Here is a 55,947-nt window from a genome sequence, read left to right as displayed (position 1 = left end):
CTCGACCCGCTCGATGCCCTTGGCGACCTGATGGGCGTAGCCGCCGAACTCCTGCCCCAGGGTCAGCGGCGTCGCGTCCTGGGTATGGGTGCGGCCGATCTTGATGATGTCCCGGAATTCCTCGGACTTCGCCTCGAGCGCCGAATGCAGCTTGCGCAGGCCGGGCAGCAGCGTGTCGCGCGCCATCATGCCGATGGCGACATGCATCGCGGTCGGGAAGGTGTCGTTGGACGACTGCCCCATGTTGCAATGGTCGTTCGGGTGGACCGGCTCCTTCGATCCGATCTGGCCGCCCATGATCTCGATCGCCCGGTTGGCGATGACCTCGTTGGCGTTCATGTTCGACTGCGTGCCCGAGCCGGTCTGCCAGACGACCAGCGGGAAGTTGTCGTCGAACCTGCCGTCGATGACTTCCTGCGCGGCCTGCTGAATGGCCTTGGCCCGGTCGGCGTCGAGATCGCCGAAGCCCTCGTTGACCGCGGCGGCGGCCTTCTTGATGACGCCCAGCGCCCGGACGATCGCGACCGGCTGCCGCTCCCACCCGATGGGGAAGTTCTGGATCGAGCGCTGGGTCTGCGCGCCCCAGTACTTGTCGGAGGGGACCTCCAGCGGTCCGAAGCTGTCGGTCTCGGTGCGGGTGCTCATCAAGGCGCTCCTGGTCTGTCCGGGGCCGGGTTTAGCCCCTGGGCCGAGGAGGGTCCATCGCGCGTTGGCGCTATCAGGGGCCGTCGTTCCCCGGGGGCCGGAGATTTCCGGGCCGGGCCCGGGGTCGGGCGGGCCCCCGACCTCCGGTCACTTCCGGAAATTGTCCAGGCTGACGATCTCGGCCTCGCGGCGCGGCCCGTCGTCGTCGCCGTCCTCGTCGGAGAGATCGGCGAAGGGCGCCTCGTCCGACTCCTCCGCGGAGGCGCCGTCCTCAGGCTCGTCCCGCTCCTCGAAGCGCAGGCCGAATTCGACCGAGGGGTCGACGAAGGTGCGGAGCGCGCGGAGCGGCACCACCAGCGTTTCGGGGCTGTCGCCGAAGTTGAGCGTGACCGAGAATCGGTCCTCCGTGACCTCCAGCCCGTCGAACCAGTGCTGCAGCACGATGGTCATCTCCTCGGGGTAGCGGTCGCGCAACCAGTCGGCGATCTCGACGCCCGGATGGCGGGTGTCGAAGGAGATGAAGAAATGATGCTCGCCCGGCAGGCCCTCCTCGGCGACACGCCGCAGAAGCTGCGCGATCAGGCCGCGCATGGCGTCATGCATCAGTCTGCCGTAATCGATGCTGTCCGGGTCTGCCATGGTGGTCCCCTCGATGGCCGTAGGCGATTGTAGACCAGAGGCGCCCGAGAGGGACAAGCCCTGCCCGGAGGATGCGACGCATCGGCAAGGAGGTGCAGCATTCGGAGGGGGAAATGCAGGCTTCTGTTGCCAGGTGCCTGCGAACCCCGCCTTACACTGCTAGGCGCAAGGACTTAAGATTTCGGTAGTTCCGACTGCTTACGCAGCCATGGCCACCGGAGCACGGTTGTCGTTGGCAACTGTACATTTTGAACCGATAACGGTGGTATCTCACCGGGCGAAAGCTGGCCTCTTTAGACGTTCGTCGATCCTATTTCGGCCCCATGTGTCCCCAACGAGGAACTTGGTGGAGCCGCCGGGTACCGCCCCCGGGTCCGAGCCGCTTATTACAGGTGCGTTTATCGCCATAGTCCCTTTCGGAACACCCGGTATCTAGGCGCATGCGGGCCCCGGATCAAGGGTCAGCCGAGCCAGATATTTCCCGAAACCAGGATCAGCCCGACCACGACCTCGGTGCCGAAGAAGCCCCATTTCCGGCGCGTAGAGCCGTCCACGATCAGCGAGGTGACACGGCCCAGCGCACCGCCGAGCCAGACGAAGCCGAGCATCGCGTAGGCGGTCGGCGTGGCGATCAGCAGCGCAGCCAGCGCCACGACGACGAACAGCGCGCCCGACGCCGCCCGGACCTCGGAGACGCCCATCGTGGAGCCGGTGTCGGCGAGCCCGACCTTCCGCATGGTCCAGGCCGGAGCGAGCCAGCCCGCGGCGCCGAAGGCGACCGTCAGGATGGCGAAAAGGATGTTCAGGAGCTCCATGACGGACCTTTCGAAGACTGGCATGCCGCGCGGGCGGCCTTGCCTTCTCAACTGCCGGGGACAGGCTTCGGGTTCCCCTGCTGCCGCTCAGGACCCCCGCTGCGGGCGGGTCTCGCGCAGCCGTCCGAGAACGGCGCGCGCGATGTCCCCGGCCCAGGCGCGACGGGCGCCGACGGAGGTGGCGAGACGGTCGGCGGCGCCCGGGGGCGGGACCTCGGAGCGCGGGCGGATGCGGGTGGAGCGGGCGGGGCGCTGGCCGGCTGGCTCGCGCAGCTCGGCCCGGAACAGCGCGCCGTAGTGCCGGTAAGCCGCCGGTGCCAGCCCGTGGAGCCGCGCCTGTCCCGCATCCAGTCCGCGCGCTTCCCCGGCGGCGAGCTTCGCCGCCATCCGCGGCTTCGGCCCGTGGAAATGGACGATATGGGCGGCGTCGTTGCGGCCCCAGTAAGGCTTCCAGTTCATCGAGAGCGGCAACGGATCGGTGCGGCCACGGAAGAAGGCGTTGAAGCTGGCCTGGTCATGGGTGGGCCAGGTGAAGTCCCCCTGGAGCCGCGCGCGGATCGCCGCACGGAAAGCGTCGTCGACGGCGCGCAGCCCGGGCAGGTGCATCAGCATCACACCGGAGTTGAAGGGCTCGGCCCGGGTCCGCCAGCGCTCGGGGGCGACGGCCAGCAACTCCGGCCCGTCGATGAGGGCGGGCAGGGGGCGGAACAGCACGTCGATATCGGTGTAGAGGACGTGGTCGTCCTCGGTCTCGATCCGGGGGATGTCGATGCGCAGCCAGTGGCCCGCGAAGGTCTCGTAATCGGGGCCGTAGGCCGGGCGCAGCCACGGCTCCAGCGATGGCGCATGACGAATGACCGTCACGCCGAGATCGCGCATGACCCGCAGGGCGGGGGCCTTGCCGCCGACATAGAGGCAGTGCGGCTGAAGGTCCGTGTGGCGCAGGCAGGACTGGATGGCCGCGCGCAGAAGCTTGAAGTTGTCGCCGCGCAGCGCGCCTTCGTTCGCGCAGAAATACCATTTGCGCAGAACGGGATAGTCCCGCGCGGCCGGGTCCTCCGACCGCGCGGGATCGGGCATCAGAACCCGGCCTTGATACGCTCGAAGGTCTCGTTCTGCTTCTCGCGCAGGGCCGAATCCATCGGCAGCTGCGCCAGCACCGGCGCGTCGATCTGGCCCAGGCCCGAGGCGACCAGCGCCTCTTCACCCTGGCCCGCCATCGCGGCGGCGTTCGACTGGCCGTAGCCCGCCTCGAGCAGGGCGACGGTCGAGCTCGGGTCGAGCATCGCGTTGACGAAGTCGTAGACCAGATCCTCGGACCCTTCGCCGTCCTTCATGTTGACGTAGCCGCAGAGCCACAGCGACGAGCCTTCCTCGGCCTCGCGCTGGAAGCCGATCGGGAAGTTTTCCTCGACCATGGTGGGCAGCGTCTCGTTCCAGGCCCAGCTGACCAGCACCTCGCCCGAAGCCAGCAGCTGCGCCAGCTCGGCCGGATCGGTCCAGTAGGTGCGCAGGTTGCCATGCACCTGCCGCAGCCAGTCCGAGGCGGCCTGGAACTGCTCGTCGGTGGCCTGCGACCAGTCGGTCGTGCCGGTCGCCAGATAGGCGAGCGCATAGGCGTCGTCGACGTTGTCCGGCAGGGTCATGCGGCCCTGGTATTTCGGGTTGGTGAAGACCTGCAGCGAGGCGACGTCCTCGGCCGGGACCTCTTCGGCATTATAGGCGATCGCGGTCGAGCCGTAATCGGTCGGGATGAAGTAGACATCCTCCGTCGTCCCGATCTGGGTGCCGGTCAGGTCGGTGTTGAGGTTCTCCCACTCGGCGATCCTCGACAGGTCCCAGGGCTCGACGATGCCCGACTCGACGAACTTCGTGACCGAGCCCGCGCAGATATGCGTGACGTCGGCGCGGAAGCCGGAGGACAGCTTCTGGAACGCCTCTTCCTCGTCGCCGAAGAAGGCAAAGCCCGGGCTTTGGCCGTGCTTCTCGACATAGGTCGAGTGGAAGGCGGGATCCTCGAAACCCGCATAGTCGAACACCGTCATCTCTTGCGCGATGGCGGGCAGGGCGACCAGCGTCGCGGCGCCGGTCAGAAGGGTGGCTCTGATATTCACTTGGTCACTCCCCGTGTTGGACCTTGTTTTCCGGGACATCTAGGATGCACGCGAGCGCGCCGCAATGGCCCCTCATGCCTGGCCGCGCCGGGCCTGGCCGCGATGGAAGAGCGCGATCATGGACGCCTCCAATTCGGTCAGAACGTGCCGCGCCTCGCCTGCATCTCGGGCACGGACGGCATTGGCAAGACGGCGGTAGAGCGCGGCGATGCCGGTCCGGTCGCGGTCGGCGAAGGTGATCATGTTCATCAGCGGCTGCATCGCCTCGACCGCGCCGGCAAGCTGGTAGGACAGCACCGGGTTGCGCGCGGCATCGACGAAGGCGCGGTGGAAGGCCACGTCGGCGGCGCAGAAGGCGACGTCGTCGCAGGGCTGCGTCAGGAGGTCGAGCGCGGCGCGCATGGCGCTCAGGTCCTCGGGCGCGTGGTTCCGGCAGGCGAGATCGACGCAGGCGCGTTCCAGCGCGAAGCGGGCCTCGGCCGCGGTCTCGAAGTCGACGGCGTTCATCGACAGCAGCAGGGTCGAGGTGGCGACATGGGCTTCGACCGCTGCCTCGAATGTCAGACGATTGACGAAGGCGCCGCCCGCATTGCCGCGCCTGGTGCGGATGAGGTTGCGCGCGGCGAGCCGCTTCAGCGCCTCGCGCACGGTGGCGCGGGAGCAGTCGAACTGCACCGCAAGCTCGGCCTCCGACGGCAGGCGGTCGTCCGCCACGAGGTCGCCCGAGGCGATGCGCGCGGCGAGGCGGTCGGATATGTCGGTCGAGAGCGGCGTCGAGGGCATCTGCGGAAAGCTATTGTCAGACAATTGGACGTCTGACATTCGGATAAGCCGGAGCACCGAGTCGCACAAGTCCGGAGGAGGGAACCGCTTGCGCCACCTGTCCCGCATGACCGCGCCGCACTGGCTGGCCCTCTATGCCGGGCTGCTGGTGGCCTGGGCGCTGGTCTGGACGATGTCGGCGCCGGGGGCTTTCGCGACGGCGCTGCGGGACCTGTGCCTCACGCCCGCGGGCGAGGCGGCGCTTCCGGGGCTGGTGGCGATGTGGCTGATCATGTCCGCCGCGATGATGTTGCCCACGGCGATCCCGGCCTTCGCCACCCATGACGAGATCACGACGGCGCAGGGATTGCACGGCGGCGGGGCGTTGGTCGGAGGCTATGTGCTTGTCTGGGTGGGGTTTTCGCTGCTCGCGGCCACGGTTCAACTGGCGCTGGGCGACCGGATCGCGGCACCCTGGCTGGCGCCTGCGCTGCTGGTCCTGGCCGCCGGCTACCAGGTTTCGCCGCTTAAGGAGGCCTGCCTGTCTAAGTGTCGGCAGCCGCTCACCTTCTTCATGCAGTTCTGGGACGAGGGCCCGTGGCGCATGGGGCTGCGGCTGGGCGCGGTCTGTCTGGGCTGCTGCTGGGCGCTGATGGCGCTGGGGCTGATCGGAGGGGCGATGTCGCTGGGCTTCATGGCGCTGGTCACCCTGTTGATGACGCTGGAGAAACTGACCACCGGGCGGATCGTCCCGGTGGCGATTGCGCTCGCCTGCCTTGTCGGCGCGGGCTTTCTGTTGGGAGGACTTCGATGACCGTAAAGATCGCCGCGCCTGTCGTGTCGAGCCGCATGTCGCCCCGGACCGGGGGCGCACAGACCCCTTGGGCGATCAAGGGAGAGCTGATACTAAACTGCAATTGCACGGTTTTCTGTCCCTGCGTGGTCAGCTTGGGCAAGCACGCCCCGACCGAGGGCTATTGCCAGGCCTGGTCCGGCATCCGGATCGACGAGGGCCATTATGGGGACGAGGACCTATCGGGGCTGAACGTCGGATTGCTGCTGGAAATTCCGGGGCTTATGGCGCGGGGCAACTGGAAGGCCGCCGCCTTCATCGACGACCGCGCCAGCCAGCACGCCTATCTGGGTCTGATCGAGATCTTCTCGGGCCGGGCGCGCGGGACCACGGGGTTGTTCAAGCTGCTCGTGAGCGAGTTCCTCGGCGCGGAGCGCGCGAAGATCACCTATGAAAACGAAGGCAAGACAAGGCGCTTGATGGTCGGCAAGAAGATCCAGGGCGAGGTCGTGCCGGTGCAGGGCAAGGACCCGGAGCGCGACATCGTGGCCACCAATACCGAGTACTGGATGGGTGCCGACATCACCGTCGCGACCGCGACAAAGGGCCGGGTGCGCGCCTTCGGGCGGGTCTGGGACTTCGACGGGCGCTCGGCCGAGATCTGCCAGATCGACTGGTCGGGGCCCGAGGTTCCGCGCTGATTTCAGGTATGATCCACGTCGGACCTGCGGGTGATCCGCGTCCGACGTCTTCGGAGGCGACCCGATGACCGAACTCGCCCGTTCCAACCGCGTGCGACGGACCTGGTGGACCGACGCCGTCGATGCCGCCGGGTGCCAGTCCTACACGGTCTACAACCGGATGATGCTGCCCGCCTCGTTCCGCGGGGCGGCCATCGACTGCGCCCATCTCAAGCGCGCGGTGCAGGTCTGGGACGTCGCCTGCGAGCGGCAGGTCGAGATCGGCGGCCCCCATGCCGATCAGGTCATGCAGCGGCTGACCCCGCGGGACCTGTCCTCCGTCGCCGCCGACCGCTGTGCCTACGTTCCGATCTGCAACCGCAACGGCGGGATGCTGAACGATCCCGTCGCGCTGCGGCCCCGGCCCGGCGTCTGGTGGATCAGCCTTGCCGACGGGGAGCTGCGGCTCTGGATCGAGGGGATGGTCGAGGCGGGGGGATACGACGCCTATGTGCGCGAGATCGAGGCACAGCCGCTCGCCGTGCAGGGGCCGAAGGCGGACGATCTGGCGGCGCGGGTCTTCGGCGAGACGGTGCGGGGCATCAGGTTCTTCCGCTTCGAACGGCTGCCGTTCCGGGACACCGAGATGATCGTCAGTCGCACCGGCTATTCCAAGCAGGGCGGCTTCGAGATCTATGTCGAGGAGGAACGGCACGCGATGCCGCTCTGGCAGGCGCTGTTCGAGGCGGGGCGGGATCTGGACGTGCGCGCGGGCTGTCCGAACCTGATCGAGCGGATCGAGGGCGGGATGCTGAGCTACGGCAACGACATCACCGATGCCGACACGCCCTTCGAGGTCGGACTGGACAAGTATGTGCAGCGCTACGACTGCATCGGGGGCGCGGCGCTGAGGCGCCATGTCTCGACCCGCCGCCTGATGGCGGTCGAGATGGTGGGACCGGTCCCCGCCTGCGACCGGCTCTGGCCGGTGAAGGTCGGCGAGACGCAGATCGGCGTCGTCAGTTCCGCCGCGGATTCGATCGAGTTCGGATGCGGCGTGGCGATCGGCATGATCGGGCGGAAATGGGCCGCGGGACAGCAGGTCGTGATCGAGACGCAGGACGGCCCGAGGCGCGGCCGCCTGAGAGACAAATTCTGGAGATAGAGGAGGAGACGATATGACGTTCAGGGCTTTGGTCGTCGAGAAGGACGACGACGGGACGCGGGCCTCGGTCCAGGACATGGAGCTGGACCGGCTGCCCGAGGCCGAGGTGACGGTCGCGGTGGAGTATTCGACGGTCAACTACAAGGACGGGCTGTGCATCGGGCCGGGCGGCGGGCTGGTGCGAAACTATCCGCATGTGCCCGGGATTGACTTCAGCGGCACCGTGGAAGCATCTGACGACGAACGCTATTCCCCCGGAGACAAGGTCGTCCTGACCGGCTGGCGCGTGGGCGAGGCGCATTGGGGCGGCTACAGCCAGAAGGCCCGGGTCCGCGCCGACTGGCTGGTGCCGCTGCCCGAGGGGCTGACGACGCGGCAGGCCATGGCGGTCGGCACGGCGGGCTTCACCTCGATGCTGGCGGTGCAGGCGCTGGAGGATCACGGGATCAAGGCGGGTCCGGTGCTGGTCACGGGCGCGGCGGGGGGCGTCGGCTCGGTCGCGGTCGCGCTGCTGTCCGCGATGGGCAAGGAGGTCGCCGCGGTCACGGGGCGGCCCGAGCAGGAGGGCTATCTGCGAGGCCTCGGCGCGACGCGGATCGTTCCGCGCGCCGATCTGGCCGAGACGGTGAAGCGCCCGCTCGAAAGCGAGACCTGGGGCGGCTGCGTCGACGCGGTGGGCGGCGCGATGCTGGCGCGGGTGCTGGGGCAGATGGAATACGGCGCCTCGGTCGCGGCCGTGGGCCTGGCCGGCGGTGCGAACCTGCCGGCGACGGTCATCCCCTTCCTGCTGCGCGGCGTGAACCTTCTGGGCATCGACAGCGTGCTGCAGCCCTACGAGAATCGGGTCCGCGCCTGGGCCCGCATCGCGGAGCTTCTGCCGATGGAAAAGCTCGAGGACATGGTCGTGCCCGCGACCCTGTCGGACCTGCCCGCGCTGGGCGCCGATATCCTTCAGGGCAAGGTCCGGGGCCGCGTCGTCGTCGACGTGAACGCCTGATCCCGGGGGCCCCTCACCCCTTTTCCGGGCGGGGTGTGGGGTTTCGCGGCGCGCCGTGCTAAGCTTCCTCATCCGGAACGGTTCGCCGGCGCGCAGAAGGCGCGTGGCGGCGGGCCGGGAAGACAAGGAGCCGCGATGTTCAACAGGATCATGATCCCCGTCGATCTCGGCCATGTCGATGCGCAGGGCAAGGCGCTGGAGGCGGCGGCGACGCTGGTGCGCGGGCAGAACGGGACCGTCACACGCATTGCTCGAGGCGGCCGACGACACGGGCGCCGAGGTGGTCGTCATGGCCTCGCACCTGCCGCGGGCGGCAGATGCGGTCTGGCCGTCGAACGGCATAAAGGTCGCGGCCCAGGCCAGGGCGTCGGTCTTCGTCGTGCGCGAGACATGACCCGGCGTTCCCCGAACGAACCGACAGGAGGCACAGGAAGATGACAGACGTGACCGAATCGCAGGGCATACCCGCGCCGGAAGGCGCGGTGGCCGCGATCGAGACCGATTACGAGGTCGGCCAGAACAATATCGAGGGGACGCTGCTCAAGACGCCTTTCGACATCCACAATCCGGTCTTCGGCATCTCTGCCGCCGCGGTGGTGGCCTTCGTGTTCTTCACGCTGGCCCTGCCGGACCAGGCGAATACGGCCTTCTCGGCGATGTTCGCCTTCACGACCCAGAATTTCGACTGGTTCCTGATCGGCGCTGCCGACATCGTCGTGATCTTCGCGCTGCTGCTGATCGTGACGCCCTACGGCTCGGTCCGGCTGGGCGGCGTCGAGGCCACCCCGGACTACACCTATACCGGCTGGTTCGCGATGCTGTTCGCGGCGGGGATGGGCATCGGGCTGATGTTCTACGGCGTGTCCGAGCCGCTGACCCATTTCTCGAGCGCTCTCGGGGGGACGACGGTCGACGAGGGCGGGCTGCGGTCCGACTGGGCGCCGCTGACCGGGGCGCTGGACGACCAGGAAGGCTCGACCCGGCTGGGCATGGCGGCGACGATCTACCACTGGGGTCTGCACCCCTGGGCGATCTACGCGACCGTCGCGCTGGCGCTAGCGCTGTTCACCTTCAACAAGGGCCTGCCGCTGACCATCCGCTCGGCCTTCTACCCGATCCTCGGAGAGCGGGTCTGGGGCTGGCCCGGGCATGTCATCGACATCATCGCGGTCTTCGCGACGCTGTTCGGCCTGGCCACGTCCCTGGGCTTCGGCGCGACGCAGGCGAATGCGGGCCTGAACGAGCTGTTCGGCGTGCCCATCGGCAACACGACCGAGGTGGTTCTGATCACGCTGATCACGGCGGTCGCGCTGATCTCGGTCGTGCGCGGGCTGGATGGGGGCGTGAAGGTCCTGTCCGAGCTGAACATGGGGCTCGCCGCGCTGCTGGCCGGGTTCGTGCTGATCGTCGGTCCGACGGCCTTCCTGCTCGCCTTCTTCTGGGACAGCCTCGTCGCCTACATCCAGTTCATGCCGCAGCTCGCCAACCCGTTCGGGCGCGAGGACGTGAACTTCAGCCAGGGCTGGACGGCGTTCTACTGGGCCTGGTGGATCAGCTGGTCGCCCTTCGTCGGCATGTTCATCGCCCGTGTCTCGCGCGGCCGCACCGTGCGGGAGTTCGTGGTCTGCGTGCTGCTGATCCCGTCCTTCGTCTGCGTGGCCTGGATGTCGATCTTCGGCGGCACCGCGATCCATCAGGTCCTGACCGACGGCTACACCGGCGCGCAGGACGCGGACCTGCCGCTGCAGCTGTTCCGGATGCTCGACCCGCTGCCGCTGGCGCAGATCACCTCGTTCATCGGGATCGTGCTGGTCATCGTGTTCTTCGTGACCTCGTCGGATTCCGGCTCGCTGGTGATCGACACGATCACGGCGGGCGGCAAGATCGACGCGCCGATGCCGCAGCGGGTGTTCTGGTGCGTGTTCGAGGGCGCTGTGGCCATCGCGTTGCTGATCGGCGGGGGCCTCGCGGCGCTGCAGTCGATGGTCATCTCGACCGGCCTGCTGTTCACGGTGGTCCTGCTTCTGATGTGCTACTGCATCTGGCAGGGCCTGCGGAGCGAACGGCGGGCCTGACGCCGCCCGGCAATGACGCGATGCGGGGGCCTTCGGGCCCCCGTTTCCGTTCCGAAGGGGGGCGCCTGTCGCGGCGGACGATGAGTTCAACGCGGATGGTCCCCGCGGGGCCTCGCCCTCTCGCGATATTTCACGGTGTCCTGACTCGATGGAACCATCCGGCGCTTTAGATGCCGCTCATGGCACCGATACTCTACTGGATGCGCCGCGACCTGCGGCTCGGCGACAACCCCGCTCTCGACTGGGCCTGCGCGCAGGGAGGACCGGTGATCCCGGTCTTCCTGCTGGACGAGGTGGTGGAGCGATGGGGTGCCGCGCCGAAATGGCGGCTGGGGCTGGGGCTGGAGGCGATTGCCGCCGCGCTGGAGGGCGCCGGGTCTCGTCTGATCCTGCGCCGGGGGCCGGCGCTGGAGGCGCTGCGCGCGCTCGCCCGGGAGACGGGGGCCGGGACGGTGGTCTGGAACCGCCTCTACACCGCCGACGAGCGCGCCCGCGACACCGCCGTCAAGGAGGCGCTGCGCGGCGACGGGCTGGAGGCGCGGAGCTTCCAGGGCCATGTCCTCTTCGAACCCTGGACGGTCGAGACCGGGTCCGGCGGCTTCTACAAGGTCTTCACGCCGTTCTGGAAGAACGTCCGGGGCCGCGATCCGGGCGCCACCCTCGCTGCGCCCCCGGACATCCCGGCGCCGCAGACCTGGCCCGGGAGCGATGCGCTGGAGGGCTGGCATCTTGGCCGCGCGATGCGGCGCGGGGCGGAGATCGTGGCGCGGCACGTCCATGTCGGCGAGGCCGTCGCGCAGGCGCGGCTGGACCGCTTCGTCGCCGAAAGGCTCGACGACTATGCCGAGGCGCGCGACCGGCTGCCCGAGGACGGCACCAGCGGGCTGAGCGAGAACCTGACTCATGGAGAGATCAGCGCGCGGGCCTGCTGGCAGGCGGGGCAGCGGGCGCTGGACGAAGGCAGGGCCGGCGCCGAGACCTTCCTGAAGGAGCTGGTCTGGCGCGACTTCGCCCATCACCTTGCCTATCACACGCCGCAGCTGACCTCCGAGAACTGGCGCGCGGAGTGGAACGGGTTTCCCTGGCAGGACGACAACCCGCAGGCCGAGGCCTGGCGGCGCGGGCGCACCGGCGTCGCGGCGGTCGATGCGGGCATGCGCGAGATGTACGTGACGGGCCGGATGCACAACCGCGCGCGGATGCTGACCGCCTCCTACCTGACGAAGCACCTGATGACCCACTGGCGGGTCGGCTGCGACTGGTTCGCAGACTGCCTGATCGACTGGGACCCGGCCTCGAACGCGATGGGCTGGCAATGGGCCGCAGGCTCCGGCCCGGATGCCTCGCCCTTCTTCCGCATCTTCAACCCCGAGACGCAGGGCGAGAAGTTCGACCCGAAAGGCGTCTACCGCCGCCGCTGGGTCGCGGAGCTGGCCGACCGGCCGGGGGAGGAGGCGCTGGCCTTCTTCGACGCGATCCCCCGAAGCTGGGGCCTGTCGGCGGAGGATCCCTATCCGTCCGAGCCCGTCGTCGGGCTGGCGGAGGGCAGGGCGCGCGCGCTGGAGGCCTATTCGCAACGCGATGCCGCCGAGTGAAGCGCGAATGTTGCGATAGTCGGGATTGGGTGGTTTCGTATTGGGCGACGCCAGGGGGATAGAATGACGGTCATCACTTCTCTGGAGGGGCAGGCGAAGCTGCCTCGTTACTTCTCATCCTGTTGGGAGATGCTGGAGCGCACCAGGAGCGGGCGCATGGACGTCGTGCTGCCCGACGGGCGCCGCTTCCGCCACACCGGGGCGGAGCCGGGGCCCGTCGGCGAGATCGTCGTCCATGACGAGACCGTCTTCGCGCGGCTGGTGCGCGAGGGCGACCTGGGCTTCACCGACGCCTATCTGGAGGGGCAATGGTCCACGCCGGACCTGATGGCGCTCTATGACCTGATCAACAAGGAAGGCGACAGCCTTATCCAGCAGCAGCCGGGGCTCAAGCTGCTGCGCGCCTACGAGAAGCTGCGCTTCTGGATGGTGCGGAACACGAAGTCGCAGGCGAAGCGCAATATCCAGGCGCATTACGACCTGGGGAATTCATTCTATGGCCTCTGGCTCGACGACACGATGACATATTCGGCCGCTATCTTCGAGACCGGCCAGGAATCGTTGGAGACCGCCCAGATGGCGAAATACGCCAGCATCGTCGACCGGATGGAGGTCTCGCCCGGCGAGCACATCCTGGAGATCGGCTGCGGCTGGGGTGGCTTCGCCGAATATGCCGCGAAGGAGCGGGGCCTGCGCGTCACCTGCCTGACCCTGTCCGAGGAGCAGCGCAGATACGCCGTCGAGCGGATGGCGCGCGAGGGGTTGTCGGACCGGGTCGAGATCAAGCTGCAGGATTACCGGGACGAGACCGGGACCTATGACGGGATCGCCTCGATCGAGATGTTCGAGGCGGTGGGCCAGCGCTACTGGCCGTCCTATTTCGCGACCCTGCGGGAACGGCTGCGGCCGGGGCGTCAGGCCTCGCTGCAGATCATCACGGTGCCGGACCGGCGCTGGGACATCTACAGCAATTCCATCGACTTCATCCAGAAATACATCTTCCCCGGCGGCTTCCTGCCCGCGCCCTTCCGCCTGACCGAAGAGATCGGGCGCGCCGGGCTGATCGAGGGATCGACCATCTCCATCGCCAAGGGATACTCGCAGACGTTGCGCCGCTGGTACGTCCGCTTCAACGAGCGCTGGGACGACGTCGCCGCCCAGGGCTTCGACGAACGCTTCCGCCGGATGTGGAACACCTACCTCACCTCCTGCGCGGGGGCGTTCGAATACGGCAATTGCGACGTCATCCAGATGATCGTGAGGAAACCAGGCTGATGCCCACGCCCGCCAAGCTGATCTCCGCCCTGCTGTTCGCCGCGCTCGCCTGGTGGACGGCCGAGACGATCCGGATCCATGCGCTGCCCGAGGGCATCGTGGTGGGCAATTTCCGCGAATGGTGCGCGCTCGCGGGGCTGATCATCGGCTGGAAGACCATCGGGACCCGTGTCTCGGGTCCGCTGAACAAGGGCACGACCGTGCTGAAGGCCGTCACCGCCGGGATCGGCGGCGCGGTGATCCTGACCGTGGGGGGCGTGATCCTCAACAGCTTCGTGACGATGATAAGCGAGTCCTTGGGCCGCAAGTATACGGAGGTCGGGCAGGCGGCGGAGGCCTGGATGGCGTTCCTGTGGGATGACGCGCTGACGATCGCTAACCCGATCGTGCTGGGGACGATGTTCGGCGGCGCGGCCGTCGTGGGCCTGATCGGAGGGGTGGCGGGCCGGACGCTCCGGTGAGCCGGCTTTTCCTGTTCGGAACGCTGCGCTGGCCCGACTTGCTGGAATTGATCGCAGGCGAGCCCGTGGCCACCACGCCCGCGACGCTGCCCGGCTGGTCGGTGGAGCGCGCGGCGGATGGCGACTGGCCCGTCCTCGTGCCCGGCGGCGTGGCTGAGGGTCTGCTGACGGGACCGCTGGGCCGCGAGGCGCGGGCGCGGCTCGACTGGTACGAGACCGCCTTCGGCTACCGGGCCGAGGCGGTCGAGGTGGAGACCGCCGAGGGGGCCGCCGCCGCCGAGGTCTATCGCGCCGGGACCTCCGGGTCAGGGGAGGGCTGGTCGCTCGATCCCTGGATCGCGCGTCATGGCGCCCGCACCGCGCTGGCCGCCGAGGAGGCGATGCGCGCGCGGGGCCGCAAATCGCCCGAGGAGGTGCAGGCGCTGCGTCCGGTGATGCACGCCCGGGCGCATGGCATCCTGATGGGGCATGCGTGGCATAGGCCCGTCACCGTGGGGGGCAAGCCGCCCGGCCCGGTCGAGGTGCTGGACGTCGGCTATCCCTACGAGGGGTTCCACCGGGTCGAGGAATGGCATCTGGACCATCCCCGCTTCGACGGCACCCGCAGCGGGCCGATCCGCCGTGCGCTGAGCCATGTCACCAACGCCGCCACCGTCCTGCCCTGGGATCCCGTCCGCGACCGCGTGCTGATGGTCGAGCAGATCCGCATCGGCGCGCTGGCCAAGCACGACCCGCATCCCTGGATGCTGGAGCCGGTCGCGGGGCTGATCGACGCGGGCGACACGGCGGAAGCCACGGCCCTGCGCGAGTTGCAGGAGGAGGCGGGGCTGGAGGTGGCGGCGGAGGCGCTGCACCATGTCGCGACCTATTATCCCAGCCCCGGGGGGCTGGCGCAGATCATCTGCTCCTTCGTCGCGGTCGCCGACCTGCCGGACGGGGCGGGCGGGCTGCATGGGCTCGACCACGAGGCGGAGGATATTCGCGCCCATCTCGTGCCCTTCGGCGACGCGCTTGCCATGATCGACAGCACCGAGGCGGCGAACGCGCCGCTGATCCTGTCGCTGCAATGGATCGCGCTCCACCGGGAGCGGTTGAAGGCGATCTGACCGATCTCTAAACCCCGTGGGATGACATCCCGGGGAGGCCCGCCATGAAGATCCATTCCAACCTGGCCGAGGCGGTCGGGAAGACGCCCCTGATCCGTCTCAACGGCATCTCGGAGGCGACGGGCTGCGACATCTACGGCAAGGCCGAGTTCATGAACCCGGGCCAGTCGGTCAAGGACCGCGCCGCGCTCTACATGATCGAGGACGCGGTGGCCCGCGGCGACCTGAAGCCCGGCGGCACCATCGTCGAGGGCACGGCCGGCAACACAGGCATCGGGCTGACGCTGGTCGGCGCCTCGATGGGGTTCCGGACCGTCATCGTCATCCCCGAGACCCAGTCGGAGGAGAAGAAGGAGATGCTGCGCCTCGCCGGGGCGGAGCTGGTTCAGGTGCCCGCGAAGCCCTATCGCGACCCCGACAACTACGTCCGCTATTCCGGCCGGCTGGCCGCGAAGCTGGCCGAGAGCGATCCCAACGGCGCGATCTGGGCCAACCAGTTCGACAACACGGCCAACCGGCAGGCCCATATCGAGACGACCGGCCCCGAGATCTGGGAGCAGACGAGCGGCAAGGTGGACGGCTTCGTCTGCGCCGTGGGCTCGGGCGGGACCGCCGCGGGCGTCGCCGCCGCGCTGCAGTCCAAGGGCGTGAAATGCGGGATCGTCGACCCGCTGGGATCGGCGCTGTTCAACTACTACGACCACGGAGAGCTGGCCTCGGAAGGAAGCTCGATCTCCGAGGGGATCGGGCAGGGGCGGATCACCGCCAATCTGGAGGGCTACACCCCCGATTTCGCCTTCCAGGCCACCGATGCCGAGGCGCTGCCGCTGATCTTCGACCTGCTGGCGCATGAGGGGCTGTGCATGGGCGGCTCGACCGCGATCAACATGGCGGGCGCCGTCAAGCTGGCGCGCGAGATGGGGCCGGGGAAAACCATCGTCACCATCCTCTGCGACTACGGCACGCGCTATCAGTCGAAGGTCTGGAACCCGGAATTCCTGCGGTCGAAGAACCTTCCCGTCCCCGGATGGCTGGACGGGCCCGGACGGGAGGTCCCGACGGTCTTCGAGGGATGATCCGTCTTCTTCGCGTCCTTCTGCTGATCCTCGCGACCGCCGTCCCGCTGGCGGCGCAGCAGTCCACGGGCCCCGTCGTGCCCGCCGAGTGGGAGCGGATCCAGCAGCGGGCGGCGCAGGTGCTCGAGTCCGGCAACGCCTCGGACGATGCGCTGGACGCGCTGCGGGCGACGCTGGACCTCTGGCGGACGCAGTTCGACGCGGCGCGTGGCGCGAATTCGGGGCGGATCGCGACCGTTCGCGCCGAGATCGAGGCGCTGGGACCGGCCCCCGCCGAGGGCGAGAGCGAGCCCGCCGACACCGCCGCGCGACGGGCCGAGCTTCAGGAACGGCTCGACGCGCTGCTCGCCCCGCAGCGCGCCGCCGAGGCGGCCTACAACGCGGCGAACGGGCTGATCGCCGAGACCGACCAGCTGATCGAGGAACGCCGCGCCGAGGCGCTGTTCCGGCAGGACGCGCCGCCGGTGAACCCGGTCGCCTGGCCGCCCGCGCTGCTGGCGCTGAGCGCGTGGTTCGCCGCGCTCGTCTCGCAGGTGACGGCGCCCTTCGCGACCGAGATCTCGCGCGCCTTCCTCGCGCAGGAGGGGCTGCGCATCGTCGTGCTGCTGCTGGTGGCGGCGCTGCTTCTGCTGCGGTCGGGGCGGTGGCTGAACGCCGCGCGCGACCGGCTGACCCCGCGCGAGGCGACCTCGCCGCTGGCGCGGCTGGGCCTGCTGGCGGTGTCGGTGGCGCGGCTGCTGCTGCCGGTGATCGGGCTGTTCGCGCTGACGCGCAGCGTCATGGTCGCCGGCGCCGAGGGGCCGCTGATCGACGCGATGGTCTGGCTGGTGCCGGTCATGGGCGCCATCATGCTGGCCTCGATCTGGCTGGGCGGGCACGCCTTCCCGCCGCGGGCGGACACGCCCTCGCTGTTGCCGGTGGGCGAGACCCGGCGCCGGGAGGGCCGGGTCCACGCGCTGACGCTGGGCGTGACCTATGCGCTGGCGCTGGCGGTGCAGGAGATGGCCGCCACCGACGACGCGATCGAGGCGGCGCGGGGCGTCCTGCACTTCGCCATCGCCGTCGTCGCGGGGCTGACGCTGCTGAGGCTGGGGCAGCTTCTGCTGTCCGAGGGCAGCACCGCGCGCGAGGATACCGAGGCGGGGTTCTGGGCGCAGGTGCTGCGGCTGGTCGGGCGCGCGCTGGTGGTGATCGGCGTGGTCGCGCCGCTGCTGGTCGGCGCAGGCTTCGTCAACCTCGGGATGGCGATCCTGTGGCCGACCGTCATGTCGCTCGCGCTGCTGGTGCTGATCGGCGTGGCGCAGAGCGTCGTTTTCGACGTCTATGCCGCCGCCACCCGCCGCACCGAGGCGGTGCGCGACGCGCTGGCGCCGACGCTGGTCGCCTTCCTTCTGGCCGTGGCCGCCGTGCCTGCCTTCCTGCTGATCTGGGGCGTGCGGTCGCAGACGCTGGCGGAGTGGTGGCGGACCTTCCTCAACGGCTTCTCGATCGGCGAATTCACCCTGTCGCCGACCAACATCCTGACCTTCGCGCTGGTCTTCGCGCTGGGCTTCCTCGCCACGAAGCTGATCAAGGGCGTGTTGCGGACCAGCGTGCTGCCGAAGACCAAGCTCGACTCGGGCGGGACCAACGCGATCCTGTCGGGGACCAGCTATGTCGGCATCATCGTCGCCGCGCTGCTGGCGATCACGATGGCCGGGATCGACCTGTCGGGCCTTGCCATCGTCGCGGGCGCGCTGTCGGTCGGGCTGGGCTTCGGCCTGCAGAACATCGTGCAGAACTTCGTCTCGGGGATCATCCTGCTGATCGAGCGGCCGATCAAGATCGGCGACTGGGTCGTGGTCGGCACGGTCGAGGGCTTCGTCCGGCAGATCTCGGTCCGCTCCACCCGGATCGAGACCTTCGACCGCCAGGACGTGATCGTGCCCAACGCGGACCTGATCGCGGGGGTCGTGACCAACAACACGCTGGGCGACACCTCGGGCCGGGTGCTGGTGCCGGTCGGGGTGGCCTACGGCACCGACACGCGTCGCGTCGAAGCCATCCTTCGCGAGATCGTCGAGGGGCATCCGATGGTGGTGCTGAACCCCGCGCCGGTCATCACCTTCGAGGGGTTCGGGGCGAGCAGCCTCGACTTCCTCTGCCGGGCCGTGCTGCGCGACGTGCTGTGGAAGGTGATCGTGAAATCCGAGATCAACCATTCCATCGCCGAGCGCTTCGCGGCCGAGGGCATCGAGATTCCCTTCCCGCAGCGCGACATGTGGTTGCGCAACCCCGAGGCCCTGCGCGGGCAGGGAGGCGGCGGCCAGGGGCAGGGCGCGCAGGCGCCCCGGCGCGACGAGGATGACCTGATCGAGACCATGGCGCCTCCGGAGGGCAGCGATCCGCCCGATGCGCCCCAACCAGAGCCGCCAGCGACGGAGTATCCATGACCGAGGCCCTGTTCCGAACCGACGCCTACCTGAAGTCCGCGACTGCCGAGATCGTCGCCCGCACCGCCGAGGGCGGCGTGGTGGTCGACCGGTCGATCTTCTACCCGCAGGGCGGCGGGCAACCCGGCGACAGCGGCAGGCTGGTCTGGGATGGCGGCAGCTGCGAGATCGCCTCGACGGTGAAGGCGGCCGACGGCATCGGCATCGTGCTCGTCCCCGCCGAGCCCGGGCCGTTGCCGAGAGAGGGAACGAAGGTCGAGATGCGCCTCGACTGGGAGCGGCGCCATCGCTTCATGCGGATGCACAGCGCGCTGCACCTGCTGTCGGTCGTCGTCCCGCTGCCGGTCACCGGCGGGCAGATCGGGTTCGACAAGTCGCGGCTGGACTTCCTCATGCCCGAGGTCACCCACGAGCGGGAGGTGATCCAGGCCCGGCTCGGCACGCTGATCGCCGAGGATCATCCGGTGTCGGAGCGCTGGGTCAGCGAGGAGGCGCTCGACGCCAACCCGGACCTCGTCAAGACGATGTCGGTGCAGCCGCCCCGCGGGGCGGGCCGCATCCGGCTGGTGCGGATCGGGTCGGGCAAGACGATCGACCTTCAGCCCTGCGGCGGGACGCATGTGCGGTCGACGGCCGAGATCGGGCAGGTGCGGGTCGGCAAGCTGGAGAACAAGGGCAAGCAGAACCGCCGGATCTCGATCACGCTGGACGGGTAGGGCGACGCTCAGTCTGCGCGCCGTCCGCGAGCCTGCAGGAAGGCCGGCGGGTGGCTGCCGTCGAGAACGGCGGCGGTCAGGACCCCCCTCACGGGCGCGCCGGTGTCGAGGCCGATGCGGTTGGGCCGGACCACCGGCGCCTCGCCGGGCGTGTGGCCGTGGACGACGATCCGCCCGTGATCGGCGTCGCTGTCGAGAAAGCGGTCCCTGATCCAGAGCAGGTCGCGCGCCTCCTGCGCCTCAAGCGGCACGCCCGGCGCGATGCCTGCGTGGACGAAGAGGTAGTCCCCTTCGATATGCGACAGGGGCAGGGCGCGCAGCCAGGCCAGCCGCGCGGGTCCGAGAGCCACGCAAAGCGCCTCGGGGTCGTATTGCCTGAACCGGACCTCGACACCCAGCGAGTCCAGCGTCGCGTCACCGCCATTGCTGCGCCAGACCTCCCAGGGCTGCCAGTCCCAGGTCCGGGTGCAGGCCAGCATCATCGCCTCGTGGTTGCCCATCAGGCAGACGCTCTCCATCCCCGCGACCCCGGCCATCACCCGGTCGAGCACCGCGGCGCTGGCGGGGCCGCGGTCGACATAGTCGCCGACATGGACGACGAGGCCCTCGCGCCCGTCCTGCCGGGCGGCGTGGTGGTCGCGGATGATCCCGTGCAATTCGCCCAACAGGTCGTCGCGCCCGTGCACGTCGCCCACGGCGTAGATTACCTTTGCCATGTCGCACCTTACCTTTCCCGTCCCGCGGCGCATCCCGGACCCCGTCTGCGGCAGGGGGTCGCCGAGAAGCCACTTGATGGTTACATTTGCCACCGCTAACCCGGCCGCCACGGAGGACGCCATGACCCAGCAGAGCACGCCGCGCGACCTGATCCAGGCCCCCTCGCTTGCGGGACCGCATGAGGGTTACATGCCCGGATTCGGCAACGATTTCGAGAGCGAGGCGCTGCCGGGCGCCCTGCCGCAGGGCATGAACTCGCCCCAGAAGGTCGAATACGGCCTTTACGGAGAGCAGCTGTCCGGCACCGCCTTCACCGCGCCGGGCCACCGCAACGAGCGGACCTGGTGCTACCGCATCCGGCCCTCGGTCAAGCATTCCGGGCGCTATGCCCGGATCGAGATGCCCTACTGGCGCTCCGCCCCCGAGGTGATCCCGGACGTGACCTCGCTCGGCCAGTATCGCTGGGACCCGGTGCCCCATTCCGACCAGAGCCTCACCTGGCTGACCGGGATGCGCACGATGACCACGGCGGGCGACGTCAACACGCAGACCGGGATGGCGAGCCACATCTACCTCGTCACCGAGTCGATGCGCGACGACTACTTTTATTCCGCCGACGGTGAACTGCTGATCGTCCCGCAGGAGGGCCGGCTGCGCTTCTGCACGGAGCTAGGCGTGATCGAACTGGAACCGTCCGAGATCGCCGTGATCCCGCGCGGGCTGGTCTACCGGGTCGAGGTGATCGACGGCCCGGCGCGCGGCTTCGTCTGCGAGAATTACGGCCAGCCCTTCGAGCTGCCGGGCCGGGGGCCGATCGGTGCCAACTGTATGGCCAACCGCCGCGACTTCAAGACGCCCGTCGCCGCCTTCGAGGATCGCGAGACGCCGTCGACCGTGACCGTCAAGTGGTGCGGCCAGTTCCACCGGACCGGGATCGGGCACTCGCCGCTGGACGTGGTCGCGTGGCACGGCAATTACGCGCCCTACAAGTACGACCTGAAGACCTATTGCCCGGTCGGCGCGATCCTCTTCGACCACCCCGACCCGTCGATCTTCACGGTGCTGACCGCGCCGTCGGGCATCGAGGGCACGGCCAATATCGACTTCGTGCTGTTCCGCGAGCGCTGGATGGTGGCCGAGGACACGTTCCGACCCCCCTGGTACCACAAGAACGTCATGTCCGAGCTGATGGGCAACATCTACGGCCAGTACGACGCGAAACCGAAGGGCTTCGTACCGGGGGGCATGTCGCTGCACAACTGCATGCTGCCCCACGGCCCCGACAAGGGCGCTTTCGAGGGCGCGTCGAATGCCGATCTGAAGCCCGCCAAGCTGGACGAGACCATGTCCTTCATGTTCGAGACCCGCTTTCCGCAGCACCTGACCCGCTTTGCCGCCGAGGAGGCGCCGCTGCAGGACGACTACATCGACTGCTGGGCCTCGCTCGAGAAGAAGTACGACGGCACGCCGGGCAAGAAATGAGCGAGTTCCTCGCTTCTCTCGGGCCGTTCGGCTGGATCGTGCTGGGCCTCGCGGTCTTCGGGCTGCTGACCCTGCCGCGTGCGCTGCGCGAGATGTGGGTGAGGCCCTGGAAGAAGGACCGCTCCGAATGATCGTCGCAAGCCTGCCGTCGGGCCGGGACGGGGCGCTGGTCGTCGTGTCGGACGATCTGTCGAAGGCGCGGCACTGCGCCGAGGGCAGCCTCGCCGCCGCGCTCGATGCCGGGACGATCACGCCGGAGGGCGACGCGACGTCCTTCGACGCGGGCGCCTGCGTCGCGCCCCTGCCGCGCGCGCGGCAGTTCCTCGACGGCTCGGCTTACGTCAACCACGTGGAACTGGTGCGGAAGGCGCGCGGGGCCGAGATGCCGTCCAGCTTCTGGACCGATCCGCTGATGTACCAGGGCTGCCCCGACTTCCTCGGCCCGCGCGCCGAGATTGTGGGCAAGCCCGCCTGGGGCCCCGATTTCGAGGCCGAGGTCGCGGTCGTCACCGGCGACGTGCCGATGGGCGCCTCCGAGGACGAGGCGCGCGCCGCGATCCGCTTCGTGATGCTTCTGAACGACGTCTCGCTGCGCGGGCTGATCCCGGACGAGCTGTCGAAAGGCTTCGGCTTCGTGCAGTCGAAGCCGCCCGGCGCGCTGGCCCCGCTGGCGCGCAGCCCCGACGACCTGCCCGGCTGGGACGGCGACCGGCTCGACGCGACGATGTGCGTCGACCTGAACGGACAGCCCTTCGGGCGCACCCGGGCCGGGGTCGACATGACCTTCGGGTTTCCCCGGCTGATCGCCCATGCGGCGCGGACGCGGCCCTTGGGGGCGGGCACCGTCATCGGCTCCGGCACGGTGTCGAACAAGCTCGACGGCGGCCCCGGCCGGACCGTGGCGCAGGGCGGCGCGGGCTATTCCTGCATCGCCGAGCAGCGCATGGTCGAGACGCTGGAGACCGGCGCCCCGGTCACGCCCTTCCTGGCAAACGGCGATCGCGTGCGCATATGGATGGAGGACCGGGAGGGGCGATCCCTCTTCGGCGACATCGACCAGACCGTGAGGACGACATGACCAGATTTCTGACCGCCGGGGCGCTGTGCCTCGCACTCGCCGCGCCCGCCTGGGCGCAGGACGACACCCGCGCGCTGGCCGAGGAATATGTCGCGCTTCCGGGCGTGCAGGTGGTGATGGACGAGATGTTCGCGCCCGAGGCGCTGGTGGCGCAGTTCATGTCCCAGATCCCGCCGACGGTCGAGGTGTCCGAGGCCAAGCAGGCGCGGATTGGTGCGCTGATGTCCGAGGCCCTGGGCTCGCTTCGGCCGGAGCTGGAGGCGGCGATGATCGAGAGTTCCGCCGCGACCTTCACCGCGCCCGAACTCGAGGCGCTGATCGCCTTCTACGAGACCGAGGAAGGGGCCTCGGTCATGACCAAGATGCAGCCGATGATGGCCGATTTCCTCGCTCGCATGGGCCCGCGCCTCACCGAGATGCAGCAGGGCATCGTCCCTGAGGTCATCGCGATCCTGCAGGCGGAGGAATAAGCAGATGGCCAAGGCCTTCGCCAGCGCCGGCGACCTGACCGAGAAGACGATCACCTTCGACGAGGTGGGCGAGGGGCTCTGGGCCTTCACCGCCGAGGGCGACCCGAACTCGGGCGTCATCATCGGTGACGAGAGCGTCATGGTCGTCGAGGCGCAGGCAACGCCGCGCCTGGCCGAGAAGGTGATCGAGCGGGTGCGCTCGGTCACCGACAAGCCGATCTCGCATCTGGTGCTGACCCATTACCACGCCGTGCGCGTGCTGGGCGCCTCGGCCTACGGGGCCGACAGCGTCATCATGTCCGAGACCGCCCGCGCCATGGTCGCCGAGCGCGGGCAGGAAGACTGGGACAGCGAGTTCGCCCGCTTCCCCCGCCTCTTCGAGGGGCATGAGAGCATCCCCGGCCTGACCTGGCCCACGGTGACCTTCAACGACCGCATGTCGGTCTATCTGGGCAAGCGTCGGGTCGACATCATGCATCTGGGACGCGCCCATACGGCGGGCGACGCCGTCGTCTACGTGCCCGACCAGAACGTGATGTTCACCGGCGACATCGTCGAGGACCGCTCGGCCTGCTATTGCGGCGACGGGCATTTCCACGACTGGCCCGGCACGCTGGACCGCATCCGCGCCTTCGACCTCGACGCCATCGCTCCGGGCCGGGGCGGTGCGCTGGTCGGGCGCGAGGCAGTGAACCGGGCGCTCGACTCGACCGGGGACTTCATCCGCTCCACCTACAGCCCCGCCGCCCGCGTGGCCCTGCGCGGCGGCTCCCTGAAGGAGGCGTGGGACGCGGTGCGCGCGGAATGCGATCCGAAATTCTCGGACTACGCGATCTACGAGCATTGCCTGCCCTTCAACGTCGCCCGCGCCTATGACGAGGCCCGCGACATCGACACCCCGCGCATCTGGACCGCCGCGCGCGACCGAGAGATGTGGGAGGCGCTGCAGGGATGACGCGCCCGGGCCTTCGGCTTCGATGCTCCATAAATATGCCGGGGGGGCCGCAGGCGGGGGGCAGAGCCCCCCTCCGGCCTCGAAACCGGACGGAGCGTCCGCCATGGTGAAAGCCCGCTACGACCTCGCCTTCGAGCTCTACCCCTATGCGCGCTCCGCCGATCAGGACGCGGTGGTCCGTCACCCGGTCGTCATCGTCGGTGGCGGGCCGGTCGGCCTCGCACTGGCGCTCGATCTCGGGCTGAAGGGACAGCCGGTCGTCGTGCTCGACGACAGCGAGGGGGCCGGGCAGGGCTCCCGCGCGATCTGCTTCGCCAAGCGCACGCTGGAGATCGCGAACCGGCTGGGCGCGGGCGAGGCGGTGCTGGCCAAGGGCGTCGTCTGGAAGCAGGGGCGCGTGTTCCACGGGTCGGAGGAGGTGTACTCGTTCGACCTCCAGCCCGAGCCCGGCCATCGCTGCCCCGCCTTCGTCAACCTGCAGCAGCCCTGGTTCGAGAAGTTCCTCGTCGACGCCATCCGCCGGGCGCAGGGGGCTGGCGCGCCGATCGAGATCCGCGGCCGCAACGCGGTGACGGGCGTGGCGGACGTGGACGGGGCCGTGCGGGTCGACGTGGACACGCCGGACGGCGCCTATGCGCTGGAAGCGGAGTGGCTCGTCGCCTGCGACGGCGCCCGCTCGCCGCTTCGGGACATGCGCGGGCTCAGCTTCGAGGGGCGCGTCTTCGAGGACAACTTCCTCATCGCCGACGTGAAGATGACGGCCGATTTCCCGCCCGAGCGGTGGTTCTGGTTCCAGCCGCCTTTCGAGGGCGCGGGGCAGTCGGCGCTTCTGCACAAGCAGCCGGACGACATCTGGCGCATCGACTTCCAGCTCGGCTGGGACATCGACCGCAAGGCGGAGCTCGACGAGGCCCGCGTGCGCGCCCGCGTCGACGCGATGCTGGGCAAGGGTGTCGACTACGAGCTCGACTGGACCTCGATCTACACCTTCCAGTGCCGCCGGATGGAGCGGTTCCGCGACGGCCGCGTCCTCTTCGCCGGCGACAGCGCCCATCAGGTCTCGCCCTTCGGCGCACGGGGGGCGAATTCCGGCGTGCAGGATGCCGAGAACCTCGCCTGGAAGCTCGACGCGGTGCTGCGCGGGCAGGCGCCCGAGACGCTGCTCGACAGCTACGACGAGGAACGGCGCGCGGCTGCCGACGAGAACATACTGAACTCGACCCGCGCGACGGACTTCCTGACGCCCAAGACCGAGGCCAGCCGGACCTTCCGCGACGCGGTGCTGGCGCTGGCCGGGCGGCATGCCTTCGCGCGGCCGCTGATCAACTCGGGGCGGCTGTCGGTGCCCTGCATCTATGACGGTCTGTCGCTGACCGGTGCGGACGCCCTGGGCGGCCCGGCCGCCACGCGGCCCGGCGCGCCCTGCATGGACGCGCCGCTGGCCGAGGGCTTTCTGCTCGACCGGCTGACCGGGGGCTTCACGCTGCTCGGGATCGATGCGCTGCTGCCCGAGGTTCCGGGGATCGACGCGCGGCTGGCGCTGGACACTCGCCGGGACGATCCGACCGGGCTCCTGCGCGCGCGCTACCTCGGGGACGCGCCCGGTGCGGTCTACCTGATCCGTCCCGACCAGCATGTCGTCGCGCGCTGGCCCCGTGCGGAGGCGGCGAAGGTCTCCGCCGCGCTGGACCTCGCGCTGGGGCGGTCGGCATGCGCCTGATCCTCGACCCCAACATCCCGGACCCGGACGGGTTCTACGACGAGCTGCTCGCCGCCCATGCCGGGCTGTCGGATGCCGAGAGCGCGGCGCTCAACGCCCGGCTGGTGCTGGTCCTCGCGAACCATGTCGGCGACCGGGCGGTGCTGCGCGAAGCCTTCTCCGCCGCTCAGGCCAGCGGGGCGACCCCGGCGGTGGATCCGTCCGCGTAGCCGATGCAGCGCCACAGCACGTTGGCCGGCCCGACGCCGATCTGGAACACCGTGCCCGTCTCCGCGAAGTCGGAATTGAAGACCCTGACGTCCGGAACGCCCGACGCCTGGGACACGGCGCGCAGGCAGCCCTGCTCGGCCAGCGCGATCGGCCCGAGCGTCGGGTCGAGCGGCGGCGGGCCGGCGGCGGGGACGGGGGCCGGCGCCTCGGAGACGCAGGCGGCGAGGAAGGGCAGGGCGAGGAGGAGGGGGCGGAATGTCATGCAGGCTCCGGTCTGTCTGTCGTCCCCATCCTGCCCGCCCGCGCCGCCGCTGTCGACCGGGCGCGTCTAGATCGTGCCGGGTAGCGGGCCGAGGACCAACCGGCCGGCGGCGTCGACGTGGACCGGCTCCGGGCCCATGATCTCGCCCACGAACCGGCCTTCGGGCCGGTCCGCGAAGGCGAGGAGGCAGAGCCCGTGTTCCGTTTCCAGCATCCGCGCGGCGTAGCGGGCACATGGATTGAAGCAATCGACGACGCCCTCCGCGACGGCGACCATGCGACCTTCGAGAGAGGCTCTTTCTCGTTGCCGAGACGGCATGACCTTCGCTCTACGCCTCAGGCCCGGCACGTTCGCCATGTTGGGGGCGGTCCGGCGATGCGCGGCATCCGGGTGGCGTTCGCGCTGGGACAACACTCTGGGGAGCGTGGTTTCCACGACGGCGCACGAGTGAACGTTCCCGCCGCTCAGATCGTCTCCGCCGCGAGTTCCCGGCAGCCGATCTCCAGCAGGTGCTGCACATGCGGGGCGAAGCTGTGCCAGCAATCCATGCGGAACGACGTTTCGCCGTCTCGCCACAGGATCACGGTCACGCCGTCGAAGGCGGTCCGCCTGCCTTCGCCGACCGCGATGCCGTCGATGTCGCGGGCGCAGCCCAGCGTCAGAAGCTCCGCCGCGCGGGGGCCGTCGATCACGAAGGTGGTCTCGCGGCCCGAGACGTCGACGAGGCTGCGGGGCCGGCTGGCATAGACCTCGGCGCAGGCCGATAGGATCTCCACGGCCTGCGCCTCCGGCGCGTGCAGCATCCATTCCTCGGGGCCGAGGCAGATCGCCTCGAGCGCGCCCGCGCGGGCACGGCGGCCGATGCGGGTGGGAAGGTCGAGCCCCAAAGCCGCGTTCAGGGGCGGAAGGTCGCCCCGCGCCTGCAGCGAAAGCCGCGCGCCGGGCGCGGCGCGGCTGACGCGGGCGGCGGCGGTCTCGATCAGGACCGAGGGCTCGAAGGAGTGGAGCGGTGCGTTCATCGAGGCCTCCGGCTCAGATCTTCAGACGGGCGTTGTCGGGGTCGAGGAACACGCTCGACGTGATCGTCGCGGCGATGGTGCGGTCGGGCATCGGGATGTGGACCGTCTCGCCCATCCGGTCCTGGCCGCCCTCGACCAGGGCCAGCGCGATTGGCCGGCCCACCGCGTCCGACAGGTAGGAGGAGGTGACATGCCCCACCATCTTCATCGGTACCTTCTGGGCCGGATCGAAGACGATCTGCGCGCCCTCCTCCAGCCGCGAGCGGTCTTCGGTCAGAAGGCCGACGAGTTGCTTGCGTCCCTTTGCGACGAGGTCGGGGCGGGCCATCCCGCGCTTGCCCACGAAATCGGGCTTCGTCTTGCCGATGGCCCAGCCGATCCCCGCGTCATGGGGCGTGACCGTTCCGTCCGTGTCCTGCCCGACAACGATGTAGCCCTTCTCGGCCCGCAGGACGTGCATCGTCTCGGTGCCGTAGGGCACGATGCCGAAGGGCTGCCCGGCCTGCCACACGGCTTCCCACAACTTGCGGCCCATCGGGGTGGGGACGTTGATCTCGAACCCGATCTCGCCGGTGAAGCTGATGCGGAACAGGCGCGCGGGCATCCCGGCGACCGTGCATTCGGCGCAGGACATGTGCGGGAAGGCGTCGTCGGTCAGCTCCACCCCCTCGACCAGCGGTGCGAGCAGCTTGGCGGCGTTCGGGCCGTTCACCGCCACCGTCGCCCATTGCTCGGTGGTGGAGGTCAGCCAGACCTGAAGGTCGGGCCATTCGGTCTGGCGGTAGTCCTCCATCATGTTGAGGACGCGCGCCGCGCCGCCGGTCGTCGTGGTGACGTGGAAGCGGTCCTGCGACAGCCGACCGATCACGCCGTCGTCGCGGATGAAGCCGTCATCGCCGCAGAGCAGGCCATAGCGGCAGCGGCCGGGGGCGAGCTTCGTCCAGGGGTTCGTGTACATGCGGTTCATGAACTCGACCGCGTCCGGGCCCACGACCTCGATCTTGCCGAGGGTTGAGGCGTCGAACATGCCGACGCTGGCGCGCGTTGCGACGCACTCGCGGCGCACGGCCGAGTCCATGTCCTCGCCCGGCTTCGGGAAATATCGGGCGCGGCGCCACTGGCCGACGGGCTCGAATACGGCGCCGTGCTCCTCGGCCCAGGCGTCGATCTGCGTCTTGCGCGTCACCTCGAAATGCGCGCCGCGGTGATAGCCCGCGAAGGCGCCGAAGCTGGTCGGAGTATAGGGCGGGCGGAAGGTGGTCAGGCCGACCTGGGGCTGTTTCTTTCCAAGCGCGTCGGCGGCGATGTTGAGCCCGTTGATGTTGGACATCTTGCCCTGATCGGTCGCCATCCCGTTGGTCGTGTATCGCTTGACGTGCTCGATGGAGCGCATCCCCTCGCGCACGGCCAGCCGCAGGTCCTTGGCGGTCACGTCGTTCTGGTAGTCGACGAAGGCCTTGGCGCGGCTGGGGTCCAGATCGGTCGGAAGTTCCTTCTCGCTCGTGCCGGTGCCGGGGCGGTCGGCCTCGACGACATGGGCCGTCTCCGTCCCCGCCTTGCCGAGGGCGGCGGCAACGGCGCGGCCCTTGTCGGCGCCATCTGTCAGCGCGGCCTCGATGCCCCAGAGACCCCGGCTGGCCCCGGCGATCACGCACTCCTCGGGCGTGTCCTTCGGCAGGAAGGTGGTCAGGTCGTCGTCCCAGGCGAGTGATCCCCTGGTGTGCGAGAAGAGGTGCAGCGAGGGCGTCCAGCCGCCCGACATCAGCACGGTGTCGCAGTGGATCGTGTATGGCGTCCCGACCTTGCCGTCTCGCACCGGGTTCACGCGCAGTGACTTGACCCGCAGCCGGCCCGAGGTTGCCGTGGCGGTGTGCGACAGCTTCACCTTGATGCCGCGCGCCTCGGCCTCGGCCAGAAGCTCCGCCCGGACGTCCGCGCGCGTGTCGACGATGGCCTGAACCCGGGCGCCCGCATCGGCGAGGTCGAATGCCGCGTACCAGGCGCTGTCATGGCTGGTGACGATGGCGGGCTGCCGGCCCACCAGCACGCCGTAGCGGTTCAGGTAGGTCTGCGCCGCGCCCGCCAGCATCACGCCGGGCCGGTCGTTGCCGTGGAAGACCAGCGGCTTTTCCAGCGCGCCCTGAGCCAGCACCACCTGCTTCGCCCGCACGCGCCACATCCGTTCGCGGGGGGTGTCGGCGGGCAGGTCGGGCAGGTGGTCGGTCAGCTTCTCGACCATGCCGATCATGTTCTGATGGTAGTAGCCGATGGCCGTCGTGCGGGTCATGATCCGCACGCCGTTGGCCTTAAGGGCCGCGAGTTCGGCCGAAAGCCAGTCCCAAGCGCTCCGCCCGTCGATACGCGCCTGCGGCTCGGACAGCAGCGTGCCGCCGGCTTCCGCGTTCTCGTCGACCAGCACGACGCGCAGACCGTCCACGGCGGCGGCCCGCGCGGCGGCGAGGCCCGCAGGTCCGGCGCCGACGATCAGCACGTCGCAATGCAGGTAGCGCGAGGCGTAGCTGTCGGGATCCTCCCTCGAGGGGGACACGCCCAGACCCGCGGCCGCGCGGATGAAGGGCTCGTAGACCCTGTCCCAGAAGCTGCGCGGCCACATGAAGGTCTTGTAGTAGAACCCCGCCGAGAAGAGCATGTAGGCGGCGTCGTTCACCGCGCCGATGTCCCACTTGAGGCTCGGGTACTTGTTCTGGCTGGTCGCCTCCAGCCCCGGCCAGATTTCCTGCACGGTGGCGCGGGTGTTGGGCTCGTAGCGGCCCGGGCCGCGGCGGGTGCCGATCAGGGCGTTGGGCTCCTCCGATCCGGCGGCGACGGGGCCGCGCGGGCGGTGATACTTGAAGGACCGTCCCATCAGGTGGATGCCATTGGCGAGCAGCGCCGAGGCGACGGTGTCGCCCCTGAGGCCACGGACTTTCCGGCCGTCGAAGCGGAAGCTGACCGGGGTCGCAGGATCGACGCGGCCTTTGCCCGGAATGCGGAACCCGCTCATTTCGCCCTCTCGATCAGGTCGGAGAGGTCAGGGCGCGGGGCGCCCGCCGCGTAGGTGGTCAGGAACCTGTCGGACACGGTGTCGCGCACCGCGTTGAAGAAGCGACCGCAGCCGTGCAGGTGCCGCCAGCGCTCGTAATGGGCGCCCTTTGGGTTCTCGCGGAGGAAGAGGAATGCCTCCCACTCCGAGTCGGATGTGGAGGAGGGGTCGGCGGGGCGGACGACATGGGCCTGGCCGGCATAGGTGAACTCGACCTCGGGCAGGGTCTCGTCGCAATAGGGGCAGTGGATCAGGAGCATCGGGTTCCTCCTAATGCGCGACGGCGGCGGCGGCCGCTTCGTCGATCAGGCGGCCGGTGCGGAACCGCTCCATGGTGAAGGGGGCGTTGATCGGGTGGGGTTCGTCCTTCGCGATCGTCCAGGCGAAGGTATGGGCGGCGCCGGGCGTCGCCTTGAACCCGCCGGTGCCCCAGCCGCAATTGACATAGAGCCCGCCGACCGGCGTCTTCGAGATGATCGCCGAGCGGTCCGGGGTCACGTCGACGATCCCGCCCCATTTGCGCAGCATCCGCATCCGGTTGAAGATCGGGAAGATCTCGGTGATCGCGGCCACGGTATGCTCGATCAGCGGCAGGCCGCCGCGCTGGCTGTAGCTCGTGTATTGGTCGGTGCCCGAGCCGATGACCAGTTCGCCCTTGTCGGACTGGCTGATATAGGCGTGGACCGCGTTCGACATGACGACGCAGGGGAAGACCGGCTTCACCGGCTCGCTGACCAGCGCCTGGAGCGGGAAGCTTTCCAGCGGCAGGCGCACATCGGCGGTCTGCATCACGACCGAGGTATGCCCGGCGGCCGAGACGCCCACCTTCTTCGCCTTGATGAAGCCCCGCGTCGTCTCCACCCCCGCGAGGGAGCCGTCGGGATGCCGGCGGATCGCGGTCACGGCGCAGTTCTGGATGATGTCCACGCCGCGCTTCGCGGCGCCGCGGGCGTAACCCCAGGCCACCGCGTCATGCCGGGCCGTCCCCGCCCGTTCCTGCAGGGCGCCGCCCAGCACCGGATAGCGCGCGTCCGGCGAGATCGAGAGCGGCGGGCAATACGCCTTGCACTCCTTCGGGGTCAGCCACCGGTTGTCGACGCCGTTCAGGCGGTTGGCGTGGATGTGGCGCTTGAAGCTCTGCACGTCATGGACGGTGTGCGCCAGCATCAGGACGCCCCGGCGCGAGAACATGACGTTGTAGTTCAGCTCCTGGCTCAGCCCCTCCCACAGGTCGACGGCATGGTCGTAGAGCCGCGCGCTCTCGTCGTAGAGGTAGTTGGAGCGGATGATCGTGGTGTTGCGCCCGGTATTGCCGCCGCCCAGCCAGCCCTTGTCGAGCACGGCGACATTGGTGATCCCGTGCTCCCTGGCGAGGTAGTAGGCTGCGCCCAGCCCGTGGCCGCCCGCGCCGACGATGATGACGTCGTATTCGGCCTTGGGTTCCGGATCGGGCCATTGCTCGGTCCAGTTGCGGTTGCCGGTCAGGGCGTTCTTCAACAGGCTGAAGGCGCTGAAATGGGTCATGGGGGATGCACCTCGCGGGCGGCAGATCGCGAGTCCCTACTTTCCTCGCCGGCCGGGCGAGGGTAGAAAAGCGTCAGATCGACCGCAGGATCGCGTCATGCCGACCGCCGCCCGGAACGTCCTGCCGCAGAAGCGGCTCCGCGTCGCCTTCCTGCTCGCCGACAGCTTCACCCTGTCGGCCTTCGCGAATTTCGTGGACGTGCTGCGACTGGCCGCCGACGAGGCCGACCACTCGCGCCCGATCCTCTGCGACTGGACGGTGCTGTCCGAGTCGATGGCGCCGGTCCGGTCGAGCTGCGGCGTGCGGGTGACGCCGGACACGCCGCTGCGCCGGGCCGCGCCGTTCGATTACCTCGTGGTCGTCGGTGGCGTCATGAGCGACCGCCCCGTGCTGAGCCCGGCGGAGCGCGCCTTCCTCGCCGAGACGGCGGCGCGCGGGGTGCCCGTCGTCGGGCTCTGCACCGGGGTGTTCATCCTGCACGAGACGGGGCTTCTGGACGGCTACCGCTGCTGCGTCAGCTGGTTCCACCATCAGGACTTCGTCGACCGCTTCGAGGCGCAGCAACCCGTGTCCGACCAGATCTTCGTCGTCGACCGCGACCGGCTGACCTGTTCGGGCGGGCACGGCGCGGCGCATCTGGCGGCGTTCCTTGTTGCCCGCCATGTCGGCCAGTCCGCCGCGATCAAGAGCCTCAACATCATGATGATCGACGACGCGCTCGGCGGAGAGGAGGCGCAGCCAGGCCAGCCGCTGGCCCGCAAGCCGAAGGACGCGCTGGTCAAGCGCGCAATCCTGAGGATGCAGCAGAACATCGAGCTGCCAATCCCTGTCGCGGCACTGGCCGGGCAGTTGCAGGTCGCGCGGCGGACGCTGGAGCGGCGCTTCCTCGCGGATCTCGGCCAGACGCCGGCCCGGGTCTATCTCGACCTGCGGCTCGATCGCGCGCTGCTGCGGCTGCGCACGACAGAGGAGCCGGTCGCGGAGATCGGTCTCGCCACCGGTTTCTGCGACGGCACCCATCTGGCACGAACCCTGAAGGCGCATCGCGGCCTCTCTCCGGCCCAGTATCGGCAGGCCCAGCGCCGTGCCGAGGACGCGGCGCCGGCCGTCGGGGTGCTGCTGAACGCCAGAAGCTGAGGCCGAGGGTCAGGCACCCGCGATCCGCACACGCCTGTCGCCGGCCAGCGAGGCGGAGACGGCCTCGAACAGGGCGATGCCGTTGAGCACCTCCGCAGGCGGGATCGGCTGGCGCGTGCGGGTCCGGATCGCTCGGGCGAAGGCCTCCATCTCCAGCCGCTCCATCGAGACCCGGTCCCAGGACCTTCGGTCGCGGGGGCCTTCCACCGGCGCCCACGTCAGCTGGTCCTGTCCGCGTAACTCCATCCAGCCGCGCTCGCCGAAGACCTGCAGCCGGAACTCCCGCGCCGTGGCGGTCATCGTCGAGAGTGTCGCCGTCGCCCGGCTCGCAAAGCGCATCAGCAGGCTTGTCGTGTCGTCGTGGTCGATCTCGTGGACCAGCCGGTCGCTCTGGGCGAAGACCGACTCGACGGGGCCCAACAGGTGGATCATCAGGTCGACGACGTGGATGCCCGCTGCGGCCATCCCGCCCGCCGGGCTCTCGCCCGGGGCGAGCCGCCACATCCCGGGGCTGTAGACCTCGCCGAAGCCGACATGGCTGCTCATGTTGCCCTCGGCATGGAGGATGCGCCCCAGGTCGCCCGCCGCGATCCGGGCCTTCATCTCGGCCACGGCGGGCAGGTGGCGGCGGATATGGCCGGGCAGGAAGACGATGTCCGCCGACTCGACCGCGGCGAGTGCGGCGTGCGCCTCGGCCAGCGTCAGCGCGACGGGCTTCTCGCAGAACAGGTCCTTTCCGGCCCGCGCCACGTGCTCGATCTGCGCGGCATGCTGGGAATGGGGCGTGGCGAGAACGATGCCGTCGACCGCGGGGTCGGTGAGCACCGAGTCCAGATCGTCGGTCAGCGCGATCCCCTGTGCACCGCACCAGCCGGCGACCTTGCCGGGCGAGCGGGCGACGGCATGGGTGAAGACCACCGCGCCCGAGACGCCCTGAACCGACTCCACCAGGATGCGGCCCCAGCGGCCCGGCCCGACAAGCGCCAGCCGGATCATGCGCGGCGCTCAGGCATAGTCGAACCGAATGTCCTGCGCCCCTTCCCAGAGGACGCGGTTGCCCAGCGCCATCAGGTTCTCGTGGCCCGAGGTGAGGGTGATGAAGTGGTTGCCGGCGAGCTGGCCCATCTTCGACGAGAAGTCGACGCCGCCATAGGCCAGCAGGATCTCGGTCTCGCTGATCCCGCCCGGGTAGAGGATGACGTGGCCCGGCGCCGGATGGCTCGTGTGGTTTTCGTAGCCCACGCCGAAATCGCGGTCGCCCAACGGGATCCAGACGCCTTCGCCCGACCAGCGGACATGGACGATCTGGCCCGTGAAGGGCATCGCGGCCTCGAAGGCGGCACAGGTCTTCGGCGCGGCCTCGCGTTCCAGCCGCGCGTCGAACCTGTAGGGGCCGGCCTTGATCTTCAGGGCTGTCATTCGGAATCCTCCTCTGGGGGTTCAGGAAAAGCGGGACATCGAGAACGCTTCGAGGTCCTGCCGCAGCCGGCCAGTCAGGGCGGCGGCGGCGGCCTCGCGGCCCATCAGGGGGCCGAGCGTATAGCCGTTGGCGGTGGCCGCGACGGTGACGCCATCGAGGCCCGGCACGGGGCCGATCAGGGGCGCGCCGTCGATGTCGATGTTCATGGCGGCCCAGCTGCGGATGACCTGGAGGCTACCGACCTGCGGCACGGTGCGCGCCGCGACCCAGAGATTGCCCTCCAGGCTCTCGGGCAGGATCTCGGCCTGGCCCGCGGCGCCGGTGACGGCGGGCCAGGCGCCGCCGATGATGACCGAGCCCGCCGCCGTCTGCTTCATCGACAGGTGGCGGTCCGCATGCGCCAGCAGGCAAGGCACGAGCGTGGGGCCGGGGGCGGTGACGACCATCTGCAGGGGCGCGCCCTTGATGGGCAGGTCGGCGCCGAGCATCCGCGCCACCTGCGCCGACCAGCCGCCCGCAGCGATCAGGATGCGGCGCGCCGTGATGCGCCCGCGCGCCGTGTCGATGGTGTAGCCCGCGCCGTCGCGGGCGATGGCGCGAACCGGGGCGTTCTCCTCGATGACGGCGCCGGCGGCGCGGGCGGCGGCGGCCAGCGGCGGCGTGGCGGCCAGCGGGTTGATCTTGCCTTCGCCGGGGCACCAGGCGGCGGCGACGATGTCCTGCGAGATCGCGGGCGCGATCCGGCGGACGCGGTCGCCGTCGATCACTTCGGTCCGGATGCCGACACGCGCCTCGGCGGCGGCCTTGGCTTCGAGGAAGGCGATCTGCGCGGGGTTCTCGGCGACCATCAGCCCGCCCGTCACGGCCATCTCGAAATCGGCCGCAAGCTCGCGCTCGAGCTTCTGCCAGAGGTCGATGGATTCCGCCTGAAGGGGCAGGGTGCGCAGCTGCAGATCGCCCGAGCCCACCGCCTTGCCGCCGAAATCCCAGCTGAGAAGCTGCAGGTGCAGGCTGCCCGCGTTGCCGCCCGAGGCCTCGCCGTTGACGCGCCCGCGGTCGAGGCACAGGACCGAGGCCCCCGCCCTTGCTGCGTGAAGTGCGGCCGAGATGCCGGTCACCCCGCCTCCGATCACGACGAGGTCGGCGGAGGTGACGGAGAGCGGCCGCTCGTCCGGCCGCCCGGGCCGCACCGACGGTGCGCTCTGCCGGTGGCCGCCCCATTCCGGCTTCTCCAGCGCCAGCGCACCGAGCGGCACCGGCCGGGCGGGGATCTGCGGCGCGAACAGCGCCTCGGGCGGGGCCGGATGTCCCGCCTCGGCCAGAAGGCGCAGCGCCTGCGGCAGGCAGTAGCGGCCCTGGCAGCGGCCCATGCCGAGCCGAGTGGCGCGCTTCAGCTTGGCCGGATCATCCGCGCCCCCGGCGATGGCGGCACGGGCGGTGGCGGCGGTTATCTCCTCGCAGCGGCAGAGGATCGTCTGGCCCACCGGCGCGGGCCGCGCGGGCGCGGCATAGAGCGACCAGAGCGCCGACTGGAAGCTGCGGGCGCGGGCCAGCCCCTTGCGCGCGGCGCCGGTCTCGCCCCCCGCACGTCCCAGATGCGCCAGCGCGCCCGCGGCGCTTAGCACGCCCTGCGCCAGCGCCATCTCGGCACCGCCCAGCCCGCCCGCATCGCCCGCGATCCAGACACCGGGGACGGGCGTTCGGCCTTCGTCGTCGCGCTCGGGGCGGATCTCGCCGGTCGCGGGATGGGTGGCGACGGGGACACCGAGAAGGCGCGCGAGCTCCAGCTGCGGGGCGAAGCCGTCCCCGGCGGCGATGATGTCGGCGGCGAAGCGACGGGTTTCGCCGGTGGCGATACGGCGAATGACGGCGGTCTCGGCGCGGTCGATGCCTTCGATTTTGGCCAGGTCCCAGCCGGTCAGGACGGCGGTGCGGGCGCGCAGGACCGCGAGGCGGTAGCGGGCGCCGTCGGCTGCGAGGCGCGGCGCCGAGAGCGCCGCCCGCGCCAGCGTCGGGCCGGGCGCCGGGCGGCCTCGCTCGGCCAGGGCCACGACCCTTGCCCCGATCGCGTCCAGCTCCGCGGCGAGTTGCAGCCCCAGCGGCCCGTGCCCCGCGATCAGCACCCGCGCGCCCGGCGCCACGCCGTAGCGCCGGGCCAGCGTCTGCGCGGCGCCGATGGTCATCGCGCCGGGCAAGGTCCAGCCGGGCGCCATCGCGGGCCGCTCGTAGGCGCCGGTGGCGAGGATCACCGCGCGGGCCGTCATTCGCCAGCCGCCCGCATCGCCGAGCGACCGCAGCGCGAAGCCATCGCCTTCGGCGCGGGCGAACCAGAGGCTCTGTCCGGAAAGGATGCGAATGCCCGCCGCCTCGGCCTCGGCGCGCAGCGCGGCGCCGCGCCGATGCTGGCGGTCGGGCGCATGGCCTCCGCGATAGCCCTCGCTGCGCGGCTTGAAATACTGGCCGCCCGGCTCTCCGCGCTCGTCGAGGACGAGCACGCTTGCCCCGGCCTTCGCCGCGTGGATCGCGGCCGACAGCCCTGCTGGGCCGGCCCCGATCACGGCGATCTCGGTCTCGGCCGTGTCGAAGGCCGGAGGGGCAGGGGGCCGCGTCCCTGCCGCAAGCTCCCGCTCCGCCTCGCGGCGGACTTCCATCCCGTCGCGCACCTCGACCATGCAGGACCGGCGGCCGCGCGCGCCGTCGACGGTCACGAGGCAGTCGTGGCACACGCCCATGCCGCAGAACGCCGCGCGGGGCGCACCGCTGCGGCGTGCGCCGGTCGTGACGTGACCGGCGGCCGAGAGCGCGGCGGCGAGGCTGTCACCCGGCCGCGCCGGGATCGTCTCGCCTTCGAAGGTGAAGCGGAGCGTCACTCAGGCCACGGCCTCCGGCATCGCGCCCACGGCCTTCAGCGCGGCGCGGACCTCGCCCATCTCGGACTCGGGCAGGGGCAGGCGCGGCGGGCGCGGGCCGCCCATCGGCATCCCCAGCATGTCGAGCGCGGCCTTGCTGCCCGAGACGTAGCGATGGCCCGCGACCAGCCGGATGATCGGCAGCACCTCGCGGTAGAGCGCGCGGGCGGCGTGGTAGTCCTCCTCGTCGGCGGTCAGGGTGAAGAGCCGTGCCAGCGCCTTCGGCAGGATGTTCGAGCCGACGGCGACCCAGCCCTCGGCGCCCTCGACGAAGCTTTCGAACCCCATGATCCCGCCGAACACGGTCATCCGCCCCTCGGACATCTCGAGGATGTCGCGGATGCGGGTCACGTCCATGGTGGATTCCTTGATGTAGTCGATCCGCGGCAGCTTCGAGAGTTCGGCCACGAGGTCCGGCGTCAGGTCCACATTCGCGGTGGCGGGGTTGTTGTAGATCATGACCGGCGTCTTCGCCGCCTCGCCGATGCGGCCGAAATGGTGGATCAGCTCGTCCCGGGTCGGGGTCGAGTAGAAGGGCGGGATGATCATGGTGCCGTCGGCGCCCAGTTCCTCGGCCATGGCGACGTTGTCGATCACCTCGTCGGTGCTTTCGGCGCCGGCGCCGATCAGGACGGGCACGCGGCCCGCGACGGTGTCGATCACGCATTTGGCGACGGCGCGGCGTTCGTCGGCGGTCAGCGAGAGGAACTCGCCGGTGGAGCCCAGCGGGATCAGCCCGTGGATGCCCTCGCGCACCTGCCAGTCGGTGAAGCGCGCCTGCGCGTCGAGGTCGAGCCGGCCCTCGGCGTCGAAGGCCGTGACCATGACGGTATAGGTGCCACGGAACCGGGTTGTCATGCGGGTGTCTCCTCAAGGGTCAGCAATCTCAGGGGGTTCGCGCGGATCAGCCGGTCGATGAGCCCGGCCTCCAGTCCCATTCGGGCCATCAGCGGCACGACGTTGCGCAGCAGATGGCCATAGCCATGCCCGCCCCAGCCGCGCAGCCGCGTCTTCGTGCAGATGTCCTGCGAGACGAGGATCCGGTCGCCATGTCCGGCGTCGGCGAAGCGCGCGATCAGGCGGACGCGGTCGCGGTCCATGGGAAGTTCGGTGTCGCCCATCCAGTAGTGCGACTGCTCGATGCCGAAGAAGTCCCATTCGACATTGGCCCCGCGGGCGAGCAGCGGCGCGATGCCTTCTCCGTCGGGATGGGTCCGGTCCATGTGGCAGAGGATGGTGCGGGAGAGCGCATGGCCCTCGGCCTCCACGATGTCGAGGATCTCGGCGCAGGCGCCCGGCGCGCGGCCGGGATGGACCGAGAGCGCGGCGCCCGTGGCCCGCGCGGCGCGGGCGGCGGCGCGGAGCGCGCGGCGCTCCGGCTCCGTCATCGGCCAGGAGCAGCCCATCTCGCCGACGAGTCCCGCGCGGATGGCGCTGCCGTCGAGCCCGTCCGTCACCTCGGAGGTGAACAGACCGGCCAGCGCGTCCTCGTCCATCGCGCGCATCTCCGGCGTGAGATAGGCGTCGGTGTAGCGTCCGGCGGCGGCCACGACATGCACGCCCGACGCCCGCGACGCGGCGGCGAGCCCGGCGGGATCGCGGGCGAGTCCGGCGACCGACTGGTCGACGATCACTGCGCCGCCGTCCTGCGCGAACCACGAAAGCTCCCGCGCGGCGGCGTCCACCTCCGTCTGGTGCGCATTGGCCGGCGCCTCGTTGGAGCGGTAGTCGACCTGCCAGCGATCCTCGGGCCGGATCGGCGCGTCGCGGTCGCCCTCCGCGCCCGGGGGCACGATGTCGAACAGGACATGTTCGTGGAACGCGACCGGGCCCAGCCCGGCCGGGTGGACATCCCCCAGCACTGTGCGCACGACGCCCATCCTTCAGTGACTGAGGATCTTCGACAGGAACAGCCGGGTGTGCTCGCTCTCGGGCTTGGTGAAGAAGGTCTCGGGGTCGGCCTCCTCGACGATCCGGCCATCATGCATCAGGATAACGCGGTCGGCGGCGGCGCGGGCGAAGCCCATCTCGTGGGTGACGACGATCATCGTCATGCCCTGGCGCGACAGGTCGACCATCACGTCCAGCACCTCCGAGATCATCTCGGGGTCAAGCGCCGAAGTCGGCTCGTCGAAGAGCATGACCTTCGGCTTCATGGCGAGCGCGCGGGCGATGGCGACGCGCTGCTGCTGCCCGCCCGAAAGCTGGCGGGGATAGGCGTTCTCCTTGTCGGGAAGGCCGACGCGGGCGAGCAGGGCGCGCGCCTCCTCCCGCGCCTCGGCCTTCGGGCGCTTCTGGATGCGCACCGGGCCCAGCGTGATGTTCTCGATCACGCTGATATGCGGAAACAGGTTGAAGTTCTGGAACACCATGCCGAGGTCGCGCTGCTGGCGTGCGATCTCGGCGTCCTTCAGCGGCACGCGCTTGCCGTTCTTCTCGCGCATCCCCATCAGGTGGCCGGCGGCGCGGATCGTGCCGCCGTCGATCGTCTCCAGATGGTCGATGCAGCGCAGCAGCGTGCTCTTGCCGCTGCCCGAGCGGCCGCAGATCACGACCACCTCGCCCTGACGGACGGTGATCGACACGTCCTTGAGGACGTGGTTGTCGCCGAACCGCTTCTCGACGCCCTCGATCAGGACGATGGGCTCGCCCAGGTCCCGCCCGGCGCGGGAGCGGGGGGCGAGTTGCGTTTCCTGCATGGTCATGTCCACATCTCCCTTACGCGGCGGTTCCGCCCTCTTCGACCGCCTTCCGAAGCTCCTTCTTCGCCTCGGGCGAGACGGCGGCTGCGGGGCCGAAGGGTTTCTCGTAATGAGCCTCGATGCGGACCTGGATCATGCCCCAGATCGACACCAGTGCCAGATACCAGGCGGCGGCGCATGTGTAGGATTCGAGAACCCGGAACTCGATCTGCGCCAGCATTTGCGCCGAGCGCATCAGCTCCTCCATCGAGATCACCGAGGCGAGCGAGGTCGTCTTGAGCATCCCGTTGAACTGGTTGCCCAGCGGCGGGATGATGGTGCGCGCGGCCTGCGGCAGGATCACCAGCCACATCCTCTGGCGCCAGGTCATGCCGATGGCGCGCGAGGCGTCGGTCTGGCCCTTGTCCACCGACATAATGCCCGAGCGGATGATCTCGGCCAGATAGGCGCCCTCGTTGAGCGCGAGGCCGAGGATCGCGGACTCGATCACCGTCAGGCGGATGCCGATCTGCGGCAGGCCGGTATAGATGATGACCAGCTGGATCAGGACAGGCGTGCCGCGGAACAGCCAGATGTAGAACTCGGCGACCCAGCGCAGGGCGCGGTTGCCGTACATCTTCATCATCGCGGCCAGCACGCCGAGGCCCAGCCCGAGGATCATCGACACGACGGACAGCCAGACGGTCGTCCAGGCCCCCCGCAGCATCATCCCGTTGGTCAGGTAGGAAAAGAAGAATTCCCAGCTCCAGTTCACGCGAGCCTCCGGGGTTGCGGGTGGGATCGGGCCGCCGGGCGCGCGTCCCGCGGCGGGTCCGGCCCCGAGGGGCCGGACGGTGGGCCGGGATCACTCCGGGGTGTAGTAGACCTTGATGTCGCCTTCGTAGTCGGCCCAGTCCTGGATCTGGGTGGCGCCATAGGCGCTCATCATCTCGTCGTAGGTGCCGTCCGCGACCATGTCGCGCAGCGCCTGCGCCACCGCCTCGGCCAGGACCTCGCCGGTCTCACCGTCGAAGCCGAAAGACGAGGGCAGGCCGGGGTTCAGGCCGGAGGCGCCGACTTCGAAGGCGCCGCGCTCGGCCAGGTAGGCGGCGGTGGCGTCGGGGCCGAACACGGCCTTGACCTGACCCGCGCCGAGAGCGGCGAAGGCGTCGCCGAAGGTGTTGAAGGCCTGGATGTCCATCGGCTCCATGCCGCTCGCCACCTGCTCCTCGTTGATCTCGCGGATCAGGGCGTCGGCGAAGCCCGAGATCTCGGTGCCGACCGGCTCGCCGGCAAGATCATCGTAGCTGTCGATGCCCATCGGGTTGCCCTTCTCGACCACGATGGCGAGGGCGTTCACGACATAGGGCACCATGCGCATGATCTTGGCGCGGTCGGGGTTGTAGTACATGCCCGTGTTGACCATGTCCCAGCGCTTGGAGGAGAGGCCGGGGATCTGAACCTCGAAGCCGACATTGGCATAGACCGGCTCCAGGCAGAGACGCCGGGCGATCTCGTTCCCGAGGTCGGGATGCAGGCCCTGCAGGTTGCCCGAGGCGTCGAGATACTGGCGCGGCGGCAGGGTCGCGTTGATCGACATGGTGAGCTTGCCGGGCTCGACGGTTGGCAGGTTCTCGGGGCAGTCCTGCGCGGCCGCCATGCCGCCGGTCAGGCTCAGGCCGAACGCGACGGCGCCGAGGGTCAGGTACTTCATGTCATTGTCCCTTCGTTGGAGTTTCAGGTTGTGCGGGCGTTCTTCGGCCTCTTGTTTCAGGCGGGCGGCGGTTCGGTGCCGCTGCACCAGTCGGTGACGATGGCGGTGGTCACCGCAACCATCCTCTGGAAATCGGCCACGTCGATCCATTCGTCGTGGCGATCGTTCTGCGACAGGTCCCCGCCGAGGCAGCCGAGCCCGACGCAGGGGATGCCCGCCTCGACGATCGGATTGCGGATGTCCGAGGAGGTATGCATCGGGTTGACGTGCGGCGCCTCGCCGGTGACGCGGGCCACGGCGGCGGCAGCGGTACGGTAGAGCGGATGATCGGCCGGGACCTCGCCGCCGGTCACGCCCGTCACCCAGGTGATCTCGGGCGGGTGCTCGGCGAGGAACGGGTCGGCGGCGGCTGCGGCCTCGACGGCGGCCGTGATCTCGGCCTTGACCCCGTCCATCGTCTCGCCCGGCGGGAAGGAGACGGCGCAGCCCAGCGTGCAGGTCTCGGCCATGCGCGACAGGCGGCGCATCTCTCCGGCGGTGATGCGCGAGACGTTGATGTTGGTCGCGCGCCCGACCTCGGCCTCGATCAGCGGGTGGCGGATGCGCCTCGCCCGGTCCTCGGCCAGGTCCATCAGCGCGTCCCGTATCACCAGCGCCTTGTCGATCGGGTTCACGCCCAGATGCGCGAAGGCGGTCTGGCCCGGTTCGGTCGTGTCGGGGGCGCGACCGGCGACGATCACGCGGAACTCGATATGGCCGGAGGCGACAGCCTTGATCTCACGCATGCCGACGCCCGACTCGGCGGGGTGGAGGTAGAGCGAGGCATCGGCCTTGAGCCCGTCATGCATCAGCGCCGCGACGCCGCGGGCGTAGCGCTTCGATGGCGTCGAGGCGAAGATCGCGCGTCCCATCGGCACGTTGCTCGCCGCCGCCATCTCGAGCGCGAGCACCGCCGCGGCGCAGCCGGCGAGGTCGTCGGCCACGCCCCAGCCGTAGAGCCTGCCGTCCTCCACCTCGCCGGCGAAGGGATCGTGGCGCCAGGCCTTGGTGCCCTGCACCGGCTCTCCGTCGGGGTGGGCGAAGACCAGCAGGCTGGGCAGATCCGGGTCGCCCGGCAGGGTGCCGACGATGGCGCGCCGCCGCTCGGTCGCGCGGGCGCTGTCGAGCGCGAACTCGCCTTTCACCCGCACCTCGGCTGGATCGTAGTCATGCGCCGAGACCTCGCAGCCCGCCGCCTGCAGCCGACGCGAGATCACGTCCTGCACGGCGGCCTCGCCGTCGGCCTGCGCGGCGACGAGCTCTCTCATCAACTCGATGGCACGGTCGCTCTGGTCCAAATCAACTTCCCCCGTCCGGCCATTTGTATACCGTCTGTATACAAACACAGTCGGAGGGTTTACGCTGCGATGCAAGGATTTTATTCGTCGGCCTGCGGGGTGAACCTCGCGCCCGGGAGGCCGGAGCATCCTCGCGTCGGTTCGGCGCCTGAATACGCAGCGACGCCGTTGAAATGGGCGCATCAGGAACAGGGATGGGCTCCGCCGTGAACATCGCACGAAAACCGACACCGCCACGCGCCGCGCCGCGCGCGCCCTCGACCCTGTCGCACTCGGCCTACCGGACGCTGTCGCGGATGATCCAGGAGCGGGAGCTTCCTGTCGGCCGCCCCATCGTCGAGACGCAGCTGGCCGAGATGCTTGGCGTCTCGCGCACGCCGCTGCGCCAGGCCCTGCAGAGGCTGGAGGCCGAGGGCCTGCTGCGCAAGTCCGAGAGCCGGTCCTACGCCGTCCGCCGGGTCGAGCTGCGCGAATACCTGCAAAGCCTCAAGGCCCGCGAGATCCTGGAGGCGGAGGCAGCCCAGATGGCCATCGGCCGGATCGAGCCCGAGGCCATCGCCCATGCGCGCGCCCATCTCCATGCCGTCCAGAGGCGCCGGCCCTACGATATGCTGGCGCATTGGGCCTCGGACGACGAGGTCCACGACCTCTTCATCGACGGCTGCGGCAACGCGGTGATCCGCGACCTGCTCAAGTCGCTGAGGGTGACGACGAAGCTGTTCGAGATCGAGCGCCTGTCGGAGCGGCTGGAGCCTGACAGCAGCCAGCACGAGGCGATCCTCGACGCGCTGGAGGCGGGCGATCCCGACGCCACCCGCGCCGCCGTGGTCGCCCATCTCCGCTCGCTCGCGGAGTTCGCCGTCCGCGTCCTCTGACGCCGCGCGGTCGGGGGCCGGGCGGGGCGACGCTTCGGATTTCTGCTTCGGCGCGGGGCCATTGCGGCGCGACCGGGCAGGGCCCGCCCCCCGCATCCCCTTGTCGACGATCGAGCAGGGCACGGGTCTGCGCCCGTCGCCCTGAAAGGCAAGGCGTCGTCCACAAAACCGATCCCGGGCGCATGCCGGACCGCCCCTGCAAGGGTGACCGAGGGGCGGGCGCCCGTTGCGGCCTTGACCCTGTGGAGGGCAGATGGCTTGTTAAGCGACAGGATTCTGTCAAAAAACGACAACAACGGTCTGCCAGACCGCAACGAAAATGAAATCGACGGGGAGAACCACGATAATGACCAGGACATCCATCGCGCGCCGAGGCCCGAACCGGCGCAGCATCCTCAAGGGCGCCACCGCCTTCGGCGGCGCGGCGCTCGTCCTGCCGATGGGGTCGAGGATGGGCCGGGCGCAGCCCAGCCGGGGCGGCATCCTGCGAACGGGGACCGCGCATGGCTCGACCACCGACAGCCTCGATCCCGGGACCTGGGAAAACGATTTCATGATTCAGCTTGCGCATATGCGCAACAACTTCCTGACCGAGATCGCCGCCGACGGCTCGCTGGTGCCCGAGATTGCCGAGAGCTGGGAAGCCTCGGACGACGCCTCCGAATGGACCTTCGCGATCCGGGCGGGCGTGCCCTATCACAGCGGCCGCACCGTTACCGCCGAGGACGTCGTGGCCTCGCTCAACCACCACCGCGGCGAGGACTCGACCTCGGCCGCGGCGCCGATCCTCGCGGACATCACCGACATTCGCGCGGACGGAATGAACGTGATCGTCACGCTCGCCTCCGGCAACGCGGACTTCCCCTTCATCCTGTCGGACTACCACCTAGCGATCCTGCCCGCGACCGACGGCGCCATCGATCCGCGGACGACGGATGGCTGCGGGCCTTACGTGCTCGACGAGCTGGAACTGGGCGTCTCTGCCTCGCTCACGCGGTTCGACGGCTACTGGAAGCCGGACGCAGCCTGGTTCGACGGGATCGAGCTCATCTCGATCATCGACCCGGCGGCGCGGCAGAACGCGCTGATCTCGGGCGAGGTCGACTATATCGACCAGGTCGACCTCAACACCGTGAACCTGCTGCGGCGCTCACCCGGGATCGAGGTCCTGTCGGTCGCGGGGACGCAGCATTACGGCCTGCCGATGGACACGCGCGCGGCGCCGTTCTCGGACAACAACATCCGGCTCGCGCTGAAATATGCGATCGACCGGCAGCAGATGGTGGACACGATCCTCAACGGCTACGGCGCCATCGGCAACGACCACCCGATCGGGTCCGGGCAGCGGTTCTTCAACACCGAGCTGGAGCAGAAGACCTTCGACCCCGACCGCGCCCGCTTCCACCTCAAGGAGGCCGGGCTCGACAGCCTCGACGTCGACATTCACCTGGCCGACGCGGCCTTTGCGGGCGCGCTCGACGCGGGCGTGCTGTTCTCCGAGACGGCGGGGCGCGCGGGCATCAACCTCAACGTCGTGCGCGAGCCGAACGACGGCTACTGGTCCAACGTCTGGATGCAGAAGCCCTTCGTCGGCACCTATTGGGGCGGCCGCCCGACCGAGGACCAGATGTTCACCACCGCCTACGCCACGGGCGCGCCCTGGAACGAAAGCTACTGGAGCAACGAGCGGTTCGACGAGCTTCTCGTCGCCGCCCGGTCCGAGCTGGACGAGGACCTGCGCCGCGAGATGTATTTCGAGTTGCAGGAACTCGTTTCTGATCAGGGTGGGACGATCATCCCGATGTTCGCCTCCTATGTCGGCGCGCATACCGACCGGCTCCAGCACGGCGAGGACGTTGCGACGAACTGGGCCAATGACGGCCACCGCATGTGCGAGCGGTGGTGGTTCTCCTGATCTCCGGTCCCATGCGCCTCTGGCCCGACGGGCCGGGGGGCTTCGGCAGGCCCGCGCGTGCCCCGCGCCCCGCCGATGCGAACGGAGGCACCGGATGCCCCATGTCCTGAGGATGATCGCGCAGCGCCTCGCGCTGGGCCTCGTGACGCTGTTCGTGGTGTCGATCATCATCTTCCTCGGCACCGAGCTTCTGCCCGGCGACTTCGCCCAGCAGATGCTGGGCCAGGCCGCGACGCCCGAGACGGTGGCCGCGCTGCGCGAGCGGCTGGGCCTGAACGACCCGATGCTGGTCCGCTACGTCGACTGGCTCACGGACATCCTGCGCGGCGATTTCGGCGTCAGCCTCGCCAACGGCCAGCCGGTCGCGGATCTGATCGGGCGGCGTCTCGTCAACACGCTGAGCCTCGCGCTCTATGCCGCGGCGATCTCGGTGCCGCTGTCGCTGGCGCTCGGCATCCTCGCCGCGCTGTTCCGCAACACGCTGTTCGACCGCTTCGTGAACGCGAGCGCGCTGACCTCGATCTCGTTCCCCGAGTTCTTCGTGGCCTACATCCTGATCTTCCTCTTTGCCGGGGCGGGCGGCATGTTTCCCTCGATGGCCTCGCTCCGCGGCGACCCGGGCCTCGGCGAGTATCTCCACCGCGCCTTCCTGCCCGCGCTGACGCTGACGCTGGTGACGACCGCCTACATGATGCGGATGACGCGGGCGGCGATCATCAACCTGCTGGCCAGCCCCTATATCGAGATGGCGCGACTGAAGGGCATCTCGCCCATGCGCATCATCCTGCGCCACGCGCTGCCGAACGCGCTGGCGCCGATCATCAACGTCATCGCGTTGAACCTCGCCTATCTCATCACCGGCGTCGTCGTGGTCGAGGTCGTCTTCGTCTATCCCGGCCTCGGGCAGCTGATCGTCGACAGCGTGACGGCGCGGGACATGCCGGTGGTGCAGGGCGTCGCGCTGCTGTTCGCGGGCGCCTATGTGCTGCTGAACCTCACCGCAGACGTGCTGGCGACACTGTCGAACCCGCGCCTGATGCACCGGCGGTAGGGGGCGCGGATGGGCTTTCTCACTGGGGTCGTGATCCTCGCCGTCGTCGTCGCCGTGGCGCTGGCGGCGGGCTGGCTGTTCCGCGCGATGATGGTCGCAATCCTGCCCGCCGGGGCGGGGCGGACGCTTCGGACCGCGCCGCCTGCCGCAGGCTTCGGGATGCTGGTGATCCTGCTCTACATCCTCGTGGCCCTGTTCGCGCCCCTGATCGCCCCCTTCGGCGAACGGGAGATCGTCGGCCCGGAATTCCTCCCCTGGGGCGACACCCATCTGCTGGGCACCGACAATCTCGGGCGCGACATGCTCTCGCGCCTCGTCTACGCCGCGCGCAACACCATCGGCATCGCCTTCGTGACCACGGCGCTGGCCTTCCTGATCGGTTCGGTCCTGGGGATCCTCGCGGCGCTGACCGGGGGCTGGCTCGACCAGCTGCTCGCGCGGGCGGTGGACGTGCTGATGGCGATCCCGGCGCTGATCTTCGCGCTGCTGCTGCTGACCATCGTCGGCACCTCGATCGTCAACATGATCCTCGTGATCGCGCTCATCGATTCCACCCGCGTGTTCCGCCTCGCGCGGGCGGTCTCGATGAACATCGTGGTCATGGACTACATGGAGGCGGCGCGGCTGCGCGGCGAAGGCACCTGGCACCTGATCGTGCGGGAGATCCTGCCCAACGCCATGGCCCCGCTGGTGGCCGAGTTCGGCCTGCGCTTCTGCTTCGTTTTCCTGACCATCTCGGCGCTCAGCTTCCTCGGCCTCGGCATCCAGCCGCCGACCGCGGACTGGGGCGCGATGGTGCGCGACACGGCGACGCTCATCTCGTTCGGGGACGTCACGCCGCTGCTGCCCGCGGGCGCCATCGCGCTGCTCACGGTCAGCGTGAACTTCGTCGTCGACTGGCAGCTTCACCGTGCCTCGGGCCTGAAGGAGTGACAGCATGAGCGAGAAGGGCGGCAGGCTGCTGGAGATCCGCGGTCTCTGGATCGAGGGGCAGGCCGACGAGGACTGGGTCCCGATCGTCAAGGGCGTGGACCTGACGCTGGACCGGGGCGAGGTGCTGGGCCTGATCGGCGAGAGCGGGGCGGGCAAGTCGACGATCGGACTGGCGGCGATGGGCTACGCCCGCGACGGCTGCCGCATCTCGGGCGGCGAGATCCTGTTCGACGGCATCGACCTGCGCGCCGCCTCCGAGGCGACGCGGCGGTCCCTCCGCGGCCGGCGCATCGCCTATGTGGCGCAATCGGCGGCGGCGAGCTTCAATCCCGCCCACAGGCTGATCGCGCAATATGCCGAAGGCCCCGTCCGCCACGGCGTGATGTCGGCCGCCGAGGCGGAAAGCGACGCGGTCGATCTCTACGCCCGAATGCGCCTGCCCGACCCCGAGAGCATCGGCTTCCGCTACCCGCACCAGGTCTCCGGCGGGCAGCTGCAGCGCGCGATGACGGCCATGGCGATGGCCTGCCGCCCGGACCTCATCATCTTCGACGAACCGACGACCGCGCTCGACGTGACCACCCAGATCGAGGTGCTGTCGGCCATCCGTGACATCGTCGACCGGTTCGACACCGCCGCGATCTACATCACCCACGACCTCGCCGTGGTCGCGCAGATGGCGGACCGGATCAAGGTGCTGCTGAGGGGCGAGGAGGTCGAGGAGGCCGACACCCGCACCATGCTCGCCACCCCGTCCGAGGACTACACCAGGTCGCTCTGGGCCGTGCGCAGCTTCGCCCGGGCCGAGCAGCCGCCCGCGCGCGACGCGACGGCCGTTCTGTCGGTCGAGGGCGTGACTGCGGGATATGACAGGCTCGACGTGCTGCGCGACGTCTCCTTCGACATCCACGCCCGCCGCACCGTGGCCGTGGTCGGCGAAAGCGGGTCGGGCAAGTCGACGACCGCCCGGGTGATTACCGGCCTGCTCCCGCCGCGCATGGGCGAGGTGCGCTTCGAAGGGACCCCGCTGCCGCCTGGCTACCGCGGCCGCAGCCGGGACCAGCTGCGCCAGATCCAGATGATCTACCAGATGGCCGACACCGCGCTGAACCCCAAGCTGCGCATCCGCGACCTGATCGGACGGCCGGCGCAGATGTATCTGGGCCTCCGCGGCAAGCGGCTGGAAGAGCGGGTGCGCGACCTCCTGTCGCTCATCGAGCTGGAGCCGGATGCCCATATTGACCGCCTGCCGTCGGAACTCTCGGGCGGCCAGAAGCAGCGGATCGGCATCGCCCGCGCGCTCGCCGCCGAGCCGCGCTTCATCATCTGCGACGAGGTGACCTCGGCGCTCGACCAGCTTGTCGCCGAGGGCATCCTGCGGCTTCTCGACAAGCTGCAGGGCGAGTTCGACCTGGCCTACATGTTCATCACCCACGACCTCGCCACGGTGCGGGCCATCGCCGACGAGGTCGTCGTGATGAAGGAGGGCAGGGTGGTGGAGCAGGGGCCCAAGGCCGACATGTTCCAGCCGCCGCACCATCCTTATACCGAACTTCTGCTCTCCTCGGTCCCGGAGATGGACCCGGACTGGCTGACCGATCTTCTGGAGCGGCGGGAAGCCGGAGGCGCCGGTGCCGGTGCCGCGGGAACCTGAGCTCGCGGACCCGCGAGCGCCGGAAGACACCTCGCGCCCGGCCGACCGCCTCGTCCCGCCATGGCGTCGCCCACGGAGCCCCGCGCGCACCGCCGTCCGGCCCCGTCCGGACCAAGCCCCTTTGCCCTCGGTCGATCTGTTCGGAGTGGGGCGAGACCGGACGGTCAGGCGCGAAGGATTACGACCCGATGGTGCGGACCCCGATCGAGGGAGGCGTAGGCGGCATTCTCCGGAGTATCGGCACCGACGCTTCGGCGTCGATCGAAAAACGCGCCGGACAGACCTCGCGCTGCGAAGGGCAATCGGTCCCGATCCGCAGAGGTGGAGGGAACGGGTCCGGGATCGACCGGTTTCCACCTTGCAAGACACGGATCCCTTGAATTTCAATTCAAATACAGCCTGCCGTGTTTCATGACCGGCAGGTCCGTGACTTCACCGTGAAGCCGGCTGCATATCCGCACCGACGCAATGGCCAGGAGCTTCGCCGCGAGTCCGGCACATCTGCGACGGCAACAGGAATGACCGGCGCCGACACCAGCTCTGGGCAGGGACGGGAAGCTACTGGATGAGTACCTCGTCTACTTCGCGGCGCGAAGAGGCAGGAACGTCTGCTCCAACTCCGACGCGGAGAAGTAGCTGAGGGACTCCGGAGACGCCTGTGGCAGCGCGAAGCCGGGACCGGAGTTCCGGGACCTCGATCGGCTGGTTCATATACGCGTAGGTCATCCTCGGGGGGACTCTTATCGAAGCTGCCCTCGCCGGCAGGAAGTCATCCCGCCAGCCGCTCAGCGCCGCGGCCGTGGTTTCCAGCTCCCGGCTGACCAGCTCGAGGTCCTCGCCGCGCAGAACCCGCAGGACGGCCTCCAGCGTGAAGAGGTCGACTGGCTGCGCGGCGTCGTAGTCCCAAAGGTCGTGGTGTACCTCCTGAAAGTGCCACTTCAGTCCGCCGGACTCGGAATCGAGCGCCAGCACGGAGACCGAGTAGAGGTTGTCGCCCGCGCGCTCGGACCCATTCAGATCGAGCGCGGCGTTCCCAGTCGTAACGTAGACGAGATCAAGCTCAGCGTCCGCCACCGGGGTCGTCCAGACCGTCGCTCCGCCCGTTTCCCAGGAATCTTCGGCCCACGTTTCGTTCCCCGGCTCGCCCGGACGAGGGCGCCCTTGCAGGCGATGAAGGACTGGCACACCCTCAAGCCAGAGCTGTTCAGGAAGCAGCCATACTACCTGCCGGGATTTGACACTCGCCCCGTCCCGAATGTCCCTCAGGATCGACCTTGCCATGAAGAGCGCGGATCGTCGTGGTGAAATGTGATCATCCGGGGTGGAACATCTATTGACCGGCGCTAGCGGCGCTCGTGTCGTCCGGCTCAGCGTTGACGGTCAAGGCACGCCGTTCTCGGCAATGACGGCTTCAGCCAGCTCGCGCCGCAGGTAGAGCGTCCTCGGATTCGCATCGTCGCGAATGTGCCAGAAGACCGAGACCGGGAACGGTCTTATCGGAAGCGGCGGCTCGGCCGTGACGAGGCCGAAGCCGTCCGCGAAGGCGAGCGCGATCCGGGACGGAAGCGTCACCAGCGCGTCCGAAGCGGCGACTGCCGCAAGCGCTGGTAGGAACCCGGGTAGCCCCAGAACTACCCGGCGAAATCGGCGCATCGCGGCCAGTTGTTCGTCGACGACGCCGTGCAGATCGCCTGCCGGCGAGACGAGAACGTGATCCGCGGCGCAATAGGCGTCCAGGTCCAGCATCGGGGCATGTGGCAGGCTGCTGGATCGGCCCGCCACCAAATAATGTTCCGTGAACAGGCGCTCGCCGCTGATCGTCTCGGGCGTGGTCCAAAGGAATCCCAGCGACAGGTCCGCGCGCCCCCGGCCCAGCGCGTCAATCGCCTCGGCCCGGCCCAGCGGCAGGATCGACAGGCGCAGGCCGGGGGCCCGCTGTCGCAGGCGCGCGGCCAGCGCCGGAATCAGCACGGCCTGCTGCGCGTCCAGAGTCGCGATGCGGATCACACCTTCCGCCGACTGCGGATCGAAGGATCGCGCCGCACCGAGGGCTCCGCGCAGGGAGTCGACGGCCTGCGACACCGGTGCCTCCAGCGCGAGGGCAAGGGCTGTCGGCTCCATCCCGTGGGGACGGCGCAGGAAGAGGTCGTCACCGAAGATGTCCCGCAGACGCTTCAGCGCCTGACTTATCGCTGATTGCGTCAGCCCCAGTTCTGCGGCGACGTTCAGCGCCTTCCGATGCCGCAGGAGGCCGAGGAACACAAGGAGCAGCGTGAGATCGAGGCGCCTGAGTTCGGCTGTGCTTAAATCAGACATGATACTTATTCGATTTCTTGGATTTCGTTTAGGGAATATCTCTGCCGCGAGGAATGAAGCAAGGAGCAACTCCAATGCGCATCGCGATCATCGGCACGGGCCACGTCGGCGGCGCTATCGCGCGCGGTCTGCATGGCAAGGGCCATGACATCACGTTCGGCATCCGCGATCCGGGTGCTCCGGGTGCCGAGGCGCTGGCGTTTGAGACGGGAGCGGGAATCGCACCGCCGAGCGAAGCGTCGGCCGGAGCCGAGATCGTCGTTCTTGCGATGCCTTGGGCAGCCGCGGAATCCGCCGTCGCCGGGCTTGGGGATCTTGCCGGCAAGATCGTGATCGACTGCATGAACCCGCTGGGAATGGTCGATGGCGCGCTGGCGCTGACGCTCGGCCATTCCGGCTCGGGCGGCGAAACCGTCCAGGCGTGGCTGCCGGGCGCGCGTGTGTTAAAGACGCTGAACCAGGTCGGTCTCGAGATTTTGGCCGCGAATGCCGACCTGCCGCACCGCCCCGGCATGTTCATGGCGGGCGAGGACAGAGAGGCCAAGACCGCCGTGGCGCGCCTGCTGCACGCCCTCGGCTTTGCGCCCGAGGACGCGGGCGGCATCGTCGCATCCCGCCTGCTGGAGCCCTTCGCGATGCTCTGGATCACTCAGGCCGTCATGCGCGGCAAGGGCCGCGACTGGGCCTTCGCCATCGTCAACCGCACAGAAGAGATCACGCCATGATCGATCCCGCCTCCGACATGCTGACCGGACACTGTCATTGCGGCTCCGTCGCCTTCGCGCTGCCTCACACGGCCGCGGGCGTGCTGGCCTGCCATTGCGAGGATTGTCAGCGCATGCACGGCAACTTCAACGCATTCCTCGCCGTGCCGAAGTCAGAGGTGCGGATGACCGGCGCCGACGTGCTTGTCTGGTACGCGTCGTCCGAGACCGCCCGCCGCGCTTTCTGCGGAACCTGCGGCGCTCGCGTGCTGAAGGAGGTCACCGCGGCGGACCGCTGGCTGATCTCGGCAGGGCTGATCGACGGACCGACCGGCCGGCGGATCATCAAGAACCTATGGGAGCAGTCGAAGCCGGACTGGTACGATATCCCCCTCAGTGCAAGCGAAGGACAGACCGTATGAACCTGCTCCGATCCGCCGCCCTTCTGGCAGCCCTGTCCCTGCCGACAACCGGCAAGGCCGACACCTTTATACTGGTGCACGGCGCCTTTCAGACAGCTGAAGCCTGGGCGCTAACCTCCGACGCGCTGACGGCAGCGGGGCACACCGCCATCGCCGTCGATCTGCCGGGTCGGCCGGGCGACGGGCACGATCCGGCCAAGGTCACGATGGACGACCATGTCGCCGCCGTTCGCGCCGCCATCGAGGGCGCCGGCGTGAGTCCCGTCGTGCTCGTCGGCCACAGCTTCGGCGGCATGACGATCTCGGCGGTGGCCGAGTCCGCACCGGAGCGTATCGCAACGCTTGTCTACGTCGCGGCCTATCTGCCGGCGGTCGGTGCCAGCCCCGGCGACTCGATGCAGGACCTGGCGCTGTCGGACCATCATGGCGGATGGAAGGAGGACAGCTTCGTGATTGCCTCCGACTACGCCACCGCCTCGGTCAACCCGCGCGACCGCGCGGCGCTGTTCGCGAACGACGCGCCGGCCGATCTCGCTGAGGCGATCGCCTCGGCCATGGTGGACGAACCCCTGACGCCGATCGCCACGCCGGTTGCTCTGACCGCGGACCGCTTCGGCAGCGTCCGCGCAGCCTACATCGTGACCTTGCGCGACAGAGCGGTCTCGACCGACCTGCAGCTGACCATGCTGGGGCGCGGGCGGGTGGCAGAGGCCGTGCCGCTGGACACCGGACATGTGCCGCATCTCGTGGCGCCCGAGGCGCTGGCGGCCGCCCTGATCCGCGCCGCCACGCCGGAACTCGAATGAACGACGGGATCGCGCCGGTTGCGGTCGTGGTGCGCCGCAGAGTTCATCCGGGAGCCGAAGCGGATTACGAGGCCTGGCTGCGGCGGCTGACCGATGGTGTGGCCGCGCTATTTCCGGGCTACCTCGGCACGGAGTTCCACCGCCCGTCGGCAACAGGCGAGCCCTATCGCAGCGTGTTCCGCTTCGACACATTGGCGCACCTCGAGGCGTTCGAGCGCTCGGAGTATCGCGCCGCCATGCTGGCAGAGGCCGCGCCTCTCTTCGCGGCGGACGCGGCCTGGGAGCGGATGACCGGGCTTGAGGTCTGGTTCGATCCACCGGCGGGCACGCGCGTCGCGCAGCCCTCGCCGCACCGCATGGCGCTGGTGTTGACGGGGGTGGTCTTCACGCTGGTCCTCATCCTGAACCTGGCGCTTAGCCCGGTTATCTCGGGCTGGCCGCTGGCGTTGAGGCTGCTTCTGACCGTCGCGATCCAGGTCGGGCTGATGACATACGTCATCATGCCCCGCCTCACGCCGCTGATCGCCCGCTTCATCTATCCGACCTCCAGATCCGCCTGAAAGGAACCGGCCATGACCGCCGCCATCGACACCTACAGCAAGAAGAAGATCCTGATCATCGCCGCCAATCCCGGCACCTCGCCCACAACGGGCTGGCCCATCGGCTTCTGGTGGGCCGAGCTGACGCATCCCTTCTGGACCTTCACCGAAGCCGGTTATGCGGTGGACATCGTCAGCCCGAAGGGCGGCGACCTGACAGCCGACAGCTATTCCGACCCCGAGGACGCCAGCGGCTATTCCGCCCACGACCTGATCTCGCTCGGCTTCAAGAAGAGCCCCGCCCATGCTGCCCTCCTGATGGGCACGAAGTCCCTCGGCGAGGTCGATGCCGCGGGTTACGACGCGATCTTCGTGGTGGGCGGGCAGTCGCCCATGGTCACGATGATCGGCGACACCGACCTGCACGCCTTCGTCGCTCGCGCCTACGAGGCAGGCAAGGTCCTGGCCGTGATCTGCCACGGCACCTGCATCCTGCTGAAGACGCGGCTCTCGAATGGCGACCTTCTGGTGAACGGCAAGACCTGGACAGGGTTCGCGAACTCGGAGGAAGCCTTCGCCGACGGGTTCGTGGGCATGAAGATCCAGCCGTTCTGGATCGAGGACGAGGCGAAGGCGCTGGCCGACACCAATTTCGTCGTGAACGCGATGTTCAAGTCATTCGCTCTGCGCGACGGCAACCTGATCACCGGCCAGCAGCAATATTCGGGGGCCGCGGCGGCGGACCTGGTGGTGCAGACGCTGGGGCAATGAGGGCCGTGCGAGGCGGCCAACGCCCCCGACGTCTGCGGGCGCGCCAAGAGAAAGCCCGCCGGCGGGGGCCCTATGATCGCTCAGAACTGAACACGTAGAACACGTTCTTCGCGAGATCGCCGCCGCGAGGGTAACCTCCTCACGGACGCCCACTCCTTCAGCCTGTGCACCGACGCTGGACTCGTGGCATATGGCGATCCGGTGAGACGGAAGCGGCATTCGCCCTTCTTGGCATCCCTGAAGGGATCATGCCTTCCGCGACCAGACACTGGACCAGCAATCACCAATCGATGCGTTTGCCGTCGCGAAAGAACCCTCCTGTAGTCCGCCCTGAACATCACGCGGCGCGCGCGATCTGACGCTTCGGCGGCGTTGGGGTGAAGGCTGCGTTGCCGATGAGGCGGAGCAGCGCGGCGAGGATTTCGGCGAAGAGCGCCCTGAGGTGGGCGAGGATCAGGCGGATGTTATGGCCTGCGCCGCAGAGCACGGCGTGTAGCGCGTCGCCCAAGGTGCCCTTGAGGGGTGAGCGTGCGAGGCGGCCGTCGGTCTTCCCGGTTTCCCAGGCGTGGAGATAGACGCATTCATACTTCAGGGACCGCCACAGGCGCTCGATGAAGATGTTGTCGATGCAGCGCCCTTTTCCGTCCATAGAGATCCGGGTGCCGACCCGCTTCAGCCGATCGGTCCAGGCGAAGGAGGTGAACTGGGCCCCCTGATCCGTGTTCATGATCTCGGGCGGCCCGAAGCGATGGATCGCCTCGTTCAGCGCCTCGACGCAAAAGTCCGCCTCCAGCGTGTTGGAGATGCGCCAGGCCAGAACCTTCCGCGTGGACCAGTCCATGATGGCCAGGAGGTAGAGGAAGCCCCGCCGCATCGGTAGGTAGGTGATGTCGGCGCACCAGACCCTGGTTGGGCCGCTCCACCCGCAACCCGCCC

General features: G+C 69.3%; 56 protein-coding genes and 1 other RNA gene (1 of these 57 only partly in view). 31 read left to right on the top strand and 26 right to left on the bottom strand.

The features are described from left to right. From fumC to DR046_RS08545, 7 genes are all read right to left on the bottom strand, one after another. A protein-coding gene (gene fumC / locus DR046_RS08575; protein WP_115381942.1) for a class II fumarate hydratase crosses the window boundary here: on the bottom strand, positions 1–648 show its 5' end (the start). 744 nt of this gene lie to the left of the window's left edge; only the first 648 of its 1,392 coding nucleotides appear in the window; it begins with the start codon at positions 646–648; its stop codon lies off the left edge, out of view. A 144-nt stretch (positions 649–792) separates the two neighbouring features. Continuing rightward, the gene (locus tag DR046_RS08570; protein ID WP_115381940.1) at positions 793–1,284 is read right to left on the bottom strand and encodes an SspB family protein; all 492 of its coding nucleotides are present in this window, start codon (positions 1,282–1,284) and stop codon (positions 793–795) included. Between the two features lie 112 nt (positions 1,285–1,396). Further along, positions 1,397–1,746, bottom strand: a transfer-messenger RNA (tmRNA) gene (ssrA, locus tag DR046_RS08565). Beyond that, on the bottom strand, positions 1,746–2,099 hold the full coding sequence (locus DR046_RS08560; protein ID WP_167767006.1) for a DUF4345 family protein: 354 nt from the start codon (positions 2,097–2,099) through the stop codon (positions 1,746–1,748). The genes ssrA and DR046_RS08560 overlap by 1 nt, the downstream gene beginning before the upstream one ends. Before the next feature lie 87 nt (positions 2,100–2,186). Next, a complete protein-coding gene (locus DR046_RS08555) occupies positions 2,187–3,179 on the bottom strand; it encodes a glycosyltransferase family protein (RefSeq protein WP_115381938.1) in 993 nt (330 codons plus the stop codon). Beyond that, positions 3,179–4,207 carry an ABC transporter substrate-binding protein gene (locus DR046_RS08550; protein WP_370815944.1) on the bottom strand — a complete coding sequence of 343 codons (1,029 nt, stop codon included), beginning with the start codon at positions 4,205–4,207 and terminating at the stop codon, positions 3,179–3,181. The genes DR046_RS08555 and DR046_RS08550 overlap by 1 nt, the downstream gene beginning before the upstream one ends. 78 nt (positions 4,208–4,285) lie before the next feature. Further along, positions 4,286–4,996, bottom strand: a complete 711-nt coding sequence (locus tag DR046_RS08545; RefSeq protein ID WP_115381934.1) for a FadR/GntR family transcriptional regulator — start codon at positions 4,994–4,996, stop codon at positions 4,286–4,288. 88 nt (positions 4,997–5,084) lie between these two features. Here DR046_RS08545 and DR046_RS08540 point away from each other — a divergent pair, with 88 nt between their 5' ends. The 13 genes from DR046_RS08540 to DR046_RS08480 all read left to right on the top strand — a co-directional run bounded on the left by DR046_RS08540 (position 5,085) and on the right by DR046_RS08480 (position 19,346). Further along, positions 5,085–5,789: a DUF2182 domain-containing protein gene (locus DR046_RS08540; protein WP_306418037.1), complete on the top strand. Its 705-nt coding sequence runs from the start codon at positions 5,085–5,087 to the stop codon at positions 5,787–5,789. A 35-nt stretch (positions 5,790–5,824) separates the two neighbouring features. Further along, positions 5,825–6,469 carry a DUF1326 domain-containing protein gene (locus DR046_RS08535; protein WP_115382114.1) on the top strand — a complete coding sequence of 215 codons (645 nt, stop codon included), beginning with the start codon at positions 5,825–5,827 and terminating at the stop codon, positions 6,467–6,469. 64 nt (positions 6,470–6,533) lie between these two features. After that, complete coding sequence (locus DR046_RS08530) at positions 6,534–7,613, top strand: dimethylsulfoniopropionate demethylase (protein ID WP_115381930.1); 1,080 nt, start codon at positions 6,534–6,536, stop codon at positions 7,611–7,613. Positions 7,614–7,626: 13 nt separating this feature from the next. Beyond that, positions 7,627–8,610 carry an MDR family oxidoreductase gene (locus tag DR046_RS08525; protein WP_115381929.1) on the top strand — a complete coding sequence of 328 codons (984 nt, stop codon included), beginning with the start codon at positions 7,627–7,629 and terminating at the stop codon, positions 8,608–8,610. Positions 8,611–8,857: 247 nt separating this feature from the next. Then, positions 8,858–9,004 carry a hypothetical protein gene (locus tag DR046_RS24165; protein ID WP_245190874.1) on the top strand — a complete coding sequence of 49 codons (147 nt, stop codon included), beginning with the start codon at positions 8,858–8,860 and terminating at the stop codon, positions 9,002–9,004. Positions 9,005–9,044: 40 nt separating this feature from the next. Next, positions 9,045–10,685, top strand: coding sequence for a BCCT family transporter (locus DR046_RS08515; protein ID WP_115381927.1), 1,641 nt, complete (start codon positions 9,045–9,047; stop codon positions 10,683–10,685). Positions 10,686–10,864: 179 nt separating this feature from the next. After that, positions 10,865–12,280 carry a cryptochrome/photolyase family protein gene (locus DR046_RS08510; RefSeq protein ID WP_370815880.1) on the top strand — a complete coding sequence of 472 codons (1,416 nt, stop codon included), beginning with the start codon at positions 10,865–10,867 and terminating at the stop codon, positions 12,278–12,280. Between the two features lie 63 nt (positions 12,281–12,343). Beyond that, complete coding sequence (locus DR046_RS08505) at positions 12,344–13,555, top strand: SAM-dependent methyltransferase (RefSeq protein WP_115381923.1); 1,212 nt, start codon at positions 12,344–12,346, stop codon at positions 13,553–13,555. After that, positions 13,555–14,016, top strand: a complete 462-nt coding sequence (locus DR046_RS08500; RefSeq protein WP_115381921.1) for a TrgA family protein — start codon at positions 13,555–13,557, stop codon at positions 14,014–14,016. Before DR046_RS08505 ends, DR046_RS08500 begins: the two co-directional genes overlap by 1 nt. Beyond that, positions 14,013–15,122, top strand: coding sequence for an NUDIX domain-containing protein (locus DR046_RS08495; protein ID WP_115381919.1), 1,110 nt, complete (start codon positions 14,013–14,015; stop codon positions 15,120–15,122). The genes DR046_RS08500 and DR046_RS08495 overlap by 4 nt, the downstream gene beginning before the upstream one ends. A 44-nt stretch (positions 15,123–15,166) precedes the next feature. Beyond that, positions 15,167–16,198, top strand: coding sequence for a cysteine synthase A (locus DR046_RS08490; protein ID WP_115381917.1), 1,032 nt, complete (start codon positions 15,167–15,169; stop codon positions 16,196–16,198). Continuing rightward, positions 16,195–18,630: a mechanosensitive ion channel domain-containing protein gene (locus DR046_RS08485; protein ID WP_115381915.1), complete on the top strand. Its 2,436-nt coding sequence runs from the start codon at positions 16,195–16,197 to the stop codon at positions 18,628–18,630. The genes DR046_RS08490 and DR046_RS08485 overlap by 4 nt, the downstream gene beginning before the upstream one ends. After that, complete coding sequence (locus tag DR046_RS08480; RefSeq protein WP_115381913.1) at positions 18,627–19,346, top strand: alanyl-tRNA editing protein; 720 nt, start codon at positions 18,627–18,629, stop codon at positions 19,344–19,346. The genes DR046_RS08485 and DR046_RS08480 overlap by 4 nt, the downstream gene beginning before the upstream one ends. Before the next feature lie 8 nt (positions 19,347–19,354). Here the strand turns inward: DR046_RS08480 and DR046_RS08475 are convergent, their stop codons facing one another. Next, positions 19,355–20,062 (bottom strand): metallophosphoesterase, encoded by a 708-nt coding sequence (locus tag DR046_RS08475; RefSeq protein ID WP_167767004.1) that lies wholly within the window; start codon positions 20,060–20,062, stop codon positions 19,355–19,357. A gap of 121 nt (positions 20,063–20,183) precedes the next feature. Between DR046_RS08475 and hmgA the strand changes: the two genes are divergently transcribed. The 7 genes from hmgA to DR046_RS08445 all read left to right on the top strand — a co-directional run bounded on the left by hmgA (position 20,184) and on the right by DR046_RS08445 (position 25,977). After that, positions 20,184–21,545 carry a homogentisate 1,2-dioxygenase gene (gene hmgA / locus DR046_RS08470; protein ID WP_115381909.1) on the top strand — a complete coding sequence of 454 codons (1,362 nt, stop codon included), beginning with the start codon at positions 20,184–20,186 and terminating at the stop codon, positions 21,543–21,545. After that, positions 21,542–21,676 carry a hypothetical protein gene (locus tag DR046_RS24600; protein ID WP_280652828.1) on the top strand — a complete coding sequence of 45 codons (135 nt, stop codon included), beginning with the start codon at positions 21,542–21,544 and terminating at the stop codon, positions 21,674–21,676. The genes hmgA and DR046_RS24600 overlap by 4 nt, the downstream gene beginning before the upstream one ends. Next, the gene (locus DR046_RS08465) at positions 21,673–22,623 is read left to right on the top strand and encodes a fumarylacetoacetate hydrolase family protein (protein ID WP_115381907.1); all 951 of its coding nucleotides are present in this window, start codon (positions 21,673–21,675) and stop codon (positions 22,621–22,623) included. The genes DR046_RS24600 and DR046_RS08465 overlap by 4 nt, the downstream gene beginning before the upstream one ends. After that, positions 22,620–23,093 (top strand): DUF2059 domain-containing protein, encoded by a 474-nt coding sequence (locus DR046_RS08460; protein WP_167767002.1) that lies wholly within the window; start codon positions 22,620–22,622, stop codon positions 23,091–23,093. Before DR046_RS08465 ends, DR046_RS08460 begins: the two co-directional genes overlap by 4 nt. A 4-nt stretch (positions 23,094–23,097) precedes the next feature. Next, positions 23,098–24,048 (top strand): MBL fold metallo-hydrolase, encoded by a 951-nt coding sequence (locus tag DR046_RS08455; RefSeq protein ID WP_115381903.1) that lies wholly within the window; start codon positions 23,098–23,100, stop codon positions 24,046–24,048. A gap of 103 nt (positions 24,049–24,151) precedes the next feature. Continuing rightward, a complete protein-coding gene (locus DR046_RS08450; protein ID WP_115381901.1) occupies positions 24,152–25,768 on the top strand; it encodes an FAD-dependent oxidoreductase in 1,617 nt (538 codons plus the stop codon). Then, entirely contained in the window at positions 25,759–25,977 is a 219-nt protein-coding gene (locus DR046_RS08445; RefSeq protein ID WP_115381899.1) for a DUF2783 domain-containing protein, read from the top strand. Before DR046_RS08450 ends, DR046_RS08445 begins: the two co-directional genes overlap by 10 nt. Here the strand turns inward: DR046_RS08445 and DR046_RS08440 are convergent. The 6 genes from DR046_RS08440 to DR046_RS08415 form a co-directional block, all read right to left on the bottom strand. Next, complete coding sequence (locus DR046_RS08440; protein WP_115381897.1) at positions 25,935–26,240, bottom strand: hypothetical protein; 306 nt, start codon at positions 26,238–26,240, stop codon at positions 25,935–25,937. The two genes, DR046_RS08445 and DR046_RS08440, sit on opposite strands and share 43 nt — an antisense overlap. A gap of 66 nt (positions 26,241–26,306) precedes the next feature. Next, the gene (locus DR046_RS08435) at positions 26,307–26,516 is read right to left on the bottom strand and encodes a hypothetical protein (RefSeq protein WP_115381895.1); all 210 of its coding nucleotides are present in this window, start codon (positions 26,514–26,516) and stop codon (positions 26,307–26,309) included. A 188-nt stretch (positions 26,517–26,704) separates the two neighbouring features. Continuing rightward, a complete protein-coding gene (locus DR046_RS08430) occupies positions 26,705–27,259 on the bottom strand; it encodes a sarcosine oxidase subunit gamma (protein ID WP_115381893.1) in 555 nt (184 codons plus the stop codon). 13 nt (positions 27,260–27,272) lie between these two features. After that, positions 27,273–30,263 (bottom strand): sarcosine oxidase subunit alpha, encoded by a 2,991-nt coding sequence (locus DR046_RS08425; RefSeq protein WP_115381891.1) that lies wholly within the window; start codon positions 30,261–30,263, stop codon positions 27,273–27,275. Next, entirely contained in the window at positions 30,260–30,562 is a 303-nt protein-coding gene (locus tag DR046_RS08420) for a sarcosine oxidase subunit delta (RefSeq protein WP_115381889.1), read from the bottom strand. Before DR046_RS08420 ends, DR046_RS08425 begins: the two co-directional genes overlap by 4 nt. Positions 30,563–30,572: 10 nt before the next feature. After that, positions 30,573–31,826, bottom strand: a complete 1,254-nt coding sequence (locus tag DR046_RS08415) for a sarcosine oxidase subunit beta family protein (RefSeq protein WP_115381887.1) — start codon at positions 31,824–31,826, stop codon at positions 30,573–30,575. 97 nt (positions 31,827–31,923) lie between these two features. Between DR046_RS08415 and DR046_RS08410 the strand changes: the two genes are divergently transcribed. After that, a complete protein-coding gene (locus tag DR046_RS08410; protein ID WP_115381885.1) occupies positions 31,924–32,964 on the top strand; it encodes a GlxA family transcriptional regulator in 1,041 nt (346 codons plus the stop codon). 9 nt (positions 32,965–32,973) lie between these two features. Here the strand turns inward: DR046_RS08410 and DR046_RS08405 are convergent, their stop codons facing one another. From DR046_RS08405 to DR046_RS08365, 9 genes are all read right to left on the bottom strand, one after another. Beyond that, positions 32,974–33,960, bottom strand: coding sequence for a Gfo/Idh/MocA family protein (locus tag DR046_RS08405; protein WP_115381883.1), 987 nt, complete (start codon positions 33,958–33,960; stop codon positions 32,974–32,976). A 9-nt stretch (positions 33,961–33,969) separates the two neighbouring features. Then, entirely contained in the window at positions 33,970–34,383 is a 414-nt protein-coding gene (locus DR046_RS08400) for a DUF3830 family protein (protein WP_115381881.1), read from the bottom strand. A 21-nt stretch (positions 34,384–34,404) separates the two neighbouring features. After that, positions 34,405–37,254 (bottom strand): FAD-dependent oxidoreductase, encoded by a 2,850-nt coding sequence (locus DR046_RS08395; RefSeq protein ID WP_115381880.1) that lies wholly within the window; start codon positions 37,252–37,254, stop codon positions 34,405–34,407. Continuing rightward, positions 37,255–38,151, bottom strand: coding sequence for a dihydrodipicolinate synthase family protein (locus DR046_RS08390; protein ID WP_115381878.1), 897 nt, complete (start codon positions 38,149–38,151; stop codon positions 37,255–37,257). After that, positions 38,148–39,164: a phosphotriesterase family protein gene (locus DR046_RS08385; protein WP_167766999.1), complete on the bottom strand. Its 1,017-nt coding sequence runs from the start codon at positions 39,162–39,164 to the stop codon at positions 38,148–38,150. Before DR046_RS08385 ends, DR046_RS08390 begins: the two co-directional genes overlap by 4 nt. Positions 39,165–39,176: 12 nt before the next feature. Next, on the bottom strand, positions 39,177–39,998 hold the full coding sequence (locus DR046_RS08380) for an amino acid ABC transporter ATP-binding protein (RefSeq protein WP_306418035.1): 822 nt from the start codon (positions 39,996–39,998) through the stop codon (positions 39,177–39,179). A 13-nt stretch (positions 39,999–40,011) separates the two neighbouring features. Then, positions 40,012–40,749, bottom strand: a complete 738-nt coding sequence (locus DR046_RS08375; RefSeq protein WP_245190872.1) for an amino acid ABC transporter permease — start codon at positions 40,747–40,749, stop codon at positions 40,012–40,014. Between the two features lie 90 nt (positions 40,750–40,839). Further along, a complete protein-coding gene (locus DR046_RS08370) occupies positions 40,840–41,688 on the bottom strand; it encodes an ABC transporter substrate-binding protein (RefSeq protein ID WP_167766997.1) in 849 nt (282 codons plus the stop codon). A 56-nt stretch (positions 41,689–41,744) separates the two neighbouring features. After that, complete coding sequence (locus DR046_RS08365) at positions 41,745–42,995, bottom strand: M20 family metallopeptidase (protein WP_167766995.1); 1,251 nt, start codon at positions 42,993–42,995, stop codon at positions 41,745–41,747. A 224-nt stretch (positions 42,996–43,219) separates the two neighbouring features. On the opposite strand from DR046_RS08365, the gene DR046_RS08360 reads away from it, so the two are divergent. From DR046_RS08360 to DR046_RS08340, 5 genes are all read left to right on the top strand, one after another. Beyond that, on the top strand, positions 43,220–43,900 hold the full coding sequence (locus DR046_RS08360) for a GntR family transcriptional regulator (RefSeq protein WP_115381869.1): 681 nt from the start codon (positions 43,220–43,222) through the stop codon (positions 43,898–43,900). 346 nt (positions 43,901–44,246) lie between these two features. Further along, positions 44,247–45,815 (top strand): ABC transporter substrate-binding protein, encoded by a 1,569-nt coding sequence (locus DR046_RS08355; protein ID WP_115381867.1) that lies wholly within the window; start codon positions 44,247–44,249, stop codon positions 45,813–45,815. Between the two features lie 94 nt (positions 45,816–45,909). Then, positions 45,910–46,866 carry an ABC transporter permease gene (locus DR046_RS08350; protein ID WP_115381865.1) on the top strand — a complete coding sequence of 319 codons (957 nt, stop codon included), beginning with the start codon at positions 45,910–45,912 and terminating at the stop codon, positions 46,864–46,866. 9 nt (positions 46,867–46,875) lie between these two features. Beyond that, complete coding sequence (locus tag DR046_RS08345; protein WP_115381863.1) at positions 46,876–47,799, top strand: ABC transporter permease; 924 nt, start codon at positions 46,876–46,878, stop codon at positions 47,797–47,799. A 4-nt stretch (positions 47,800–47,803) separates the two neighbouring features. Next, on the top strand, positions 47,804–49,453 hold the full coding sequence (locus DR046_RS08340; RefSeq protein ID WP_115381861.1) for an ABC transporter ATP-binding protein: 1,650 nt from the start codon (positions 47,804–47,806) through the stop codon (positions 49,451–49,453). 558 nt (positions 49,454–50,011) lie between these two features. On the opposite strand, the gene DR046_RS24820 is transcribed toward DR046_RS08340, so the two are convergent. Further along, a complete protein-coding gene (locus DR046_RS24820) occupies positions 50,012–50,734 on the bottom strand; it encodes a PQQ-binding-like beta-propeller repeat protein (protein ID WP_115381859.1) in 723 nt (240 codons plus the stop codon). A gap of 99 nt (positions 50,735–50,833) precedes the next feature. Beyond that, on the bottom strand, positions 50,834–51,715 hold the full coding sequence (locus tag DR046_RS08330) for a LysR family transcriptional regulator (protein WP_245190871.1): 882 nt from the start codon (positions 51,713–51,715) through the stop codon (positions 50,834–50,836). A gap of 128 nt (positions 51,716–51,843) precedes the next feature. On the opposite strand from DR046_RS08330, the gene DR046_RS08325 reads away from it, so the two are divergent. From DR046_RS08325 to DR046_RS08305, 5 genes are read left to right on the top strand one after another with little or no spacing between them, the layout of a single operon-like run. Further along, positions 51,844–52,494 (top strand): NADPH-dependent F420 reductase, encoded by a 651-nt coding sequence (locus DR046_RS08325; RefSeq protein ID WP_167766993.1) that lies wholly within the window; start codon positions 51,844–51,846, stop codon positions 52,492–52,494. Then, a complete protein-coding gene (locus tag DR046_RS08320; RefSeq protein WP_115381853.1) occupies positions 52,491–52,895 on the top strand; it encodes a GFA family protein in 405 nt (134 codons plus the stop codon). Before DR046_RS08325 ends, DR046_RS08320 begins: the two co-directional genes overlap by 4 nt. After that, entirely contained in the window at positions 52,892–53,701 is an 810-nt protein-coding gene (locus DR046_RS08315) for an alpha/beta fold hydrolase (RefSeq protein WP_167766991.1), read from the top strand. Before DR046_RS08320 ends, DR046_RS08315 begins: the two co-directional genes overlap by 4 nt. After that, positions 53,698–54,261, top strand: a complete 564-nt coding sequence (locus tag DR046_RS08310) for an antibiotic biosynthesis monooxygenase (RefSeq protein WP_115381849.1) — start codon at positions 53,698–53,700, stop codon at positions 54,259–54,261. Before DR046_RS08315 ends, DR046_RS08310 begins: the two co-directional genes overlap by 4 nt. A 12-nt stretch (positions 54,262–54,273) precedes the next feature. Further along, positions 54,274–55,011, top strand: a complete 738-nt coding sequence (locus DR046_RS08305) for a type 1 glutamine amidotransferase domain-containing protein (protein WP_115381847.1) — start codon at positions 54,274–54,276, stop codon at positions 55,009–55,011. 337 nt (positions 55,012–55,348) lie between these two features. Here DR046_RS08305 and DR046_RS24155 read toward each other — a convergent pair. Beyond that, a partial coding sequence (locus DR046_RS24155) for a DDE-type integrase/transposase/recombinase (RefSeq protein WP_245190870.1) occupies positions 55,349–55,947 on the bottom strand: 599 nt, incomplete at its 5' end.

The sequence above is a fragment of the Jannaschia formosa genome, from assembly GCF_003340555.1.
Taxonomy (GTDB): domain Bacteria; phylum Pseudomonadota; class Alphaproteobacteria; order Rhodobacterales; family Rhodobacteraceae; genus Jannaschia; species Jannaschia formosa.
Note: the sequence above shows the minus strand (reverse complement) of the source record. Positions and strands in the feature narration are given on the sequence as shown.

Coding starts and splice junctions, on each gene's coding strand:
- DR046_RS08570 (WP_115381940.1), bottom strand. CDS start 1,284: ATGGCAGACCCGGACAGCATCGATTACGGCAGACTGATGCATGACGCC.
- DR046_RS08560 (WP_167767006.1), bottom strand. CDS start 2,099: ATGGAGCTCCTGAACATCCTTTTCGCCATCCTGACGGTCGCCTTCGGC.
- DR046_RS08555 (WP_115381938.1), bottom strand. CDS start 3,179: ATGCCCGATCCCGCGCGGTCGGAGGACCCGGCCGCGCGGGACTATCCC.
- DR046_RS08545 (WP_115381934.1), bottom strand. CDS start 4,996: ATGCCCTCGACGCCGCTCTCGACCGACATATCCGACCGCCTCGCCGCG.
- DR046_RS08535 (WP_115382114.1), top strand. CDS start 5,825: ATGTCGCCCCGGACCGGGGGCGCACAGACCCCTTGGGCGATCAAGGGA.
- DR046_RS08530 (WP_115381930.1), top strand. CDS start 6,534: ATGACCGAACTCGCCCGTTCCAACCGCGTGCGACGGACCTGGTGGACC.
- DR046_RS08525 (WP_115381929.1), top strand. CDS start 7,627: ATGACGTTCAGGGCTTTGGTCGTCGAGAAGGACGACGACGGGACGCGG.
- DR046_RS08515 (WP_115381927.1), top strand. CDS start 9,045: ATGACAGACGTGACCGAATCGCAGGGCATACCCGCGCCGGAAGGCGCG.
- DR046_RS08510 (WP_370815880.1), top strand. CDS start 10,865: ATGGCACCGATACTCTACTGGATGCGCCGCGACCTGCGGCTCGGCGAC.
- DR046_RS08505 (WP_115381923.1), top strand. CDS start 12,344: ATGACGGTCATCACTTCTCTGGAGGGGCAGGCGAAGCTGCCTCGTTAC.
- DR046_RS08500 (WP_115381921.1), top strand. CDS start 13,555: ATGCCCACGCCCGCCAAGCTGATCTCCGCCCTGCTGTTCGCCGCGCTC.
- DR046_RS08490 (WP_115381917.1), top strand. CDS start 15,167: ATGAAGATCCATTCCAACCTGGCCGAGGCGGTCGGGAAGACGCCCCTG.
- DR046_RS08485 (WP_115381915.1), top strand. CDS start 16,195: ATGATCCGTCTTCTTCGCGTCCTTCTGCTGATCCTCGCGACCGCCGTC.
- DR046_RS08480 (WP_115381913.1), top strand. CDS start 18,627: ATGACCGAGGCCCTGTTCCGAACCGACGCCTACCTGAAGTCCGCGACT.
- DR046_RS08475 (WP_167767004.1), bottom strand. CDS start 20,062: ATGGCAAAGGTAATCTACGCCGTGGGCGACGTGCACGGGCGCGACGAC.
- hmgA (WP_115381909.1), top strand. CDS start 20,184: ATGACCCAGCAGAGCACGCCGCGCGACCTGATCCAGGCCCCCTCGCTT.
- DR046_RS24600 (WP_280652828.1), top strand. CDS start 21,542: ATGAGCGAGTTCCTCGCTTCTCTCGGGCCGTTCGGCTGGATCGTGCTG.
- DR046_RS08465 (WP_115381907.1), top strand. CDS start 21,673: ATGATCGTCGCAAGCCTGCCGTCGGGCCGGGACGGGGCGCTGGTCGTC.
- DR046_RS08460 (WP_167767002.1), top strand. CDS start 22,620: ATGACCAGATTTCTGACCGCCGGGGCGCTGTGCCTCGCACTCGCCGCG.
- DR046_RS08455 (WP_115381903.1), top strand. CDS start 23,098: ATGGCCAAGGCCTTCGCCAGCGCCGGCGACCTGACCGAGAAGACGATC.
- DR046_RS08450 (WP_115381901.1), top strand. CDS start 24,152: ATGGTGAAAGCCCGCTACGACCTCGCCTTCGAGCTCTACCCCTATGCG.
- DR046_RS08445 (WP_115381899.1), top strand. CDS start 25,759: ATGCGCCTGATCCTCGACCCCAACATCCCGGACCCGGACGGGTTCTAC.
- DR046_RS08440 (WP_115381897.1), bottom strand. CDS start 26,240: ATGACATTCCGCCCCCTCCTCCTCGCCCTGCCCTTCCTCGCCGCCTGC.
- DR046_RS08435 (WP_115381895.1), bottom strand. CDS start 26,516: ATGGTCGCCGTCGCGGAGGGCGTCGTCGATTGCTTCAATCCATGTGCC.
- DR046_RS08430 (WP_115381893.1), bottom strand. CDS start 27,259: ATGAACGCACCGCTCCACTCCTTCGAGCCCTCGGTCCTGATCGAGACC.
- DR046_RS08425 (WP_115381891.1), bottom strand. CDS start 30,263: ATGAGCGGGTTCCGCATTCCGGGCAAAGGCCGCGTCGATCCTGCGACC.
- DR046_RS08420 (WP_115381889.1), bottom strand. CDS start 30,562: ATGCTCCTGATCCACTGCCCCTATTGCGACGAGACCCTGCCCGAGGTC.
- DR046_RS08415 (WP_115381887.1), bottom strand. CDS start 31,826: ATGACCCATTTCAGCGCCTTCAGCCTGTTGAAGAACGCCCTGACCGGC.
- DR046_RS08410 (WP_115381885.1), top strand. CDS start 31,924: ATGCCGACCGCCGCCCGGAACGTCCTGCCGCAGAAGCGGCTCCGCGTC.
- DR046_RS08405 (WP_115381883.1), bottom strand. CDS start 33,960: ATGATCCGGCTGGCGCTTGTCGGGCCGGGCCGCTGGGGCCGCATCCTG.
- DR046_RS08400 (WP_115381881.1), bottom strand. CDS start 34,383: ATGACAGCCCTGAAGATCAAGGCCGGCCCCTACAGGTTCGACGCGCGG.
- DR046_RS08390 (WP_115381878.1), bottom strand. CDS start 38,151: ATGACAACCCGGTTCCGTGGCACCTATACCGTCATGGTCACGGCCTTC.
- DR046_RS08380 (WP_306418035.1), bottom strand. CDS start 39,998: ATGACCATGCAGGAAACGCAACTCGCCCCCCGCTCCCGCGCCGGGCGG.
- DR046_RS08370 (WP_167766997.1), bottom strand. CDS start 41,688: ATGAAGTACCTGACCCTCGGCGCCGTCGCGTTCGGCCTGAGCCTGACC.
- DR046_RS08365 (WP_167766995.1), bottom strand. CDS start 42,995: ATGAGAGAGCTCGTCGCCGCGCAGGCCGACGGCGAGGCCGCCGTGCAG.
- DR046_RS08360 (WP_115381869.1), top strand. CDS start 43,220: ATGGGCTCCGCCGTGAACATCGCACGAAAACCGACACCGCCACGCGCC.
- DR046_RS08355 (WP_115381867.1), top strand. CDS start 44,247: ATGACCAGGACATCCATCGCGCGCCGAGGCCCGAACCGGCGCAGCATC.
- DR046_RS08350 (WP_115381865.1), top strand. CDS start 45,910: ATGCCCCATGTCCTGAGGATGATCGCGCAGCGCCTCGCGCTGGGCCTC.
- DR046_RS08345 (WP_115381863.1), top strand. CDS start 46,876: ATGGGCTTTCTCACTGGGGTCGTGATCCTCGCCGTCGTCGTCGCCGTG.
- DR046_RS08340 (WP_115381861.1), top strand. CDS start 47,804: ATGAGCGAGAAGGGCGGCAGGCTGCTGGAGATCCGCGGTCTCTGGATC.
- DR046_RS24820 (WP_115381859.1), bottom strand. CDS start 50,734: ATGGCAAGGTCGATCCTGAGGGACATTCGGGACGGGGCGAGTGTCAAA.
- DR046_RS08325 (WP_167766993.1), top strand. CDS start 51,844: ATGCGCATCGCGATCATCGGCACGGGCCACGTCGGCGGCGCTATCGCG.
- DR046_RS08320 (WP_115381853.1), top strand. CDS start 52,491: ATGATCGATCCCGCCTCCGACATGCTGACCGGACACTGTCATTGCGGC.
- DR046_RS08315 (WP_167766991.1), top strand. CDS start 52,892: ATGAACCTGCTCCGATCCGCCGCCCTTCTGGCAGCCCTGTCCCTGCCG.
- DR046_RS08310 (WP_115381849.1), top strand. CDS start 53,698: ATGAACGACGGGATCGCGCCGGTTGCGGTCGTGGTGCGCCGCAGAGTT.
- DR046_RS08305 (WP_115381847.1), top strand. CDS start 54,274: ATGACCGCCGCCATCGACACCTACAGCAAGAAGAAGATCCTGATCATC.